Below are 49,459 nucleotides of genomic sequence, written 5' to 3'. Positions count from 1 at the left end.
ACGGTGACCGGTGCAGGTCGCTACCCTGCGGGTCAGTCGGTGGAGATTAGTGCCTCGCCTGCCGAAGGTTACCAGTTCAACCGATGGAGCGATGGCGACACCAATGCCTCACGCAGCATCACGCTCAGTTCAAACACCGCCCTCACTGCCTACTTCAAGTCGGATAGCGACACTGGTGAACAGGAACCCGGTGGTGGTGGACTGGAAGGTTGAACCACAGAGTCCTGCGGAACGTCCGCGGGACTCTTTAACCCTCACTTTTAGCGTATGAAACGAATACTCTCATTAGCCAGTTTCGTCTGTGCTATCCTCTTCGCTGCAGCTGGCATGATGATGCCTCCGCAAGGTGAGATTTCGGGATCCGTCCTCATCCTCGTTGCCCAGCTCTTGATACTGTGTGCCACCTTCCTCGGCATTAAAGACTATCACAACATCATCAACAGAAAACTATCATGACTCAAGATTCTAAAAACAAGTGGAGCGTCATCATCAACATTGCTTTGACCACCATCACCGCCGTTCTCTCGGCCCTTGGTTTCACCATTGGGTGACACTCCCTCTCGTAAACCCATGAACCGCCCCGTGTGGTTCGTGGGTGTTTTTTATCCACGGATCACACGGAGAACACGGAAATTTCGTTGAAGGCGATAGTACAAATAGAAAAGAGGCGGTATTCACATACGGCCTCTTTTATAAAAATAAACATAAATCACTGTACAATTGATTTTAACAATAATTACAATTATTTACGTTGCAAATATACGAATAATAACGATATGTTCCAAATTTTTTGAGCTTTATTTTTATAATGTCACATGACAGGTCAATGACACCATCCCCAAGCGTTACAGTTTGACAGTTGACAGTTTCCAAAAACGTTTTTGCGTTTCAAATAACAGATAACAGATAACAGTTTCCAAAAACGATTTTTTTTGTGTTACAAGCGTTACAGTTGACAGTTGACAGTTTTGGGAAATGGATTTTTTTTGGGGGGGGTTGCTTCGCAAGAAATCTTTGGGGGAAATCTTTTTTAAGATGTTGCTTCGCAAGAAATAATCTGTAATTCAGGGAGGCAGTAAACAAAATCTTTAACAAAAATCCCTAACCAAAATGCGCTCGAGTTCCTCGCTTTTGGGAAGAATTTTTATGGGGATCGCCTTACAGGCTCGAAATCTTAACGAAAATCTTTAGAATAATCTTTAACGAAAATCTTTCTCCGTGTTCTCCGTGTGGTCCGTGGATTTTTTTTGGGGTAGCCTGAAGGCTAGAAATCTTTGGAGGAAATCTTTAATAAAATATGGCCTATGGCCAGAAATAATAATCTTTAACTATAATCTCTAACCTATAACCTATAAACTTTAACCTTTAACCTTTAAACTATAAACTAAACACTCCGTGTGCGCATAAAAAATGGGTGTCCGACCAAGCGAACACCCATTTATCTCTAAAAACGATATAAAATCAACTGTTTATCGAACCACCTACAATGTCGAGCAACTCATTGGTAATGGCTTGCTGACGACTCTTGTTGTACTGCAGGTTCAGCTGACGCAATAGCTCATCGGCATTGTCGGTCGCTGTCTGCATGGCTACCATGCGCGCTGCATGCTCTGAGGCAATGCTGTCGAGCAGGGCTGTGTAGAGCATCAGATGTGCGAGCTTGGGGATGAGCAACGTGAGAACGCTCTTCATGTCGGGCTCGACGATGAAGTTGTCGTTCAGAGGTACTGCTTTCTCCTCGCGCTTCTGCTCGTTGCGGGCGTTGCGCTTGAGATAGTCCTGTGCCTCACGCGTGACAACAGTAGTGGTGAGGTCGCGCTCATGGTCACGCTGGAGCTCGCTCTCCAAATCGATGGGGAGGAAGGTCTTGGTGGTGAGCACCTGCGATCCTGCACTCTTGAAGTGGTGGTAGATCAAATCGACCTTGTCTATCTCACCGTGCATGAAACGGCCTCCGAGCTCGCGCGCCAATGCGATACACTGGGCAACATCGGGATGTTCCACCATGTCGGCATAGTCGGTATGGACCTTACACCCCATCTTGGCGGCTGCATCAGCCACTTTACGTCCGATGGGATAGATCTCAACCTGACCGGCGCCAAGTTGGGCAGAGAGGTCATCAACACGATGCTTGAGCAAACGGATGATATTGGCATTGAATCCGCCACAAAGCGATGAACTGCTGGAATAGACCACCAGTGCCACACGCTTCAAGGGACGCTCTTCGTTGAACACAGTCTGTGCCTCGGCCTCTGCCGCAAGAAACGACTTCAGGATATGCTCCAGCAAGGTCTCGTAGGGCAGCATGTTCTGGATGGCCACCTGGGCATGATGGAGCTTGGAAGAAGCTACCATCTTCATGGCACTCGTAATCTTACGGGTACTCTGGACACTTGCTATACGTCCCTTGATTTCTTTCAGACTCGGCATAGGCTATCAGGCTTTATAGGTTCCGGCGATGTCTGCCATGACTTGTTCGATACGCTGTGTGGTGGCGTCGTCGATCTTGCCACTGCCCAAGGTCTCGATGACTTCGGGAGCGGAGGTGCGCAGTTTGTCGAGGAAGGCATCCTGACACTCGCGTACTTTCTCGATGGGTACCTCGCGCATCAGTCCGTGTACGCCACAATAGAGGATTGCCACCTGCTCGCCTACGGGCATGGGGCTGTATTGTGGCTGGATGAGCAACTGGTTGTTTTTACGACCACGGTCGAGGGTCATGGCGGTCACGGCATCCATATCGCTGGAGAACTTAGAGAAGGACTCCAGTTCACGATACTGTGCCTGGTCGATCTTCAATGTTCCTGCCACCTTCTTCATCGACTTGATCTGTGCCGAACCACCCACACGGGATACGGAGATACCTACGTTGATGGCTGGACGGAATCCTTGGTTGAAGAGGTCGCTCTCCAGGAAGATCTGTCCGTCGGTGATGGAGATGACGTTGGTAGGAATATACGCTGACACGTCGCCTGCCTGGGTCTCGATGATAGGAAGTGCGGTGAGCGAACCACCACCGCGTACATGACCCTTCATGCATGCAGGCAGGTCGTTCATCTGTTCTGCCACCTCCTGCTGTTCGTTCATCTTTGCTGCGCGCTCCAACAAACGAGAGTGGAGGTAGAACACGTCACCAGGATAGGCTTCACGTCCTGACGGGCGGCGAAGGATGAGGGATACCTCACGATAGGCAACAGCCTGCTTGGAGAGGTCGTCGTAAACCACAAGGGCGGCATAACCGCGGTCGCGGAAGTACTCACCGATAGCAGCTCCTGCAAACGGAGCGTAATACTGCATGGCAGCAGGATCGGCTGCTGTGGCGGCTACTACGATGGTATAGGGCATGGCGCCGTGCTCTTTGAGCGACTGTACCAGTGTGGCTACGGTAGAGGCTTTCTGTCCGATTGCCACGTAAATACAATAGACGGGTTTGCCTGCTTCATAGAAACTCTTCTGGTTGATGATGGTATCTACGGCAATGGCGGTCTTTCCCGTCTGGCGGTCGCCGATGATGAGCTCACGCTGTCCGCGACCGATAGGAATCATGGAATCGACAGCCTTCAATCCGGTCTGGAGCGGTTCCTTTACCGGCTGACGGTAGATCACACCAGGAGCCTTACGGTCGAGCGGCATCTCAAATGCTCCTGTCAGGTCGATGTCTCCCTTTCCATCCACAGCCTGTCCGAGGGGGTTGATGACGCGTCCCAACATATTGTCGTTGACGCGGATAGAGGCGATGCGCTTGGTGCGCTTCACGACCTGTCCCTCTTTAATGCCTGCCGTTGGACCGAGAAGCACACAACCCACGTTGTCTTCCTCGAGGTTCATCACAATGGCCATAGTGCCATTCTCGAACTCGAGCAACTCGTTGGCTTCTGCATTGCGGAGTCCATAGATGCGTGCCACACCATCGCCGACGGTGAGGACGGTGCCCACTTCATCGAAACTGGCAGAGTCGTTGACGCCCTTGAGCTGTTCGAGCAGCACCTGCGAGACTTCGCTTGGTTTTATTTTGTCTGACATTTGTTTTTAATAATAATGCTTGATACAAGTGCCACGGGGGGACACTATTGCTTATTTACTTAACTGTGTGAGAATGGTGTTGAGCTTCGACTTCACGCTCGCATCCATGCGATAGGTGTCGTACTCAAGGATAAAGCCGCCGATGATATCGGGATTTACCTCTGTCTCAAACTCCACAGTGCCATTAGTCTTACTCTCTACCATCTGGCGCATCTTCTGCTCGGTCTGAGCGGACACACGCGCTGCGGTGGTGAGTTTTCCACGGATGATGTTCTTCTGCTTGCGGTAGAGCGTGATATATGAATTCGCAATGAACTGCATCACGTTCTCGCGGCCTTCTTTCAATACGAGATTGATGAAGTTTCGAGTGAGAACAGAAGGCTGCTCACCGGCGGCAACCGCCAGTATGCCCTCCTTCTTTTCTTTCGAAAGCATGGGATTTTCGACGGTCTGCCGCAGCTGATCTACCTCCAAGTAGCTCTTCGCCAAGGTCATCATGTCCTGATAGACCTTGTCTTCGAGACCTTCAGCGGTGGCTGCCTTCAACAGGGCCCGTGCATATCTGATCGATATTGCTCCAATATCCATACGCAATCATCAATTACTTATTGTCATTTAGCAGAAACTTCATCCAGCATACGGTCAATCAAATCCATCTGCGACTTGTCGTCTTTCAGATTCTCGCGAAGAACCTTTCCGGCAATATCGACACTCAAGGCTGCTACCTGACGACGAATGTCGGCGATTGCGGCATTCTTCTCCTGGGCAATGGCAGTCTTTGCCTCATCCAACAAGCGTGAACCTTCCTGACGGGCTTTTTCCTGGGCCTGCTCCACGATGGCGTCGCGGGTCTGGGCTGCCTCACGGAGTATCTGTGTCTGCTTCTCGCGAGCCTCCTGCAAGATGGATTCTCCTTCTTTCTCGATGTTGGCGAGTCGCTCCTGTGCCTCATGGGCCTTGCGGAGACTCTCGTCGATGAAGTTCTTACGCTCCTCTACCGATTTGGTGATGACGGGGAAACCGAACTTAGCGAGCAGAAGGAAGACCACCAAAAACGCGACGAGCATCCAGAAGAAGAGTCCGAAGTCGGGCGTCAGTATTGATGGTAAATTCATATCCATTTGCTTTGAAGTTTTTTATGGATTACATGAACACGCAAAGTGCGCAAACTACAACGGCAAACAGGGCAACACCCTCTACGAAGGCTGCTGTCAGAATCATGTTTGTACGGATAGTACCTGCTGCTTCGGGCTGACGGGCAATAGCATCCATAGCGCTTCCACCAATACGACCGATACCGAGACCGGCTCCAATAGCTGCAATACCTGCGCCGAGACCGGCACCAAACTTAGCGAGACCAGCACCTGCGGCTGCCTGTAAAATCAATGATAACATAATCTTAAATTTTTTAAATGGGTTATACTTATTTTTTTTTATTGTTTACTCTTTTTTCTTTAGAGAATGTGTTTATCCTTCATGGTGTTCGGGGTGAGCCAGTCCGATAAATACTGCACTCAACATGGTGAACACGTATGCCTGGATGAATGCCACAAGAAACTCAAGGCAGTTCATGAAGAGCATCATGACGAAGCTCAGCACGGTAAGTCCACTTCCCAAAACAGCATTGAGTGACCATCCGATGAAGATGATGGCTGTGAAGGAGAGGATAATGGCGTGGCCTGCCATCATGTTGGCAAACAAACGGATCATCAGCGCGAAGGGCTTGGTGAGAATGCCGAAGAGTTCGATGACTGGCATAATAGCCACGGGATAAGCCTTGAGGAATGCAGGCACGTCGGGCCAGAAGATTTCCTTCCAGTATTCCTTATTGCCAAACAGGTTGATTGCCAACATGGTGCACAGGGCAAGGAAGAAGGTGACGTTGATATTTCCCGTCACATTGGCGCCACCGGGGAATACCGGCAACAAGCCCAACAGGTTGGTGATCAGAATGAAGAAGAACGCTGTCAGCAGATATGGGGCATAGGGACGATAGTGCTTCTCGCCGATGGAGTCCTTGATGAGGTCGTCGTGGATGGTCATGACCAGCATTTCCATCATGCCGACAAAGCCTCTGGGGCTCTCACGCGTCACATCGTGCTTCTTGTACCAACGGGCGCAACTGAGGAAGATGGCGAGCATGACAAATACTACAATCCATATCTGAAGCACACTCTTGGTGATGCTCAAATCCCAAGGACGCACGCTACTACCGTCGGAAAGCCGCTCATAAATCTTACCGTTCTTCGCCTCGTTGAAATAGAAGCCTTGGTAATCGTGACCTTCTTCGGCAGCCTCTTCGATGCGAGAGGAACTGAAACAATGCCATGCTCCCGTTGCCTCACTTCTCACAATGACCGGCAGGGGAATGCTGACATGGGTCTTCCCGAATGTGGTAATGTGCCATTCGTAGGCGTCTGCCATGTGGCCCAACACGATTTCCTTCACGTCAACGCTATTAGACGCTGTCGCATTGACAGGGGACGAAAGCCCAAGTAACAGTAGAAGACTTACGAGTAAATATTTCATTTTCTTTATTTTATGCATTTCGATGAATCTTTTTCTCCACCCTCACAAAGTAAAGGGTATCGTAAATGAGCAGCACAAGGTAATAGACAAGGAAGAGGAAGACGAAGAAGCGAATCTGCATCTCGTCGTCGGCAAGAAACAGATAGATCAGCACGGTGGCAATGCCTGCTATCATACGCAAGCCAGATGCTGCAAGATAGAACGTCGGCAGACTGGCTGATGAACTGGATGCCACCGCACGCCAAGCCAAACCGTAGGTCAGGCTGGCGAACACTTGGAAACCTGCAGCAACGGCAAGGGGCACGCCTATCATCGAAAGGCTTCCCCATACACCGGCACTCAACAGGGCCAGAACAGTCATCACTGCGATGATTGTCAGGCTCTGAATGATATAGGTGACTGCAGCTTTACGCATCATGTGATTTTCTTGTACTTCCGTCATTGGTCTGTTTTCCTTATGCATTGAGTTCTACACAAAGTGCCACCTCATTCTTCTGCACTTCAACAAAACCGCCGGCAACAGCCAGTTGGCTTTTCACACCGTCTGACTTCGCATAGACTACGGTTCCTTCTGTCAGCGCAGAGATAATCGGGGCGTGGTTGGTCAGTATTTCAAACTGGCCCAAGACACCAGGAACGAGAACGCTCTGAACATCGCCCTCAAACTCGATTTTCTGGGGAGAAACTATTTTCAACTTCAACATACGAATTATCCTTTAGCAGCTTCCAACAGTTTTTTGGCCTTTGCCTTCGCATCTTCAATAGTTCCTACATTGAGGAAGGCCTGCTCTGGAAGATCGTCAACCTCACCGTCAAGAATGGCATTGAAACCCTTGATGGTCTCTTCGATGGGCACCATCACACCTGGCAGACCAGTGAACTGCTCGGCTACTGAGAATGGCTGAGAGAGGAAACGCTGCACGCGACGTGCGCGGTTTACGGTCTGCTTATCCTCGTCGGAGAGTTCGTCCATACCAAGGATGGCGATGATGTCTTGCAATTCTTTATAGCGCTGCAGGATCTCCTTCACGCGCTGGGCACACTCATAATGCTCTTTGCCCACAACGAGTGGGTCGAGGATTCGTGAGGTACTTCCCAGAGGATCTACGGCAGGATAGATACCAAGTTCGGCAATCTTACGGTCAAGCACGGTTGTGGCGTCAAGGTGGGTAAACGTAGTTGCTGGAGCAGGGTCGGTCAAGTCGTCGGCAGGCACGTAAACAGCCTGTACGGAAGTGATAGAACCTTTCTTGGTAGAGGTGATGCGCTCCTGCATGGATCCCATTTCAGAGGCAAGCGTAGGCTGATAACCTACGGCTGAAGGCATACGGCCCAACAGGGCAGACACCTCGGAACCAGCCTGAGTGAAACGGAAGATATTGTCGATAAAGAACAAAATATCGCTTGCACCGCCATCCTTACTGCCGCCATCGCGGAAGCCTTCTGCAACGGTCAGACCAGAAAGGGCTACGGATGCACGGGCACCCGGTGGTTCGTTCATCTGACCATACACAAGGGTGGCCTGACTCTTTTTCAGTTCTTCAGGGTCAACCAGCGAGAGATCCCATTTGCCTTCGTCCATGGCCTTGCGGAACTTGTCGCCGTAACGGATAACGCCAGACTCAATCATCTCGCGGATCAGGTCGTTACCCTCACGGGTACGCTCTCCTACTCCGGCGAATACAGAGAATCCGTTGTGCCCCTTGGCGATATTGTTGATGAGCTCCATGATCAGCACGGTCTTACCTACACCAGCACCACCGAAAAGTCCAATTTTACCACCTTTAAGGTAGGGTTCCAACAGGTCGATGACCTTGATACCCGTGGCAAGTATCTCCTTGGTGGTAGAAAGTTCTTCAAACTTAGGAGCCTCACGGTGAATGGGGTAAGCACCCTCCATCGCGAGCTGTTTCATACCATCAATCGGCTGGCCGATAACATTGAGCATTCGGCCTTTGATCTGTTCGCCCGAAGGCATCAAAATAGGAGAACCCATCGGTACGGCTTCCAGTCCACGCTGTAAACCGTCGGTATTGTCCATGGCAACACAGCGCACGGTATCCTCACCGATGTGCTGCTGTACCTCAACCACAAGTTGCGTACCATCCTGACGCTTAATGGTCAGCGCTTCATGAATACGGGGAAGCACTTTCTCTGCGTCTTGGCCTTCGGTATTGAAATAGACGTCAATTACCGGGCCGATGATCTGCGAAATGTGTCCATTAATCTGTGACATAAGCAGTATTTTTATATTTTAGTTAACTTTATTTGCTTAGATATTTTGAACGCAAAATTACTAAGTTTTTTAATAAAAAAGAAAAAATTCACAAACTTTAATGCAACTATTTGTTTATTGCAACACCTTTGCAACACCTTTGCAGCAACATTGAACAATCACCACCCGTCACAGACGACAAAAGTACACATAAAATAGCCCTTAAAATAGCCCTTGGAAAACTAAAGTACATCATCCAGTTTACTTTTTACCTTATATTTAATAAGGTATGGTATAAGGGAATGGACATATTACAAAATTATTGCACATATTTTTTGTGAATGTGCAAAAAAAGCATTACCTTTGCACAAAATTTCGTTATTTGTGCAATGGACAACATACCAAGCTTCAACTCTTACATCGAAAAAACCATCAAAGACAACTGGTTGCTCGATGCACTGACTGATTACAAAGGAGCCACACTACAATATCACGATGTGGCACGCAAAATAGAAAAGCTCCACATTCTCATGGAAGCAGCAGGAGTAGAGAAAGGTGACCGCATCGCTGTGTGCGGACGCAACTCAGCTCACTGGGCTGTGGCTTACCTTGCTACATTCGCCTACGGAGCTGTCATCGTTCCTATTCTCCATGAATTCAATGGCGAACAGATTCACAACATCGTTAACCACTCGGAATCAAAACTGCTTTTCGTAGGCGACTACATCGTCAAGACCATTGACGAAAAGGAAATGCCAAACCTGAGCGGTATCCTGAATCTGCCGGATTTCTCACTCCACACATGCAGAAATGAAAAACTGGCCTACGCCCGCGAACACCTTAATGAACTCTTTGGAAAGAAATATCCGATGGCATTTCGCAAGGAGGATATTCATTGGCACGTGGATTCACCAGAAGAACTCTGCATGCTCAACTACACCAGTGGTACTACCGGGTTCTCAAAGGGAGTAATGCTGCCCTACCGCGCAGTGTGGGGCAATGTGAGTTTCTGCATGAATGCATTGGCACCAAGACTGCCTAAGTTCAGCAAGATTCTCTCTATCCTCCCCATGGCACACATGTATGGACAAGCCATCGAGTTCTTGTTTTCATTCTGTTCAGGCTACCATCTCTTCTTCCTCACCCGACTGCCATCACCTGCCATTATTGCAGAGGCTTTTAAGGAAGTAAGACCACACCTGGTAGTGGCGGTGCCACTCATCATCGAGAAAATCATACGCAAGAGAGTATTCCCCAAGATACAGAACAACGCTATCAAACTGCTTTGGCAGATGCCCGTGGTTTCGAAGAAAGTCAAAGAGCATATCTGTAAAGAGGTATGTGAGGCTTTTGGAGGCAGAGCCTATGAAGTCATTGTAGGAGGTGCTCCACTTAACAAGGAAATAGAGAAATTCCTCGTTGACATCGACTTCCCTATCACCGTAGGCTATGGTGCTACTGAATGTGCGCCACTTATTACCTACAGTGATTTCCACGATTTTGAAAAAGGATCATGCGGTACGCCCGTTGACTACATGGAAGTGAAGATTGACTCACCTGATCCACGGAACACGGCAGGCGAAATTCTGGCACGAGGCACCAATGTCATGTTGGGCTACTACAAAAACCAAGAGGCAACAGATGCCGCACTCGACAAGGAGGGATGGTATCATACCGGAGACCTTGCAACCATGTCGGAAGACGGACATGTGTTTATCAAAGGACGCTCAAAGAACATCCTCATCGGAGCCAGCGGACAAAACGTATATCCAGAGGAAATAGAAGACAAACTCGCATCAATGGCAGTTGTCAGCGAATGTATTATCGTACAGCGCAACCAACACCTTGTGGCACTCGTACATCCTGACATGGACGAGGTCAAAGAGATGGGATTCACCGAGACGGATCTACAAAACATCATGGAGCAAAACCGTCAGCAACTCAACGATATGATGCCTGCATACAGCCGCATACAGAGTATCGAAATCCGATATGAGGAATTTGCCAAAACTCCAAAGAAAAGTATCAAGCGCTACTTGTATAAATAAGAATCATACTAAACTAAACAATCGTAGAAGATGGAAAACGTACCAAGTTTCATACAACTCATCGAGCAAAGCATCAAGACCAATTGGGATCTTGATGCCTTGACCGATTACAAGGGAGCCACGCTACAATATCACGATGTGGCACGTAAGATAGAGAAACTGCATATTCTCTTTGAAAACTGTGGTGTACAGAAAGGCGATAAAGTCGCACTCTGCGGAAGAAACTCAAACCAATGGGCAGTGGCTTTTCTTGCCACGCTGACCTACGGAGCTATTGCCGTGCCTATCCTGCACGAATTCATGCCGGAACAAATCCACAACATTGTCAACCACTCTGATGCAAAACTGCTTTTCGTGGGCGACCATGTGGCTACACAGATTGACCCTGTGCAAATGCCACATCTTGAGGGTATTGTCAACAACCCCGACTACTCTCTTATGCTTTCAAGAACAGACAAACTGACATACGCACGCGAACATCTTAACGAACTTTACGGTAAGAAATTTCCAAAATATTTCCGCAAAGAACACGTACACTACGAATATGAAGACAACGGAGAACAACTGGCGCTGATCAACTATACCAGTGGTACTACGGGATTCTCTAAAGGTGTGATGATTCCCTACCGCGCACTGTGGTCGAACTTCGACTTTGCCGTGAACGTACTGGGCAACACCATCAAAACGGGCGACCGCATCATCTCCATTCTCCCCATGGCACACATGTATGGAATGGCTTTCGAATTTCTATTTGAATTCCTCTACGGATGCCACGTCTATTATCTTAACCGCGTACCATCGCCTGCCATCATTGCACAAGCATTTGCCGACATCAAACCAAGAATCATCATCGCTGTTCCGCTGATCATCGAAAAGATTATCAGAAAGAAGGTATTCCCCAAAATACAAAACAACCGCATGCGTCTCCTCATGGCAATGCCTGTCATCTCCAAAAAGGTGAAACAGATGATCTGTCAGGAAGTGGTGAAGGCTTTTGGAGGTGAACTCTATGAAGTAATCATCGGAGGTGCTGCGTTTAACCGCGAAATCGAAACGTTCCTCCGCAAAATAGAATTCCCATACACCGTAGGATACGGAGCCACTGAATGTGCACCTATCATCTGCTACCGCGACTGGCAAACCTTCAGACTGGGTTCTTGCGGACAACCTGTAGTTCACATGGAGGTGAAAATTGACTCAGACAGTCCCAGTACAAAACCTGGTGAAATCTTGGCTCGCGGACTCAATGTCATGTTGGGCTACTACAAGAACGATGAAGCTACCAAAGAAACTATTGATAAAGACGGATGGTATCATACGGGAGACCTTGGTACCATGGACGACGACAAAAACGTGTTTATCAACGGAAGATCGAAAAACATGCTTCTGGGACCCAGCGGACAGAACATCTACCCCGAAGAGATAGAAGATAAGTTCAACTCTATGGCTATGGTGGTGGAAACTGTGGTTGTTCAGCGCAACAACAAGCTTGTCGGTCTGGTTTATCCTGATTACGATGAAGCGAAGAATATGAACTTCAACGAGGAGGACATCTACAATGTCATGGAGCAGAACCGTCAGCAACTCAACGAACTACTCCCCGCTTACGAGAAAATCACCGAAATAGAAATACAGAAGGAAGAATTTGAGAAAACTCCTAAAAAGAGCATCAAACGATACCTCTACAAATAAGACGATGAAAAAGTTTACGCACAAGTCTGCGTGTGTAAAGCGGATTTGAAAGCTAATCGGTAGATAAAAAAACTTTGCGCTCCCGTGTTTTGGAAACGCAAAGTTTTTTTACGCCAACAGGTCAGCATGTCCGTCTGCATTTTTATGTCACCACGCTCATTGTTTCACTTGACGCTCTAACAGCGAGAAAAACAACTGTTGCAATTGGTTTCCGATGATATGTGGAGAATAACTTTCGGAAATGGCAGAAGAAATGTGTTCGGATGAAAAATGTTCACTGATTAAGCGAACCATTGCATGGCTCAACGAAACCGCATCTTCGGTAGGCACGGTCACACAACCATCATGCTGACGGACGCTCTGCGGAACAACATCGGTGGTAATGACGGGAATACCCGTACTCATAGCCTCCAACAAAACCAAGCCCTGTGATTCGCTACGAGTGGGAAGCACTAAAGCATCAGCAGAGTAAAGGATGTCGCGAACACCAATCTTATCTGTGGTTCCCACGAAACGCACATCTGGAATATTCGCATAAAGGCGGCGGCAAGAGGCAGAATCGGTATCAGGACCAACCAACGTCAGACTGGCATTCACCCCTTGACTCTTCAATCTCCGAAATGCTCCTGCTAAAATATCGTAACCCTTACGCGGAATGAAATTGCCTATGGCACAAAAACGAAACGTATCAGAAGGTTGACGTTTGGCATAATGAAAGAAGCGAGTGTCTATCATATTAGAAACGACCTGATGGGAGTAACGCTTACCAAAATACGGTGCGAGTTCATCCACTAACTCCTCGGAAACGACCACTACCCTATCCGCCTTTTCCAACGCTTCACGCAACAGGGGGATTTCCCATTGTCCCAGAGACGCTCTACGGAACTCTTCTTCATAAATCATGGAAGGAAGATGTTCGGTAATCACATAAGGGATGCGGTGGTGCTGCGCTATCAACATGGCGGCCCGACCTGCCCATTTCACGCAATGGGCATGGATGACGTCGGGACAACCATATTGACGGAAATACTCTTCTGACAATTTCAACACTCCTTTCAGCCATCTATCAACATTGGGACGCACCACCTTGGGGATTCCACGTTGAAAATCACGCCACACCTCTACCCCATCCATGGTTTCTACACCCATAGTATATGGGAGAAAGAGATAGTCTTTCCAACCTTTAGTAATACCAAGTTGAACGCGACTCAATATCCGAACTTCATGGCCGAGCTGCTGTAAAGCCTTGGACTGCTCAAGACAGAACTCGCCACCATAAGGAGGGAAGAATGATGGAATTTCAAGAATGTGCATAAAAAAAGGAAGATCGTAAGTTTGTTGGTAGTAATATAATAAGGAGAAAACCGCGTTGGAAATATATAGAACAAAAAAGAGAACGGAATATTGCCATCCGTCCTCTCCTTTGTTTCGTTGTGTGAAGGGAAATTAAGCTTCAGCAGGAGCTTCTGTCTCTGCTTCAGCAGCAGCCTTTGCGGCCTCTTCCTCTGCCTTTGCAGCCTCAGCAGCAGCCTTCTTCTCTGCTACCTTCTTGGCCATTTCCTCATTCAGTTTCTTTTCCTGAGCGAGCTCCTGAGCAGCAGCCTCTTTCTTGGCTTTGACCTCGTCTTCACGAACCTTGTCGAGACCCTTCTGCTTGTCAGCCTTCCATGCGTCGAACTTCTTCTGAGCAGCAGCCTCGTCGAAAGCGCCCTTCTTAATACCACCACGGAGGTGCTTCATCAGGTAAACGCCCTCACCGCTAAGGATGTTGCGAACGGTATCGGTGGGCTGTGCGCCTGCCTCTACCCAGTAAAGTGCGCGTTCGAAATTCAAATCTACTGTGGCAGGATTGGTGTTAGGGTTGAAAGTTCCAATCTTCTCAGTAAATTTACCATCACGTGGTGCTCTTGCGTCTGCGATTACGATGCTATAGAAAGCATAGCTCTTACGACCGCGACGTTGCAATCTGATTTTTGTTGCCATTGTTTTAAATAACTTTTAATGTTTAATAATTGAATTTCGTACTACTATCTCGTAATAGCGGATGCAAAGGTACTGCTATTTTTCGGAATATCAGCGTTTTTTGAAAAGTTTTATCCTTTTGTTTTCGTTTTTTTAACCAATTACGGGTATTACGCCGCATTTTTACTTCTTTTTCATCGTCACACCGACTTCCATTCCATTCACATTTTTCATCAATTTGGAAACGGTCTGGAGGTTTGCGTTACCCGACTTGGAACCAAATGCCTTGAAGAGATTGAGCAACTTGGTTGAGTTTGCAACAAACATGAGTTTCTTGCCTTCCAACTGAGTGGTGATGCTGACTGACTTAACACCCAACGTGGTAAGCTGCAACTTGGAGTCCTTGACACTCCATTTTCCTTGGGTGGTCTTTCCCTTTAATGTTGAAGTGAAAGTACCATCTTGTTTGAAAGTCATCGTCATTGCACCTGGTTTGATGCCTACGGTTGTCAGTTTGGTCTGAAGAATACTTTCCATCTTGTTGGCCGCAATCTTGGCCGCAGCATTCGTCAACACATTGTCTGATTTAAGAACGATGGCTGGTTCTTCATAAACCCATGTTCCGACAATATTTGCTGCACTGGCCTGTTTCTTACCTGAGAAGATAGCAGTAAGATTAGAAATAAGATTCGAACCTCCGCTACTGGTGGTATTATTGCCAAGTACGCCATCAAGTACACCACTGATTGACTGTGCATTTGCGATTGCACACATCATGAGCATGAAGCCCATAATAACTGATTTCAAAGATAACTTTTTCATTGTTCTTATGCCTATATTATTAAAATGTCGCGCAAAAGTACTATAATTCAAGAAAAATGCAAAATAATATCGACAAAATTTCACCATACAAACATTTTTTACTACTTTTGCAATCATGTACAAGCAAGGATTATCCATACTTATACCTGTATTCAACAGAAACTGCTGTGCGTTGGTCCAAGAACTACACATTCAAGCTGTCAATTGTGGCATCGACTTCGAAATTATCGTTGTCGAAGATGGTTCTACCAATCCCAAATACGTTGATCAGAACAGACCAGTGGCAGCAATCGACCATGTGCGTTATATCATCCATGAAGAAAACATGGGGCGCGCAATCATCCGCAACTGGTTGGCAGACAAGGCAGAATATGACACATTACTATTTCTTGACTGCGATGTGGACATCCTTGACCCAGACTATCTGAAACGCTATCTTGACAACAAGGCTTCGGTGGTTTGTGGTGGCTTATGCATTGGTGGAGATGCAAATAAACTGCGTCACAGTTTGCGCTACCATTACGAGAAAACGCATGAGAAAGAATATACTGCAAAACAACGGAAACGCAACCCATACAAGAATTTCAGAACCACCAATTTTCTTATCGAACACAAAGTAATGGAAGGTTGCCGTTTTGATGAACGCTTTCGCCAATACGGCTACGAGGATGTGATTTTCGGAAAGACATTGAAACAAAACGGAATCATCATCTCACACATTGAGAATCCTGTATATCTCACCCGTTTTGAATCAAACACTTATTTCATGATCAAGACGGAAGAAGCTATGCATACTTTGTATAAATTCCGTAAAGACATTGTCCCCTACTCTCGGTTACTCCAGCATGTGGAAGTTCTTAAGAAGATTGGACTCTTGCCTGTTTTACGCTTAATATATAGAAGTTCCATCGGCTATTATCTCATGCGCAACCTAAATGGCGAGAGACCTGTCTCACAACTGTACAATCTATACAAACTCATGTTCTTCGCATCATTGAAACCATAATATCGAAGGGGAAATTTCATTCTTCGTTTGCTATTCTTTCTACTCATAAGGACGGAAGAATGGACGCAATGTAAATTGAACAACAATATTTTTGGGATTAGTTATGCCCTTTGTTGTTTTATTGCCTATTTAGAATTATGCCGAGCATACCTATAAAAATCCGCAACACCTAAATTAGGCATTGCGGATTAGTATTTATATCGTTGGGAACTTCGTTAATAATTTCAGGGGACCATTGATATTGGTGAGTTTTCACTCAGCTTTCTTGTCTGGAAGAATCAAATTCAACACTACACCAACAACTGCTGAGAGGCCAATGCCAGAAATGGTAAATGAACCTGACGAGAGCACTGCCCCACCCAATCCCATGGTCAACATGACAGACATGATGATGACATTGCGCGTTTTGTTTAAATCAACCTTATTATGCATCAGATTCTGAACACCAACACTTGCAATCGTTCCAAACAGAAGAAGCATGATGCCGCCCAAAACAGCCTGAGGAATACTCTGAAGCAATGCACTAAGTTTGCCTACAATAGAAAAGCAGATGGCTGTGGCTGCTGCAATCCGGATAACAACCGGACTGGTGACTTTTGTGATAGACATTGCACCAGTCACTTCAGAATAGGTTGTTTCGGGAGGACCACCAAGTACGGCAGATGCCAAACAGGCAACTCCGTCTCCCAGCATTGTCCGATGAAGGCCTGGCTCCTTGACAAAATCCTTGTCAGCAACCGCACTTACAACGTAAACATCTCCAATGTGCTCAAGAACCGGAGCTATTGCCACTGGCAACATATAGATGAAAGGTCCCCAAGAGAAATGACTCAACGTGTCAAACGACACAGGGCAGGATATCCAAGGCGCAGCGATTACTCCAGAGAAATCGACCTCACCCATTGCAATGGCCAACACATAACCAACTACCACACCTGTTATAATAGGAACAAGTTTCATAAGTCCACGGCAAAAGGTCAAAACGAGAATAGCTGTGATAAGCGCAGCAAAAGCCAAGATCCAATTGGTCTTTGCCATATTCACAGCACTTCCTGATAACGACAGACCTATCAGAATAATAGCAGGCCCAATGACAATAGGAGGAAAGATACGGTCAAGAAGACGTTTTCCTTGCCACTTGACAAGAGCACTCATCACAAAATAGACTAATGATACACTGGTTAGTCCCGCTATTGTCCCTGGAAGCCCCCACTGTTTGGAAGCAGCGATAATTGGGGCAATAAAAGCAAATGAACTTCCCAGAAAAATCGGGACTTTCCCTTTGGTAAGAAAATGAAAGAGAAATGTTCCCAGACCTGCGGTAAATAAAGCCGTTGCAGGATCAATGCCAATCAGTAGTGGCACAAGAACAGTTGCACCGAAAGCCACAAAGAGAAATTGTACGCCTACGATGGTTTTCTTAACTGTCGATAGTTGTTCTGTTTCCATAATAGTTATTATTAGTATTGAATGATTTAATCAAGATTGTAGTAATTGGTTTTAAGGTATGATACATTTCAAAAAAAATTGCTTGTCTCACGACAAGCAATTTTCAATTAACCTTAATAATCTAATACCATGAAAAACACGTTGCAAATATAGACGTTTTTTTTTATACCTGCAAGAGTTTTCGTATATTTCTTCGAGTTTTTAACTTTTATTAAATCTTTTACCATTCCACTTCAACATCACAGCTATTTCTTTTTCATTTTTTTGTCCTTCCATAGCAACAGGATTAAGAGCCTGAGAATATATTATCTGCAAATCGGAATTATCTGGAGAAACAAATGAGGCCACATACATCTGTTGAGGAAGAGTGATCAACTGGCTGGATGGAATCGGTTCCCAACTGGCCTTATAAAATGTTACATTACTTTCTGGAGCATCTTTTCCATAAGTAGCTACCAAACAGATGATACTGTCTCCATCTGCCAACAGCAAGCGGACATCATACCGCAAGGTTTCACTTATTTGCAAAGAGAACGCTTTATCGTTAAGCATCAGCAATTCGCTATGTCCATCCAACAGATTATCTACACGAGCTTTCATTTTCGATTCTATGAAATCCACCATGTCAAGTCTGTTGTTTTCTGTCAATTCAGGTGTTAACGATTTCGGCATGCTGAGAAATACATCTTTCATCGTATTTTGTGCCTCAGCTGCGAAAGTCGTCAATATCAAAATTCCAAGGATTATTATCTTTCTCATGTTCGGTTCATTTTTATCCCTGTCTTATCCACGTCCGGGACGAAGATCTTTTACACGCACCGCCTTACCTTCACTCTGCGGAAGAGACCCCTTCTTTACCAAACGTACACGAGGCGTAAGAAGTATTTCGTCTTTCAATGCACGCTGAATGTCTTTGGTCATTCTCTGAAGTTCGGGATAGACGTCTGTATTCAATCCATCGAGTTCCACATCAACAGTCATTACATCATTATCGCCTTCTGAATCAAGCGTAATAAGATAATTGCTTCCCAAACCGGGATATTTGACAAGTATCTTTTCCACTTGCATGGGGAACACATTAACTCCCTTAATGATGAACATGTCATCTGTACGACCTTTGATACGGTCAATGCGTCTATGAGTGCGTCCGCACGGGCAATCGCCAGGCAGAATACGAGTCAAATCATGAGTGCGATAACGCAAAATGGGCATCATAGTACGGTCGAGAGTGGTAAGAACCATTTCTCCGATTTCTCCATCAGGAACGGGTTCTAAAGTATCGGGATCTATGATTTCCAAGATGTAGTTATCTTCCCAGAGGTGCATACCGTTTTGTTCCTGACACTCAAAAGCTACACCAGGACCATTCATCTCGGTCATTCCAAAAGAATTATAGGCTTTCACCCCCAACAATCGCTCGATGCGACGTCGTTGCTCATCTGTATGTGGCTCTGCCCCTATAAACAGAGTATGCAACTTTGTGCTTCGTGGATCTATACCTTCTTCATGAAAAACTTCCGCAAGACGAATGGCATAAGACGGAATGGCATGAAGACAAGTAGTGCCAAAATCACGGATGAACATAATCTGACGCTTAGAGTTACCAGCAGCAGCAGGTACAGTAGTGGCTCCAAGTTTTTCTGCACCATACTGGAAACCTAATCCGCCAGTAAACATGCCGTAGCCACTGGAATTTTGGAAGACATCAGTATCTCTGCAACCAACCATATACATACTACGAGCAATCATATTTGCCCATGACTCTATATCATGGCGAGAATATGTCACAACTGTCGGATTTCCTGTTGTACCACTGGAAGAATGGATGCGGATTGCATCTTTCATATTGCCTCCAACAAGTCCGAAAGGATAGTTTTCGCGCAAGTCCTGTTTAGTGGTAAAAGGCAAGCGTCTTACATCATCAATGGTCTTGATAGTATCTGATGTAATACCTCGTTCGCCCAACACCCGTTTGTAAAAGGGGGATTGAAGGCATATATCAATAGTTCGACGGAGTTTTTCTACCTGAAGTTCCTCTAATTGCTGACGGGGCATGGTCTCAAGCTCCGGTTGCCAGTATTCTACGTTTTTCATTTTTGCTCTGTATTTATGTTTTATAGTTTTAATGTTTTATCATAATCAAATGGAAGATCGCGACCTATACTTGTTACTATAAGACCAGCTCCATTTTTATCTATTATCTCTCTGATGATATGAGCCATTTCATAGGAATTCGTGTCATCAAGGTGAGAAATGGGTTCGTCAGCTACGAGAAAATCAAAAGGCTGTACAAGAGAGCGCAGCAAGGCTACCCTTTGCTGTTGACCTTGTGAAAGTTGACCTGCCTTCACATCAAGTTTGTCAGAAAGTCCAAGCCGCGAAAACCAGTCTTTGACTTCAACCGCCGACGCTGAAGAAGTCAGGCGATTCTTTATCATTACGTTTTCATACGCAGTAAGTTCCGCGAAAAGGCGCATTTCCTGAAAGAGCATAGCGATATGACGTTGGCGAACTTCTACCCATTGCCTAATAGCATAAGATTTAATATCCGTCTTGTCGAAAAGAATCTGTCCTGTATAATCATTTCTATAACCCTGAAGATAACTACAGAACGTACTTTTACCACAGCCACTATCTGCTGCGACAAGGTATTTCTTGCCACGTTCAAAGGTTACCTGTGACTTCCACACTTCTGAATGCAAATCTGTAACCTCTGCAAACACCCGTGGAGTCACTTGATTAAAAGAAATGCTATGCATGACTAATCTGTTTTATAAGGTTTACTCAACTGAGCCATCATTACAGCAGACAATCCTGCTGTTTCCGTACGCAGACGACTCTTTCCCAAATGTACGGATTTGTATCCCAGACTGATAGCCTGTCGCACCTCTTCTATAGAGAAATCACCTTCAGGACCAACAAGTATGGTAACAGGTGTGTCTGCAGGCAGATGATTCAATTCGTCAAAAAGATAAGTACGTTCGACTTCTTCATAGCAATGGGCAATAAACTTGTCACCAGGTCGTTCTGCAGCGACAAACTGGCTGAAAGATTGCATTTCATCAAGATTCGTTTTCCATGCCTTTCGGCTCTGTTTCATGGCCGAAATCACGATTTTTTCCATTCGTGGAAGTTTGATTTGCCGACGTTCCGAAAAGCGACAATCCAAAAATGAAATATCATCGACTCCCACTTCCACAGCTTTTTCCAACAACCATTCCATACGGTCAAGCATCTTTGTCGGTGCAATAGCCAAATGAATACGTCCACTCCAAGGACGCTGTTGTGGTAATGTCTCAAGGATGCGGTATAAGCAATGATGATTGGACGCAACAGAGACCTCCGCCTTATAGAAAGTTCCCTCTCCATCCATTAACATCATCTCATCGCCTGGTTGCAAACGCAACACCCGAACAGCATGTTGTGCTTCTGCGGATGGTAAGGCGTCGCACTCACCAGCCTTTGGAACATAGAAATACCGAACTTCTTTCATTCTTTTACATTTCGAATTTACAGATTCTTAGGTTTGAACAGAATGGCGAAAAGGATTCCCACCACAAGTGCATAACCCGCAAATATCAACCAACAAGTGCGCCAATCACCCATCAGATAACCATCTGGAGTGAACGCACAATAATGATTGATGATCTTACCTGCCAATAACGTACCAATGGTGGCACCAAGGCCATTCGTCATCAGCATAAACAGTCCTTGTGCAGAGGCGCGCACCTTGATGTCGCATTTCTGATCGACAAAAAGTCCGCCAGACACATTGAAGAAATCGAAAGCCACACCATATACAATACACGACAACACAAACAGGATAACTCCAGGGAAAGCAGGATTTCCCAATCCAAAGAATCCAAAGCGTAAAACCCATGCAAACATGGCAATGAGCATGACAATCTTGATACCATAACGTTTAAGGACAAACGGTATCAACAGGATGCAAAGTGCTTCGGCCACCTGGGATATTGACACCAACAGCGTTGCGTTGTTGGCAGCAAACGTATTTATCAAGGCAGGATCACCTTTGAATGATGTGATAAATGGAGTTGCATAACCATTGGTAACCTGCAAAGACATGCCCAACATGGCGGAGAAAATAAAGAAAAGTGCCATCTGCTTGCTCTTGAATAACCGAAATGCGTCAAGTCCCCATGCTTCTGAAAGCGATTGTTTTTCCTTCTTCACTAATTTGCACTCTGGGAATGTGAAACAATACAAGAAAAGTACCAAACTCATCAGGCCAGAAACCAAGAACTGGAAATGAGTATATTGGAACTTATTGTTGTTGTCACCCAAGACAAAGAGCAAGGATCCATTATCCCATGCAGCACAGTTCACAAGCCACATCATGACAATGAAACCAACTGTTCCAAACACGCGAATGGGTGGGAAATCTTTTACCGTATCAAGGCCATTGTTCTTCAATATTGTAAATGCCACCGTATTGGACAATGCCAAGGTAGGCATATAGAAAGCAACACTAAAGGTATAAACAGCCATAAACAGGGATTCATCTGGCTGACCAGCGGTCTGTCCCATCCAGAACAAACCACACATCGAAACTCCTGCAAGAAGATGACACAAACCCAACAGACGTTGAGGCTGAATATATTTGTCAGCCACAATACCTATAAGTGTAGGCATAAAGATTGAGACAACACCTTGAATGGCATAGAACCATGAGATTTCTGCTCCCATACCCGCTTTACCAAGATAATTGCCCATAGATGTGAGATATGCTCCCCAAACGGCAAACTCGATAAAGTTCATCAGTGCCAAACGTACTTTGATGTTCATATTGTTCTGTTTTATTTTATGTTATTGGTTTGTTATCATCCCAAAGGGTTGGTCTGCCCTGTGCGTCATTTCTTACTTCCAGACGTTTGGGCACCCATTCCGTGTATGGGTATTCTTTGTTTAACGGGAATACTTCGCGTATGATTCCGTTTTGTATCATTACGACCTGCCGTGTCAGCAGACAATGGTCTGGCATCTTTAATTCTAAGCATGCTATCCTTCTTGGTTTCATCTTTAATAGGTTCTACAGATAATGGTTTGTCGTTTTGTTCTTCTTTTCTCTGATGGAATCGAATCAGTTGCAAGTCGTTAATAAACATCATACGACGTACATTGCGATCTTGATGGTCTGAAGCAAGATAAACAAAGCCTGTCATTTCCTTCAATCGATAGTCACGATTGACAGGAACACGAATTTGTGAAAGTCCAGACATCGTGATATGATAAACGGTCTGTACGATACTGTCGCCTTCATATGTAGATAAGAGGCACACTACTGCATCACGAGAGCCCGCCTCGTAGATGTAATCGGAGTTAAACTGGAACATGAAACTGTCACCTTTATGATAACTGGAATCTGCTTTCAGGGAGAAGTCAAAACGATTGGCTGTGGGCAATGGCATTAACATCACTTCCGAAGGACCGCGCCAAACATTGGCAGTATCACCTGTTGTACCATAAGTAGAAAGTCCGAAAGAGCCACTTGTCACACCAAGGGCAGAAGCTTCGTTATTGAGACGTTCACTAACATTCTGGTATATTTTCTTCAGTCTCTCAGCATGAGAGTAATAGTACACCAATGAAGAGTCAAATTCAGCTTCGGTAACCTGATATTTACGTAAAACAGCTTGAAAATAGCCATTCTCATCATACGGTAGGCTGTTCTTTTGTCCTTCACGCCCCATAGCTTGAGCAACATGGTAATCATAAAGGATGTCTTCCATGTCGCTGGGTTGAATATAGTCAGCCGGTACTGTGGGTTTGCAGGAGAACGTAACTGACAGAAGCAGAATTATGACTATTATATGTTTCATATTCACGTTTTTTAGAGCGCATACCTCGTTGCGCCAATTTTCATTTGCTTCTTCTAAATTCAATCTCACCAATTTCTTTCCTATAGAAAAGCAACAACAGAACAGCACCTACTGAAATAGCCGCATCCGCAAAGTTAAAGACAGGGCTGAAGAAAACAAATGGATTTCCACCTACTCTTGGTATCCACTCAGGCCAGGTAGTAACGATAAGTGGGAAATAGAACATGTCAACCACCTTACCCATCAGAAACGGAGCATAGCCTGTTCCAAAGGGCACGAAGTATGAGACATAATAATTGGACGATGCGTTGAATATCAGACCATAGAACATCGAATCAAAAATATTTCCTGCCGCACCTGCCATTACCATGGACAAACAGGCAATATATCCCCAACGTGCATTCTTCTTAACCTGTCGAACAATATACCAGCCGAGTATGGCAACGGCAATGATACGAAAGATTGAAAGTATCAGTTTACTGCCAATCTCCATTCCATAAGCCATACCATTGTTTTCAATGAACACGATTTTAAACCACGAGAAGATTTCTATCTGCTCGTGGAGTGCCATATTCGTTTTGACCAATATCTTGATAATTTGGTCAATCAAGAGGATGGCGGTCACTATAAGTGCTGCCATCCATCCGCGTTTCATCTTAAGATTCAGTGCCATTTACCTATTTTTTGCCAGCCATTTTCGACTCAACACTTAAGGTGGCATGAGGAACGGCACGCAGGCGTTCTTTTGGTATGAGTTTTCCGGTAATCCGGTCTATACCATAAGTTTTGTTCTCAATACGAACCAATGCTGCCTTCAGTCCTTGAATGAACTTCTGCTGACGAGCTGCAAGCGAGATAATTTCTTCTTTCGACTGGGCAGCACTTCCTTCTTCAAGAGCCTTATATGTTGGTGATGTATCATCAACATCATTAGAGTCTTGATTCATCAGAACTCGCATCATCTGATCGTAATCACGTTTGGCCAATGCCAACTTTTCGTTGATAATCTGACGGAACTCTTCCAGTTCTTCATCTGTGTATCTGGTCTTTTCTGTTGCCATAATACTTAAATTTAGGATTTGTTATAATCAGGATTTTGTTACTTGTATATTCAGTTTGAAATCATCAAATTCCACTTCTATGCCATCATTGGGGCTGATAGTAATATCATCGGCGAGAACCTGTGTCTTGATATAATCACCAAATCCCTTAACAGCCTGCTCAATTTCTGCATTTGGTGCAAGAACGATGTGAATACGGTCTGTGATTTCCAAACCGCTATCCTTACGGATATTCTGCACACGGTTGATAATTTCACGAGCCATACCCTCTTGCTTGAGCTCATCGGTGAGTTCGACCTCAAGGGCAACGGTCAATGAACCCTCGTTAGCAACAAGCCATCCGGGAATATCTTCACTAATGATTTCTACGTCTGCCAGTTCGACATCAAGATTCTGTCCGTCAACCTGTATGGCAATAGTACCTTTATTCTCCAAATCAGCAATCTGCTCCTGAGAGAGTCCACTCATCTGTGCTGCAACACCTTTCATGAGTTTACCATACTTCTTACCCATTGTACGGAAATTGCATTTCACTTTCTTGACAAGGATACCTGCACCTTCAACAAAGTTAAGCTCCTTGACATTAACTTCATTAAGTATAAGATCTTTGACAGCCTCTATGTGACGCTTTTGTTCTGCAGTGGCAGGAATCATGATGCTCTGTAGCGGTTGACGTACCTTGATATTGACCTTACGACGCAAGGCAAGAACCATAGACGTAATCTGTTGTGCCATTTCCATTCTTGCTTCAAGGTCAGCGTCTATCAATGCTTCATCTGCAGTAGGATAAGCATCAAGGTGTACGCTGTCTTTCTCTCCACCAAGGTCACGATACAACTGATCAGAATAGAACGGTGCAAATGGAGCCAACAAGCGGCTTACAGTCATCAGACAGGTATAAAGAGTCTCGTAGGCTGAACGTTTGTCGTCACTCATTTCCTTACCCCAGAAACGCTTACGATTAAGACGTACGTACCAGTTGGAAAGGTCGTTGTTTACAAATGCATCTATTAGACGACCTGCACGTGTTGGATCATAGTTTTCGAGTTCTGCAGTTACTTTCTTAATCAATGTATTCAAGCAAGACAGAATCCAACGGTCAATTTCTGGACGTTTTGCAAAGTCTATCTGCTGCTGGCCTGGTTCAAAACCATCTACGTTTGCATACAAAGCAAAGAAGCTGTATGTATTGTAAAGTGTTCCAAAGAACTTGCGACGCACTTCATCCACTCCCTCTGGGTCAAACTTCAAGTTGTCCCAAGGTTCTGAATTGGTCATCATGTAAAGACGTACGGCATCTGTACCATATTTCTCTATCATATCGAAAGGATTCACCACATTGCCGACGTGTTTCGACATTTTGTTTCCTTTTGCGTCCAACACAAGACCTGATGATATTACATTTTTGAAAGCTACCGAATCGAAAATCATCGTAGCGATTGCATGCAGTGTGAAGAACCAACCACGTGTCTGATCGACTCCCTCGTTGATAAAGTCAGCGGGGAAAGCTTTCTTCTTATCAATAGCATCTTGATTTTCAAATGGATAGTGAATCTGTGCATAAGGCATAGAACCAGAATCGAACCAAACATCGATCAAGTCTGCTTCACGCTTCATTGGCTTACCAGATTGGCTAACCAGAATAATATAATCAACGTAAGGACGGTGCAAGTCTATTTTGTCGTAGTTTTCCTGCGACATATTTCCTGGCACAAAGCCTTGGTCTTTCAATGGATTTGACTTCATGAAGCCTGCAGCCACTGATTTTTCTATTTCATTGTAGAGTTCTTCTACACTTCCGATACAGATTTCTTCTCCTTCTTCTGAACGCCAAATAGGCAAAGGAGTACCCCAGAAGCGTGAACGTGACAGGTTCCAGTCATTGAGGTTGTCAAGCCAGTTGCCAAAACGTCCACTTCCTGTTGATTCAGGTTGCCAGTTGATGGTTTTGTTAAGTTCGCTCATTCTCTCCTTGCAAGCCGAGCTACGGATAAACCAAGAATCGAGTGGATAATAAAGTACTGGTTTGTCGGTACGCCAACAATGTGGATAGCTATGGACATGTTTCTCAATTTTGAAAACCTTGCCAGCAGCTTTTAGGTCCATACAAATACTGATGTCGAGCGTTTCGTCTTTATCGGTAAGTGTGTCATCGTAGGCATTTTTGACATAACGACCACTATATTTACCCCACTCTTCCAGATTAACATACTTGCTAACAAAATCAGCATCGAGATCTTCAACCAAATAGTATTTACCTTCGAGATCGACTACAGGACGCTCTGCGCCTTTCTTATCGATCAAGACAATGGCAGGAACACCAGCTTTTTTGGCAACAAAAGCATCATCAGCACCAAAGTTTGGTGCAATATGTACGATACCTGTACCATCCTCAGTGGTCACATAATCACCAAGGATAACACGGAATGCGCCTTCACCGATTGGCGAAATCATGGGCAGCAACTGCTCATAATGAATATTCTCGAGATCGGTTCCTTTATAATGTTCTACAACACGCCAAGGAATAATTTTATCACCAGCCTTATACGCTTCAAAATCAGCATTTTTACCTTCTTGCTTAAAGTATGCGTTCAAGCGTGCTTCTGCCATTACGACAGTAACGGGAGCTGCTGTATAGGGATTAAAGGTTTCAACAGCCACATAATCTATTTTAGGACCTACGCAGAGTGCAGAGTTAGCCGCAAGAGTCCAAGGCGTAGTTGTCCAAGCAAGGAAATAAAGCTCGCCCCATCCTTTTTGTTTGAGTGCATCAACGACAGCATTTCCTTCTGCCTCTTTGATTTTGAACATTCCTGTACAAGTAGTATCCTTTACATCACGATAGCAACCAGGTTGGTTCAACTCATGTGACGAGAGTCCCGTTCCTGCTGCTGGCGAATAAGGCTGTATAGTGTATCCCTTATAGAGAAGGTTCTTCTGGTAGAATTGCTTAAGAAGCCACCACAGGGTTTCAATATACTTATTGTCGTAAGTGATATAGGGATGGTCAAGATCCACAAAGTAACCCATACGTTCAGTAAGATCACGCCATTCTGCGGTGTACATCATCACATTTTCACGGCATTTACGGTTGTAATCTTCTGTAGAAATATAGCGTTCGCTCTCTTTATTATCAATATCTGCCTTAGTAATTCCGAGTTCTTTCTCCACTCCAAGCTCCACAGGCAGTCCATGAGTATCCCACCCTGCTTTACGATGTACTTGATAGCCCTGCATGGTCTTGTATCTATTGAAAGTATCTTTTATAGAACGGGCAAGTACGTGATGGATTCCAGGATGTCCGTTTGCTGAGGGAGGTCCCTCAAAGAATACGAATTGTGGGCATCCCTCTCGTTCGTCAATAGAGCGTAAGAAAACGTTCTTATCTTTCCACATCTGCAGGATATCATTGTTAACCTGCGTCAAGTTCAAACCGCCGTGTTCGGCGAATCTCTTTGCCATAGTTTTATTTTGTTTTTTTTGTTTCCTTTATTAAATAATGTGCAAAGGTAACTTTTTTTTCTGAAATATCCAAAATTATACGCTGTATTACAACAATTTCGCCAATCTGTCACGTAATTGTTGCGCCTCACTTTTACGGATAGCCATACGGATGACACAGGTATTATCATATGTTTGTGAAATAATACGTGGATTCATATCTTTGACTATACGCATTACATCGTTCATTTGTGGATAGGTAAAGGTATAGCTGACTTCTTCTTCCACCTGTCGCAACTCCATCTTCGCATGCGCCAAAGCATCTGCTGCTGCTTCACGGTAAGCCACAATAAGTCCTGAAGTTCCGAGATTGACACCGCCATAATATCTAACGACAACAATAAGGATATCTGTCAGTTCGTTTGAATTGATTTGTCCCAAGATAGGTTTTCCTGCTGTACTACTTGGTTCGCCATCATCATTTGCACGAAAATCAGCACGTTCGGCACCAAGCATATACGCATAACAAACATGGCGAGCATCGTAGTACTTTTTTCGATACCCTGCCAAGATAAGTTTTATTTCATCATGATTTTCCACATGATGAGCGAAAGCGAGGAACTTGCTCCGTTTTTCGGTGTAGTATCCCTCGCTTGTCGCTGATATTGTTTTAAATTCGTCAGTCATCTAACGTTTTTCAAGGACGTCCCAAAAGACGCCATTATTAACCGTATGTTTATGACAGTTTATGGATTACAAGTCCTGAGCGCAATTTTGGTTCAAACCAAGTTGCCTTTGGCGGCATAATTTTTCCACTATCGGCAATATCCATGATTTGCTGCATTGTTACAGGATAAAGTGCTAAAGCTGCACGCATTTCTCCACTGTCAACACGGCGTTTGAGCTCACCAAGTCCACGAAGGCCCCCCACAAAGTCAATACGCTTAGAAGAACGGAGGTCACCAATGTTGAGAATCTCGTCGAGAATCAAACGACTGGAGATATCCACATCAAGCACCCCGATTGGGTCAGTATTGTCGTAAGTACCCTCTTTTGCTGTCAAAGCAAACCAGTGTCCGTCAAGATAGAGTGAGAATTCATGCAAACGTTGCGGTTTGTAGATTTCTTCTCCTTTGTCTTCAACGATGAAATTAACCTGTAAGGCAGCAAGAAACTCTTCCGAAGTCAATCCATTGAGATCTTTAACAACTCGGTTGTAATCAAGGATGGTGAGTTGGCTGGCTTGGAAACAAACAGCCATAAAATAATTATACTCTTCAGTTCCTTTGTGGTTAGGATTCTGCTTTTGCTTCTCAGCTCCCACAAGTGCAGCAGCCGCAGAGCGGTGGTGACCGTCAGCAATATAAAGGCTGGGCATCTTGGCAAATTCCTCGGTGATGGTCTGAATATCAGCCTCATCAGCAATTACCCAGAACTGATGTCGGAATCCGTCTATCGGAGCTATGAAATCATATTCAGGCTCTGTTGCTGCGTAGCGTGCAATAAGTTTATCGAGCACATCATTGTCTGGATATGCAAAGAACACCGGTTCAATATTAGCATCGTTGACACGTACATGCTTCATACGATCCTCTTCCTTATCTCGACGGGTCAGTTCATGTTTCTTGATATTGCCATTTATGTAGTCATCTACATAAGCACCAACGACAAGACCATATTGAGTTTTGCCGTTCATAGTCTGAGCATAGATATAATAGTGTTCATCGGCATCTTGCACAAGCCATCCCTTATCTTGGAACTTCTTGAAGTTTTCTGCAGCCTTTTCATAAACACGCGGATCATACTCTGAAGTACCTACAGGAAAATCAATTTCCGGTTTGATAATATGGTAAAGACTCTTCTCATTGTCTCCTGCTTCAGCACGTGCTTCTTCAGAATCGAGAACATCGTACGGACGACTCTCCACTTGTTCTACAAGTTCTTTGGGAGGGCGTACACCCTTGAACGGTTTGATTGTTGCCATAGTTGTTTTTGTTTTTGAGTAATACTTGATGCAAAAGTACACAAAAGATACGAGAATGCAAAATGTTTCGCATCATTTCTCTTGTTTATCCGAGCTTTATATCAGGAGTTTCTATTTTGTTGCTATTTTTTCGTATTGCATACTGTACACCAAACATTATTTACCAGTTTACAAAAAAAGAAAAAGAAATAACCTAAAACAAAAAAAAAGAGCCGCCAGAAGCCTCAAAAGCCTCACGCCAGATTGCCCTTATTCTTGAGTTAGCTTATGTCCGATAAAAGACAAAAAAGAACCATCGTGACATACGGCCGAAACCACATATCACGATGGTAATATCAGTTTAGAAAAATTATTTGTTTACCTGGAATTTTGTGCAACCATCCTTAAAGAATGCATTGATTTGCTTTGCAGCAGCAATACCAGCATTGATATTAGCCTCAGCAGTCTGTGCACCCATTTTTTTCGGAGTAGAGAAGTAACGACCTTCAAATTTACGGAATTCCGCATCAGCTTCAGGCATAATGTCTGTTACATATTTCAGGTCTTCTCTTTCTGCCATGAGTTTCAAGAGTTCGGGTTCGTTGATAACTTCCTTACGAGCTGTATTTACGAGCACGCCACCCTTCTTCAGTTTGTTTACCAATGCATAATTAATGCTCTGCTTGGTTTCCGGAGTAGCAGGAATGTGCAACGAAACAACATCGCAAGTTTCAAAGAGAGCATCCTGATTGGCTACTGCATGCACGCCAGCCTGTTCAATGACTTCTGCTGGACAGAAAGCATCATAGGCATAAACATCCATTCCAAATCCTTTGGCGATACGGGCTACGTTACGACCAACGTTACCAAAAGCCAGTATACCGAGTTTCTTACCAAACAGTTCCGAACCGCTCTTACCGTTGTAGAAACCACGAACAGCCATTACCAACATGCCAAATACAAGTTCAGCAACTGCATTTGAGTTTTGGCCTGGTGTATTCTCAGCCACTACCTGATGAGCTGTGGCAGCTGCAAGGTCAATATTATCATAACCAGCTCCTGCACGAACCACAATTTTCAATTGTTTTGCCGCATCAAGCACCTCTGCATCAACCTTATCAGAACGGATAATCATTGCATCGGCATCTTTCACTGCATCAAGCAATTGCGCTTTTTCTGTATATTTTTCCAGCAACACGAGTTCGTTGCCGGCAGCCTCTACTTCGGCCTTGATACCATTGACAGCAGCTGCTGCAAATGGTTTTTCTGTTGCTACTAATACTTTCATTGTTGTCAGAATTAATGTTTAGCTTCAAATTCTTTCATACAAGCCACAAGAGCCTCGCAACCTTCAATGGTCTGAGCATTGTAGCATGATGCACGGAAACCTCCTACAGAACGGTGTCCCTTCACACCTACCATACCCTTAGATACAGCGAAATCAAGGAATTCTTTCTCCAGTTCTTTGTACTCGTCGTTCATTACGAAACAGATATTCATCAGCGAGCGATCCTCTGTTGCTGCAGTTCCACGGAACAACTTGTTGCGGTCGATTTCTCCGTAAACGATTTCTGCGCGCTTCTGAGCCAGCTTATCCATTGTCTCTACGCCGCCGTTTTTCTTAATCCAACGGAGAGTTTCAAGAGCAGAATAGATGGGGACCACAGGAGGAGTGTTAAACATAGACCCCTTTTCTACGTGTGTACGATAGTCAAGCATGGTAGGAATCTCACGAGGAGCTTTACCCAATTTCTCGTCTTTCACGATTACAATTGTTACACCAGCCATAGCCAGATTTTTCTGTGCTCCAGCGTAGATTGCATCATACTTCTTAACGTCAATAGGACGGCTGAAAATATCAGAAGACATGTCTGCAATTAAAGGTACATTTACATCCAGATCCTTACGCATCTCAGTACCATAGATGGTATTGTTGGTTGTAATATGGAGATAATCAACATCAGCGGGCACAGTCCAATCCTTTGGAATGAAAGTATAGTTGGCATCTGCTGAAGAAGCCACCTCTACTACTTCGCCAAACAATTTTGCTTCCTTCATGGCTTTCTTTGCCCAAACACCTGTGTTCAAATAAGCAGCCTTCTTAATAAGGAAGTTGTATGGAATCATACAAAACTCCAGCGAAGCACCACCGCCGAGGAAAATCACAGAATAGCCCTCTGGAACTTGCAGCAGCTCCTTGACAAGAGCCACAGCTTCATCCACTACAGGCTGGAAATCTTTGGCACGATGGCTGATCTCCATCAGAGAGAGACCTGAACCATTGAAGTCTAAACACTGTTGAGCGGTCTTTTCAATCACCTCACGTGGGAGCATTGAGGGACCGGCGTTAAAGTTGTACTTCTTCATTTTGATTGTGAATTTGAGTTAGTATTTATTTTATTATTCTGTCACTGTTTTGTTAGACGGCGCGAAGTTACACTTTTAATTTGAATTGGACAAATTTTTGCACAAAAATCAAGCATTTTTAGTTATTTTCTTACATTTTGCCACTCAGAAGTAGCAAATTTCTATCTTACAGGCTCTATTACCGTCTTAATTCCTTTAATTTTTTCGCCTTGGGTCTGACGCAGAACCAGATTCATTTTTGCCCGACTAACCGCTACATATGTATAACGGTCATTCACATCGATCTTGCCGATTTCAGCAGCTTCAAGTCCTCCCTTCTTGCAGAGGAATCCGACAATATCCCCACGGCTCACCTTATCTTTTTTTCCTTTACCTATATATATAGTGGCCATCCGAGGCACAGGCACGTTTTTTTTCTCGTTGCTCGGGACATACGACTCTACGTTTCCTTTCACATAGTCTGGAATATGTTCTTCAGGTCCAGTAATAAAGAATGCTTTGCCTTTCGCATCCCAACGGGCAGTACGCCCCACCCGATGAACATAACCTTCTTCACTCTCTGGCATGTGATAATGAACGATATTGGCAATATCAGGAATATCAAGTCCACGCGAGGCAAGATCCGTACTTACCAACACATTAGCCGAACCGTTAGAGAATCGGTAGAGTGCAGCCTCACGCTCCTTTTGTTCCAACCCGCCATGGAAACAACTTGTAACAAATCCGTTGTTTTTCAAGAATCCATCCACACGTTCTACACTATCACGGTAATTAAGGAATACGATGGTACTACTATCTCCAAATCCCAGCAACAATTGCCGCAACGTTTCCAACTTATCTTTGACAGGACTCTTGACTTCGTAAAGTGTTACACGGTCCGAGGTTTGTTCCTGATTATCGAGGAAAGAGAGTGTATGGGCTTTCGCCAATGAAACAAAAGCAGGGATTTCTTCGGCATCTGTTGCAGACAATAAAATGCGGCGACGCAAACCTGGTAAAGATTGAATAAGCCGTTGCATTTCATCCTGAAATCCCATCTGCAAGCATTTGTCAAACTCATCTATAATGAGCCAACGCACACCATAGCGAGAGATGTTTTCCTTACCAAGATGATCGTTCAGGCGTCCAGGTGTTCCAAATACCACTTGTGGCTTAACATCCTTCAGCATCCGGTGTTCTTCCATGGCAGTACGTCCCCCATAACAACTGGCAGAACGGATTCCACATCTCATACTTCGAAGCACCTGGTCAGACTGCAGGGCCAATTCTCGGCCAGGCACCACGACCAAGGCCTGCACGTCTTCCGATGAGCTATCGATCATCTGAACCAAAGGCAGAAGATATGCTAATGTCTTACCCGAACCTGTGGGCGAGAGCACTACCACATCATTTTTCCCGTGAAGGATAACTTCCCCCACCTGCTTTTGCATTTCATTAGCCTCTTCGATATGCAATTCCCGGAATATCTTCTGAATGTCCATCTTGAGCATAAATCAAAACAGGCGTGCCACAACAAGACACGCCCATTTTAATAAGTTTATTATTTCTTATCTTCTTTCTTGTCAGCCTTTTTAAACGTTGACTTATAATGCTTATTCAAACCGTTTATCACGTCTTGCGTAATATCATAACGTTTTGCTGCGTACAGGATATTGTCACCCTGCTTGGTCAGAATAATATCGTATTTCTTATCCTTGTTGTAAGCGGCAAGGAAATGCTGCAAACTGTCACGAAGACCGTCATTATAGGTTTGGGTCTCGTTGGCCAGTTCGTTTTCCAGGCGAGCCTGCAACTGTTGCAAGTCATTCTGTTGACGCTGAATGGCCAACTGCTGGCTTTCTGCCTGTTCTCGGCTTGCAAATCCATTATTGTTAAGTTTCTGCTGGAAATTGTTCATTGCATTCTGCAACTGCTGTCCCTTTTGATTAAGGGTATTGCGTGCGTTATTGCTTTTTTTCTGAAGCACAAGAGTGAAATCCTTGCAGAAATCATACTGTGTCATCAGAGAATCAACCTCAACGTAGGCGATTTTAATTCCTGACTCACTACCATTAGCTTCATTTGCAGGCTGCTCATCCATCTTTGGTGCAGCGTTATTACAAGAAGCGAGTGCAACAATGGCAGCAAAGGCCATTGTGCTGAAAACGTACTTTTTCATTGTTTTTTTCTATTTTTATTTTATTATTTTTCTATTCGCTCAGAAACTGCAAACCGACTTTTCCGACGCATTTCGCGATCTTGATCCATGACACAATGGATTCCCCGATCTTTCATGGCCTTACTGTCGTGAATATGTTGCGACTCAAAGCGGCCATTTTTCCGAAATATCAACTTCACACATAAAAAAGTGACGCTGATAGCAATTATTAACGCTGTCGATAGCAATATTTCAATCATTTTTCTTACTTTTGTCGCTGCAAAGTTAAACAAATAATTCTGAAATCCACAATAATAAACATTAATAATGAATAAAAGTGAGTTAAAACCTGCTGTTGTCTTCGAACAATTCGCGAAGATCAACGAAATTCCACGTCCATCAAAACGTGAAGAGAAAATGATTGAGTACTTGACTAACTGGGGTAAAAGCCATAGTCTGGACACTCATGTCGATGAAGTCGGCAACGTCATTATCCGCAAGGGAGCCACTCCAGGCTATGAAAACCGCAAGACGGTCGTACTGCAAAGCCACATGGACATGGTTTGCGATAAACTTGTCGATGTAGAGTTTGATTTCGACAAAGACCCCATCAAGACCTATATTGATGGCGAATGGCTTACTGCTGAGGGCACCACTCTTGGTGCCGACGACGGTATTGGTTGCGCCATTGAACTCGCCATTTTGGAGAGCAATGATATTGAGCATGGTCCAGTGGAGTGTGTCTTTACCCGTGATGAAGAGACTGGTCTGAGCGGCGCTGTGGGTATGAAGTCCGGATTCATGACAGGCGATTATCTCATCAATCTTGACTCAGAAGATGAGGGCGAGATTTTTGTATCATGCGCAGGTGGTCGCAACACCACAGTAAAATTCACCTTCAAGCGTGAAGCAGCTCCTGAGGGCAGCTTTTTCCTCCGCGCCCAAGTCAAGGGTTTGGTAGGCGGTCACTCTGGCGACGACATCAACAAGAAGCGTGCAAACGCTATTAAACTGTTGGGACGTTTTCTCTTTGCCGAGATGATGAAATACGAAGGCATCCGTTTGGCCCAGTTCAACTCCGGCAAACTTCACAATGCCATTCCCCGCGACGGTTCTTTTGTCATTGCCGTCCCCAATGCTTTGAAGGAGAACATCCGCGCAGACTGGAATATTTTTGCCAGCGATGTAGAAGACGAATTCCACGTGACCGACCCATCTATGGAATGGTTCATGGAATCTGCCGATGCCGAGCCTGTTATTGAGGAGCAGGTTGCTCGCAATTTCATCTATGCCGTACAAGCCGTTGACAATGGTATTTTAGCCATCTGCCAAGACGAGGCTTTGGGAGGTATGGTTGAAACCTCCAGCAACTTTGCCAGCGTTGCAACATCTGAAAACGAAATCAACATCGTCACCTCTCAACGTTCAAATGTAATGTCCAATCTCGACAACATGTGCAACACCGTAAGTGCAGCCTTCATGCTGGCAGGAGCCGAAGTACATACCGGTGACGGTTATCCTGCTTGGAAGATGCGTTCAGACAGCGACCTTCAGAAAATCGTCGTTGCATCGTATGAGAAGCTCTTCGGCAAGACACCTGTTGTACGCGGCATTCATGCAGGTTTGGAGTGTGGTCTTTTCTCTGAGCGTTATCCCAACCTCGACATGGTGAGCTTCGGTCCCACCCTGCGTTTTGTCCACACCCCCGACGAGCGTCTCTACATTCCTACCGTACAGATGGTATGGGATCATCTGCTTGATATACTGAAAAACATTCCTGCCAAATGATCAAGTCATTATCCATTACAATAGTCTCACTCGTGCTGTTACTCACATCTTGTGGGCAACAGCACGAGGCTGAGGCCTTGGTGGAGGACTTCATGGATAAGAACATGAAAGATGAGGTCAGCATCAATGCCCGTCGCTTCACCGACATTGACTCTACATTTCTACTTACCAACGACGTCATCCAGAAGATGCGCAACAAGGCGGCAAATGGAGGTCAACGCTACAAGAAGAGCATAAAATATGCGGATGGCAATCCCACCCGCAAATTATTCATCACCCGTGTGAAATATTATGTTGACACATTGGAATGTTCCGACACTTATTATCTCAACGCCGACCTGACACACATTGTGGCATTCAAAGAAAACTGAACCTTGTTTTCCAGGATGCTGTTTCGGTCAAATGCGTTCCACTTGCTTCACACCTTTCACGGTGCGAAGCTTTTTTATTAGTGTTTCCAACCGTGTCGTGTCGTCCAGCATGACCACCAGACTTCCACTAAAGAGACCATCGTGTGAGTCGATATTGATACCTCTCAACACCAGTTTCTCTTCACGCGAGATGATGTTGGTGAGATTGTTCACAATACCAATATCATCGTTTCCTATCACCCGAAGTGTAATGGTGTACTGCGAGGCCCCCTTTCCGCTCCATTTAGCTTTCACGATACGATATCCGAAACGTTTGCGCATCTCTGGTGCATTGGGGCAATCCTCCCTGTGAATCTTGATACCTCCTGTGACGGTTACAAAACCAAACACCTTGTCTCCATAAATCGGTTGACAACAGCGTGCAAGCTGATAATCCACTCCTTTGAGATTTCGGTCGATAACAAGCACGTCACTTTGTATGGCATCTTGATGCAGATGAGTATTGTCCAACACGAAGTCGGCAGCAGTCTGTGCCACATTATTTCCTGTGACAGGCTGTTCTCCCTGCTGGATTTCCACATATTTATCTATGACGGAGTTGACATCAAGCAACCCATCAGCAATCTGCTTGTAAAAGTCGCTAACCTCTTTGAATCCCAGTTTTTTGATGAGGTGCTGCATGGTAGAGTCTTCCAACTCCAGTTTTCTGTTTTTAAACTTTCTTTCCAGCATCTCCTTGGCAAAGAGTCCCTCTTTCACCTGGGTTTCTTTCAGCGCCAGTCTGATTTTCGATTTGGCCCTTGATGTTTTTACAATATTGAGCCACTCCTGTCTTGGTTTCTGATTCGTCGATGTGATGATTTCCACCTGGTCTCCGCTTCTCAGCTGCTGACGTATGGTCACCACCCTATTATTGATGCGTGCTCCAGTACATGCGTTTCCTATCTTAGAGTGTATGTGATAGGCGAAATCAAGAACTGTTGCCCCTTTCGGGAATTTATAGAGATCACCTTTCGGTGTAAAGACAAAGACTTCATCTTCGTAGAGATCCATTTTAAACTGGTCCATGGCCTCTACTCCGTCACTTGTCTCAAGCATCTTTCTGACATTCGTCAGCCATTCGTCGAGTCCGCTTTCCCCTTTTATTCCTTTGTATCTCCAGTGTGCCGCCACACCACGTTCCGCCACTTCATCCATGCGTTCGGTTCGAATCTGCACCTCCACCCATTTCTTGTCCGGTCCGAGCACGGTGATATGCAGACTTTCGTATCCGTTTGACTTCGGCACGCTCAGCCAGTCACGCAGTCTTTTGGGGTTTGGCTGATACATATCCGTCACGATCGAATAGACCTGCCAACAAAGCATTTTTTCCTTTTCGAGTGGTGAGTCAAGGATGACGCGTATGGCAAAGAGGTCATAAACACCCTCGAAGTCACATTGCTGTTTCTTCATTTTTTGCCAAATAGAATGTATGGATTTTGTGCGTCCTTTAATATGGAAGCTCATCCCCGCCTCTTTCAGTTTATCGCTGATAGGTTTGATGAAGTCAGCAATATACGCATCTCGTTTTTCTTTCGTTTCGTTGAGTTTTTCTCGAATATAATAATACGCATCGTGCTCAAGATATTTGAGCGACAGGTCTTCGAGTTCACTTTTGAGTTTATAGAGACCGAGTTTATGTGCGAGTGGCGCATAGAGATATATGGCCTCTTCGCTGACTTCTCGTTGCAGTTCTTTATCCTGAGCGTCCCGTATTTGCCTCATGAGGTTCACTCTGTCGGCAATCATAATCAGTATGACGCGCATATCTTCCGCAAAGGACAGTAAGAGGTTTCTGAAGTTTTCTGTTTCTATCACAGGATTCTTCAGATAGAGTTCTTTGATACGTTTCAGTCCTCGTAGAATGCGGAACACGGCAGTCCCAAACTCTTTTTCTGTTTCTTCCGGTGTGATGAGTCCACACTCCACACACGGGTTGAGCAACACAGCGAGTACCGCATCGCGTTTCAGTCCTATTTCCTCTACTATCAGTTTAGCGGTCTGAAAGGCCAGCATTACGGGATTCAATCCAAACACGTCACGTTGCAGTTCCTTCGACTCTATCAGCCATGTGATTTTTTGCCGCATTTTCTCTTCATCACCCTCTTTGAGCGATGTAGCTATTTCTTTGCGCAACAAATTGTAGAGCGTCATTGACGTATCTTTCTCTTGTGTTGTGAAATCGATTTTGTCTCCCATAAGGCTAATCCTTTCTATTTGTTAACGTTATCCTTTTAGGCCTGACAACATTCTGTGCTCGTGTTGTGGCCTGTTTTTAATCGTCTCGCTGTTTCTTTTTCTTCAGTTTCAAAGCAGGAATCTTGATGGTCTGCCCCTCTTTGAGTTCAGCACTTGCATTCATTTTGTTGAACACCTCAATATAGCACACCATATCGTCGCTTCCGAGTTCACGCCGTGCTATGCGTTTTAAGTTATCTCCAGCGCGTACCTTGACTTCTCTGTCCAGTCCGGTTATTTTGTATGCTCCTGTACGCACACGGGCGTCCATCTCCGCATATTTGTCGTGCAGATTCTGACTTGTTTTCTCTTGAGGCTGTTCTTCTGATGCTGCCTTATCTTCGTGCTTTGCCTCGGTCTTAACGGCAACCGAGTCGGCTTTCAGACTATCGTTTACCAATGTGTCTGTCACAACAGGATTAACCTTGACCGCAGAAACTGTATCAGCCATTGCTGTCTGACTTGGAATTTGTCCGACACCATATAAGTAGCCGCCTACTGCCGATGCTGCCATCAGCACCAAGACCAAGAATGCCCAACCAATATTGCGATGCCAATGCGATTCTTCTTCATCTTCTTCGTAGCATGTCTGCACAGCTGATGTATTTTCTTCCGATTCCTCATCGGCAGAAGGTACTGTAGGTTCGGGAACCTCTCGGGTTGGCTCGGGAGCAACTACTGGAGCAGGTTCAGGAGTAGGTTCGGCAACTGGCTCGGGAGCAACTACTGGAGCTGGTTCAGGAGTAGGTTCGGCAACTGGCTCGGGAGCAACTTCCGGAGCAGGTTCGGGAGCAACTTCGACAACTGGCTCTGGAGCAGGTTCAGGAGCAGGTTCAGGCGTTCCCCCTTCACTTACAACATCAACCAAGGATTCCGATTGTTCAGAGTTATTTGTTTCGTCGGTAGTTTCTTCACTCTTCATGTCGGTAAACTCAACATCATCGTTAAGCACAACGGTTTCAAATTGCGAGAAAGGTTTGTTGACCAGTTCCTTCATCACCGCATCGGGTGTGAATGTAATTTTTGCATGACTGTCTATCAACACACGTTCACCGGTTCTGACATTGATACTCTCTCTTGCTTCTACCCGTATCATTTTGAATGTGCCGAGTCCCTTCACCTTGACAATTCCCTCTTCGTTGAGTCTGTCGTGAATCAGATCGAACATAGCCGTAGTAAACATCATGGCCTCTTTAGGTTCCAATCCGTTTTTTTCGACCAACACCTTGGCAATATTGTTGAGTGTGAGTTTGTTCATAGTCTGTCTCCTTTCAGTTTTTCTTTCCAGGTTTGTGTAGGCTTGAATGTCAGCACCAGTTTAGGTGGTACAAGCATACGTACTCCCGATGCAGGATTGACCATGATGCGCTCCATTTTCTTTTTCGTTTCAAAGAGTCCGAAATTGGGCACCACCACGCTGTTGTCATCCACGAAGGCGTCGCTCATGGCAGTAACGATATTACTCACGAGTTTCTGGGTGATTCTCTGGTCGTAACCAGTGCGCTGTGACAGCATGCTGATAAATTCCTTATTGTTCATAGTCGTGTTGTTGCATATAAGTCAAATTCCTCTGCGTCGGTAATCCGAACATCATAGAACTCCCCGATTGTCAATTCTGTTTCGCTAACTGGTATCAGGACCTCCGGGTCAACCTCTGGTGAGCAGAATTCGCTTCTTGCAATATACCATTCCCCTTCTGTTCTGTCGATGATGACGCGCATGATTTTACCCACCTTTTCCGCCTCCACCTCTGCGCTAATATTCTGTTGAATGCGCATCAGTCTATCGAGTCGGTTCTGCTTCACGTCGTCCGGCACATCGTCTTTATAGTGTTTAGCCGAGTATGTTCCGTCTTCTTCGGAGTATGCAAAAGCCCCCATTCTTTCGAATCGTGCCCATTTGGTAAACTCGATGAGTTCCTGGAAGTCCTCATCTGTTTCCCCAGGGAATCCCACCATGAGTGTTGTTCTGATGTGTATTCCCGGCACTTCCTCTCTCATTTTTCTGATGAGTTCATAGGTTTGCTCCTTGCTGACGTGTCTATGCATTCTGTCGAGCATATTGTCGCTGATGTGTTGCAAAGCAATATCGAGGTAGTTGCAGACATTCTTTTTCTCTCGCATCACTTTCAGCAGTTTCCACGGGAAGTGTGCTGGATAGGCATAATGCAGTCTGATCCACTCCACGCCTTCTATGTCTGCCATTTTCTCCACGAGTTCGGCGATATGCTGCTTTCCGTCAATATCCACCCCATAGTAGGTCAACTCCTGTGCAATAACCTGAAACTCCTTCACGCCTTGTTTTACGAGATATTTCACCTCGTCGAGTATTTCCTCAATAGGTCTGCTTTTGTGTCGTCCCGTGATAATGGGAATGGCGCAGTATGCACAGTTTCTATCACATCCCTCAGCTATTTTCAGATACGCATAGTGTTTGGGAGTAGTAAGATGTCTGTGTGCCCCATCCGGCATTGACTCTTCCAGGTCAGCCAACAGTTGTTTGTAGTTGAATTTTCCATACCATCCATCCACTTCCGGTATTTCCGCCTCAAGGTCAGCCAGATATCGTTCCGAAAGACATCCCATGACAAAGAGTTTTTCGAGTCGTCCTTCCGTTTTAGCCTGTGCCATTTCGAGTATTGCGTCAATGCTTTCCTGCTTAGCATCTTCAATGAATCCACAGGTATTGATGACCACAATATCTCCTTGAGGTTGCTCACTATCGTGAGTCACCTCGTAGCCTTTGGCTTCGAAGAGTCCTATGAGGTTCTCGCTGTCAACAAGATTTTTCGAGCACCCCATGGTGATGAAATCTATGGTTTTCTTCTTTTTATTCATGCTTAAAGAGTGAATCTACGAACTGGGTTTTATTAAACAGTTGGAGGTCGGTCATACCTTCTCCGAGTCCGATATATTTCACGGGCACTTTGAGTTGGTCGCTGATACCTATTACCACTCCTCCTTTTGCTGTTCCGTCGAGTTTGGTAATGGCGAGTGACGAGATTTGAGTGACTGCCGAGAACTGCTTAGCCTGTTCGAAGGCATTTTGTCCTGTAGAACCGTCGAGCACCAGCATCACCTCGTCAGGTGCTTCAGGCATCACTTTCTTCATCACGTCTTTGATTTTCTTGAGCTCATTCATGAGACCCACTTTATTGTGTAGTCTTCCTGCGGTGTCTATCAGTACCACGTCTGCGCCATTGGCTTTAGCCGAACTGATGGTGTCGAACGCCACACTGGCAGGATCACTTCCCATCTGTTGTTTGACAACGGGCACTCCCACCCTTTCTCCCCAGATGCAGAGTTGTTCTACGGCAGCAGCGCGGAAGGTATCCGCAGCTCCCAGATACACTTTCTTGCCCGCCTGTTTGAATTGCCATGCGAGTTTTCCGATGGTAGTGGTTTTTCCCACTCCATTGACTCCCACCACGAGGATGACATAGGGTTTGTGGTCTGTTGGCAGATCCCACGAGTCGTTGTCGTCTGTATTGTTTTCAGCGAGAAGTGCAGCAATTTCTTCACGGAGTATTCCATTGAGTTCACTTGTGCTGACATATTTATCCCGAGCGACTCTTTCTTCGATTCGCTCAATGATTTTGAGTGTAGTATCCACTCCCACGTCGCTTGTGATAAGCACCTCTTCAAGGTCGTCCAACACATCGTCATCGACTTTTGATTTTCCAGCTACTGCACGTGCCAGTTTGTCGAACACGCTTGTTTTCGTTTTCTGCAGACCTTTGTCCAGTGTTTCTTTTTTGTCTTTATTAAAGAATCCAAATATTCCCATGATTTTTAATTTTTCTTTTTGCAAAGGTAGTGCAAACCGAGCGAAATACAAAGAAAAAACACATTTTTTCTTTTATTTCCGAGGTGCAGCCTACCTAAGAGCGCAGCTCAAAGGTACGATTAAGCGAGCAGAATACAAAAAGAAAAAGCAATTTTCTTTTTTATTATTGAGCGAGAGTACCTAAGACCGCAGGTCAAAGGTAGTGCAAACCGAGCGAAATACAAGAAAAACATTCGATTATTGTGCGCATTTACATCAATAATCATTACCTTTGCACCCATGATATTCTATTTCTCCGGAACAGGCAACACCCGATGGGTTGCCCAACAATTGTCACAAGCCACGGGCGAGCGCTTGGTGGATATTGCCCAAGCATTAAGACAGAATGCTCTCCACTACACGTTGGAGCACGACGAGCGTTTAGGCTTTTGTTTTCCCACTCATGGATGGCAACCGCCCCACATCATGCGCAACTTTATCGAGAGAGTCGCGATCACCTGTTCTCCAAACACTTACACCTACGCCATCACCACCTGTGGCGATGACACGGGTGAGACCATGACCATCTTCAACAACGACTTACGGAAGAAGGGTTTCCATGCCTCCACCTTGTTTTCGGTCATCATGCCCGAAACCTATGTTTGCCTGCCTTTCATGTTGACCGACACACCAGCGCGCGAGCATCAGAAGATTGCCGAGGCACGCACTGTCGTGGAGCGTATTGCCGAGACCGTCAAGCGTTGCGAGACCGGTGTGGTTGAACTGGAGCGTGGTGCTACTCCCCGCCTCTATTCCTATGTGATTGGTGCGTTTTTCAACCGTTGGATGATAACCGACCGCAAGTTTACTGTCGATAGTCAGTCCTGCATCCAGTGTGGTCTTTGTGCCAAGGTTTGTCCTGTGGGAGATATAGAAGGTGCACCGCCCGTGTGGTTACACAACGGACAATGCACCTGTTGTTTGTCTTGTTACCACCATTGTCCCACGCATGCCATCAATTACGGCAGCATTACGCGGAAGCGTGGCCAGTATTATTTCAAGTCCGACCAATAACCGTGGGCTGTTCCCAGCTGGTCAATAGACCCTTGGACCGAAAATAGCAGTACCCACGCGCACCATCGTGCTTCCCTCTTCCACGGCAATAGGATAGTCGTGGCTCATGCCCCATGAGCGCTGTGTGAAGTATGGCGATTCAGCAAAATAGCGTTGCTTCACCTCATCGAAGAAGTTGTGTGCGGTACGAAATTCCTGACGTATCTGCGCTTCGTCCTCCACATAGGAAGCCATCATCATGAGACCACAGATGCGCACATGCGCCATATTGCGCCATTCGCCCTCTTCGAGCAGTTGGCGACAGGCATCGAGTGTCAGTCCGTATTTAGTTTCCTCTTCGGCAATATGGAGTTCGAGCAGCACGTCAATCACGCGGTTGTTTTTAGCACCCTGCTTCTCTATTTCCTTGAGCAGTTTGAGCGAATCCACCGCTTCTATCATCGACACATACGGAGCGATATATTTCACCTTGTTGGTCTGCAGATGTCCGATGAAATGCCATTGTATGTCGTTGGGCAGCACCTCCACCTTCTGTCGGAGCTCCTGCTCATGGCTTTCGCCAAACACGCGCTGTCCTTCTTCGTAGGCAGCCTGGAGATACTCCACGGGATGGTACTTGCTGATAGCCACCAGACACACTCCTTCGGGCAGTCGTGAGCGCACCTCGCGAAGATGACCTTTCACATCGTAATCCATCATTCTTATGCGTTTTGCTGTTCGTATTCGGGTTTGTCGTCCACCTTTGTCTTGTTGTATTCAAACACATCCATCAGGGTTGTTTCAGCCACCGATGCGATGACGTAGTCGATCATGGTTCCGCCCATCACGGTATCTATGTTGCCCACAGCGCCTTTCAGCGTTCCAGCCTGCACCAGGTAGTTGACAGCGGTACGCTTCTCCTTTTCCGTTTTTTCGTCGATGGTGATAAACTGCAGTTTAGCCTTATACCATCTGTCAGCCATTTCCTCGTCGCTGAAGAAAATTTCCTTATATGGAGCTATTTTGATGTCTTTGATAGTAAACTCGCCACTGATGTATGAGGACATTTCCTCCATGATGCGTTTCTCAGCTTCGGTGAAACTGAGTGCATCAACGGTGTATGACTCGGTCACCTTCTTCTGAAGTCCATCTTCCATGGTTTTTTCGTATTGAATCTTACATTCAAACCAAATTGCTGTTCTGCTTCTCATTTTTTCTGATTATTATTTATATGTGTAATTGTATGAAAAATTCTATTATTTCTGCACCCCGTTGGCATTAGACCCCATGCCAATGGCAGCTTTCTTCTGATTGGTCAGCCGTTCGATGATTTCCGTAGCGATGGCGTGACTTCTGGCGGGGTCGATGGCAGCATCGGCAGCCAGCTCCTCCTGTGCTTTGAGCAGTTCTTTCACGTTTGATTCGCTCATCGCTCTGAAGTTTTTCTCCGTATTGCCCATATTCTTGCTGTTGTAGATCTTGGACAGTATGCGGTCGGCTTCCTTTTCATAGCGCTTGCGGAATATCTCTTCCGCCTTGGCATTGTATTCACGCTGGGTAGCCACAGCCTCTTCCGACATCGAGTCGGCAGGCACCACTCCGAGGTCTTCCGGTCTGAATCCATCGTCTATCAAGTCGTCGACGGCGGTATGTGGGGCTGGTTTGACAAACTCGATATTCTCCTGTTCGGGCATGAGGTCGAAATAGAGCCCTACCACGAGCAACGCCACCACGGCAGCCACAGCCAGCGTCACCAGCGACCGATAGGTTCCCCGTCTGCGGTCTATGCTGCGTAGCATGTCTTCTGGCGAGGCATAGCGGTCCTCCGGCATCTGTGCGGTGGCTTTTTTGAAAGCCTTCCGGTAAGCCAACGGCAGTTGTGCATCGGCAAAGACCGTCTCCAACAGTTTTCCTATCGAATAGATGTCGCAACGCTCGTCCACGGTTCCACCTTCGAGCACCTCCGGTGCCACATAGTCAGCTTTTCCGTCGGCATAGAAAGCCTTCTGGTCGCTCAGCGCCTGATAGTAGGAACCACACGAGAGGAGCATGACGGCCTGATCGCCCTTTCGGAGGAATACGGTCTGTGGCGAGAAGCACACATAGTGCAGTCCCTGACTGTGCAGGAAGGCGGCAGCCTCCAGCAGTCCGCGCGTAAACTGCTCCATGAAATGGGGTTCAGCCACAATGGCAGGATGCTCGTTGAGCACATGACACAAAGGCACATACTGACCAGGTTCCAAGTCGAGTCGTGTAATCTCCCCCTGTTCCACCACAGGACGGAAGTGTATGATGTGACTGTCAGCAAGTGACAGGTTGCGGTCACACTCGGCTTTCAGAGCTTCACCAAACTTGATGTTGTCGAGCATTTCTTTTCGCACATGGACCACACTGCGATATTTACCGTCGATCTGCATGCGGCAGAATTCGCCAATCGGCAGTTCTGTCTGATAGAGTCGTCCTTGTCGGCGTGTGGCCAGAAGTTCTTCGTAGTTCATCGTTGATACTTTTAGAATTATGTGGCGCAAAAGTAATCATAATTTCTGAACCGAACAACAATAGTGCTGTTTTTTTTTCATCCCTTTTCTCAAAAATCAATGACAGCATCAGAAGATTGGCACGCAATTTGCAAAGTGTATGTCATAGCAAACAAAACATAAGATATACTATCATGCAAAAAGGTAATATTGGGGTTACTACAGAGAACATCTTCCCCGTCATCAAAAAGTTTCTCTATAGCGATCATGAGATTTTCCTTCGTGAAATGGTGTCCAACGCTGTCGATGCCACTCAGAAGCTCAAGACACTCGCTCAGCAGGGTGAGTTCAAGGGAGAACTGGGCGACCTTGCCGTGCGTGTCAGCCTCGATACCGAGAAAGGCACTATCACCATCAGCGACCGCGGTATCGGTATGACCGAAGAGGAAATCGACAAATACATCAATCAGATTGCATTCTCTGGCGTGAACGACTTCTTGGAGAAGTACAAGGACAATGCCAACAATATCATCGGACACTTCGGACTCGGTTTCTACTCTTCGTTCATGGTGGCGAAGCGGGTGGATATCATCACCAAGAGCTACAAAGATGGCGCAAAGGCTGTCAAATGGTCATGCGACGGCAGTCCTGCCTACGAGATCGACGAGGCAGACAAGGCTGACCGCGGTTCCGACATCGTGCTCCATGTAGATGACGACTGCAAGGAATTCCTGGAGAAGAACAAGATTGAAGAATTGCTCAATAAATACTGCAAGTTCATGGCCGTGCCCGTGGTATTCGGCAAGAAACAGGAGTGGAAAGACGGTAAGATGCAGGATACCGATGAAGACCATGTCATCAACAGCGTAGAACCCCTCTGGACCAAGGCTCCCTCAACCCTCAAGGATGAGGACTACAAGTCGTTCTACCGCACCCTCTACCCCATGCACGACGAACCCCTTTTCTGGATTCACCTCAATGTGGATTACCCCTTCAACCTCACGGGTATTCTCTATTTCCCACGCATCAAGTCCAACATCGAACTGCAGCGCAACAAGATTCAGCTCTACTGCAACCAGGTGTTTGTCACCGACCAGGTGGAAGGCATCGTGCCAGAGTTTCTCACCCTGCTCCATGGCGTCATCGACTCACCCGACATTCCTCTGAACGTCAGCCGCAGCTACCTCCAGAGCGACCGCGAGGTGAAGAAGATTTCCACCTATATCACCAAGAAGGTTTCCGACCGCTTGCAAGCCATCTTCAAAGAAGACCGCAAGGGCTATGAGGAGAAATGGGACGACCTGAAACTCTTCATTAACTACGGTATGTTGAGCGACGAAAACTTCTACGACCGCGCCAAAGACTTTGCCCTGCTCAAAGATACCGAAGGCAAATACTTCACTTTCGAGGAATACAAACAACTCATCGAGAGCACTCAGAAAGACAAGGATGACACCCTCGTCTATCTCTATGCCACCGACCGCGAAGAGCAGTACAGCTACATTCAGGCAGCCAAAGACAAGGGTTACAGCGTGCTCCTGCTCGACGGACAGCTTGACGTGCCTGCCATCCAGATGCTCGAACAGAAGTTTGAGAAGAGTCGCTTCACCCGTGTCGATGCTGACATCATCGACCGCCTCATCGTGAAAGACGATGCGCCAAAAAGTACCTTGAGCGACGACGAGTCTGCCAATTTGTCATCTGTATTCCGTTCTCAGCTTCCCCATCTCGACAAGACCGAGTTTATGGTCGAAGTGCAGGCGCTCGGTGCCAATGCCCGCCCTGTCATGATCACCCAGAACGAATACATGCGTCGTATGAAGGAGATGAGCCGCTTCCAGGCTGGCATGAATTTCTATGCCCAGATGCCCGACTCGTTCAACCTCGTGCTCAACAGCGACCATCCCCTTGTGAAACGCGTACTCGACGAGTGTGGTTCATCTACTGCCGATGCCCTCAAACCCATCGAGAGCGAATTGCGCGGACAAGAGGCTCGTTTGGCTGCCCTGCGCCAGTCGCAAGAAGGCAAGAAGCCCGAAGAACTCTCACAGGAGGAGAAAGACGACAAAGCCAACACCGAGAAGGCCATCGCCGAGCAGAAAAACAAGAAGCAGCAGTTGTTTGCCGACTTTGGCAAGCAGAACGCTGTCGTACATCAGCTCATCGACCTTGCACTCCTGCAGAACGGCATGCTCAAGGGCGAAGCGCTCGACAAGTTCTTGCAGCGTAGCGTTGAGCTCATCAAATAAAGCGTTTTCATACGCTCCATGATCACAATCCCGACCCGCTCTCAACCGGTGTGGTCGGGATTTTTTTTGTTTCTTCCCGTCGGTTTTTATCTTTTTATCGACCTCGCCCCCCTACCATTGCCACCCGTTTTTGCTTTTCAAAAACTGTTATACTGTTATATTGTCACGCTTATATTGTCACACTGCGTTAACATGTCCTTGATGCGTCCCATTGGAAAATGGCAAGTCGTTTTCCCGTTTTTTCGATTAGTTTGTTGTAGCAATAAATTAGCAATATCGCACCCATTCCCACATCGTCGGTTTCTCCTTTTCAGTTCCCATGTTCCTCCCATTTTGTCCCATCGTTGTCCGCCTAATTTTGGGATTTAGTGCGGATTCACTGGTGACTTACTTAGAAGTTGCCCACGTCTGTGTGCGGACGGAATGTTCTGTGCGATGAGTGATTCTCTCTTGAACCACGGTGCAAAGATAGTGCAAACCGAGTGGAATGTAAAAGAGAAACTCGTTTTTCTTTTCATTTCCGAGGTGCCGCCTATCTTGGACGCCAGTGCAAAGGTATGAAGAAAAACAATAGGTTCACCCATTTGTCCGTCAACTCGTGACCACTTTTCCCACGGCTTGTTACATTTCCCTGTGTATCAGTTGGTTACAAAGCCGAAATTTGGAGTATAAATCTTGGCGGTTATTGTATATTGCTGAATATAAGGAAGATAGGTGGAGCACTATACTTTTATTGGGCTTGAACCTGTGGTAAGATCATGGGTGAGAATTAGACGCTGTAAAGAAAAGAGCCGAAAACGGTATTTTTCAGTGAAACGCAAAAATGGCGTTACAGCGTTACAATATAACAATATAACAGTTTTGAAAAACCAAAATCAAAATTTCGAGCCAAAATTTTATATATAATATATATATATATATATT

Annotated in this window: 45 protein-coding genes and 1 pseudogene; 10 read left to right on the top strand and 36 right to left on the bottom strand. The window is 45.6% G+C overall.

All coding sequences use genetic code 11. The features are described from left to right. The 3 genes and pseudogenes from CIK89_RS13430 to CIK89_RS13425 all read left to right on the top strand — a co-directional run. Positions 1-213 (top strand): annotated as a pseudogene (locus CIK89_RS13430) (hypothetical protein); the annotation flags it as partial. A gap of 54 nt (positions 214-267) precedes the next feature. Then, positions 268-456: a hypothetical protein gene (locus tag CIK89_RS02850; protein ID WP_094389928.1), complete on the top strand. Its 189-nt coding sequence runs from the start codon at positions 268-270 to the stop codon at positions 454-456. Further along, entirely contained in the window at positions 453-551 is a 99-nt protein-coding gene (locus tag CIK89_RS13425) for a smalltalk protein (protein ID WP_158214619.1), read from the top strand. Before CIK89_RS02850 ends, CIK89_RS13425 begins: the two co-directional genes overlap by 4 nt. A 910-nt stretch (positions 552-1,461) precedes the next feature. Here the strand turns inward: CIK89_RS13425 and CIK89_RS02845 are convergent. The 9 genes from CIK89_RS02845 to atpD all read right to left on the bottom strand — a co-directional run bounded on the left by CIK89_RS02845 (position 1,462) and on the right by atpD (position 8,788). Then, the gene (locus CIK89_RS02845; protein WP_094389927.1) at positions 1,462-2,430 is read right to left on the bottom strand and encodes a F0F1 ATP synthase subunit gamma; all 969 of its coding nucleotides are present in this window, start codon (positions 2,428-2,430) and stop codon (positions 1,462-1,464) included. A 6-nt stretch (positions 2,431-2,436) separates the two neighbouring features. Continuing rightward, the gene (atpA, locus tag CIK89_RS02840) at positions 2,437-4,023 is read right to left on the bottom strand and encodes a F0F1 ATP synthase subunit alpha (RefSeq protein ID WP_094389926.1); all 1,587 of its coding nucleotides are present in this window, start codon (positions 4,021-4,023) and stop codon (positions 2,437-2,439) included. A 51-nt stretch (positions 4,024-4,074) separates the two neighbouring features. After that, positions 4,075-4,611, bottom strand: coding sequence for a F0F1 ATP synthase subunit delta (locus tag CIK89_RS02835; RefSeq protein WP_094389925.1), 537 nt, complete (start codon positions 4,609-4,611; stop codon positions 4,075-4,077). A gap of 23 nt (positions 4,612-4,634) precedes the next feature. Further along, positions 4,635-5,144: a F0F1 ATP synthase subunit B gene (gene atpF, locus CIK89_RS02830; RefSeq protein WP_094389924.1), complete on the bottom strand. Its 510-nt coding sequence runs from the start codon at positions 5,142-5,144 to the stop codon at positions 4,635-4,637. A 22-nt stretch (positions 5,145-5,166) separates the two neighbouring features. Further along, positions 5,167-5,421 carry an ATP synthase F0 subunit C gene (gene atpE / locus CIK89_RS02825; protein ID WP_094389923.1) on the bottom strand — a complete coding sequence of 85 codons (255 nt, stop codon included), beginning with the start codon at positions 5,419-5,421 and terminating at the stop codon, positions 5,167-5,169. Positions 5,422-5,490: 69 nt separating this feature from the next. Then, complete coding sequence (gene atpB / locus CIK89_RS02820; protein WP_094389933.1) at positions 5,491-6,552, bottom strand: F0F1 ATP synthase subunit A; 1,062 nt, start codon at positions 6,550-6,552, stop codon at positions 5,491-5,493. Between the two features lie 10 nt (positions 6,553-6,562). After that, positions 6,563-6,994 carry a hypothetical protein gene (locus CIK89_RS02815; RefSeq protein WP_144007235.1) on the bottom strand — a complete coding sequence of 144 codons (432 nt, stop codon included), beginning with the start codon at positions 6,992-6,994 and terminating at the stop codon, positions 6,563-6,565. A 13-nt stretch (positions 6,995-7,007) separates the two neighbouring features. Continuing rightward, the gene (gene atpC, locus CIK89_RS02810) at positions 7,008-7,256 is read right to left on the bottom strand and encodes an ATP synthase F1 subunit epsilon (RefSeq protein ID WP_094389921.1); all 249 of its coding nucleotides are present in this window, start codon (positions 7,254-7,256) and stop codon (positions 7,008-7,010) included. Between the two features lie 5 nt (positions 7,257-7,261). Beyond that, positions 7,262-8,788: a F0F1 ATP synthase subunit beta gene (gene atpD / locus CIK89_RS02805; RefSeq protein ID WP_094389920.1), complete on the bottom strand. Its 1,527-nt coding sequence runs from the start codon at positions 8,786-8,788 to the stop codon at positions 7,262-7,264. A 368-nt stretch (positions 8,789-9,156) separates the two neighbouring features. Here atpD and CIK89_RS02800 point away from each other — a divergent pair, with 368 nt between their 5' ends. Both CIK89_RS02800 and CIK89_RS02795 read left to right on the top strand, forming a co-directional pair. Beyond that, positions 9,157-10,815 (top strand): AMP-binding protein, encoded by a 1,659-nt coding sequence (locus CIK89_RS02800; protein ID WP_094389919.1) that lies wholly within the window; start codon positions 9,157-9,159, stop codon positions 10,813-10,815. Positions 10,816-10,845: 30 nt separating this feature from the next. Beyond that, positions 10,846-12,507: an AMP-binding protein gene (locus tag CIK89_RS02795; protein ID WP_094389918.1), complete on the top strand. Its 1,662-nt coding sequence runs from the start codon at positions 10,846-10,848 to the stop codon at positions 12,505-12,507. Between the two features lie 156 nt (positions 12,508-12,663). Here CIK89_RS02795 and CIK89_RS02790 read toward each other — a convergent pair whose 3' ends face one another. The 3 genes from CIK89_RS02790 to CIK89_RS02780 all read right to left on the bottom strand — a co-directional run bounded on the left by CIK89_RS02790 (position 12,664) and on the right by CIK89_RS02780 (position 15,291). After that, positions 12,664-13,821 (bottom strand): glycosyltransferase family 4 protein, encoded by a 1,158-nt coding sequence (locus CIK89_RS02790; protein ID WP_094389917.1) that lies wholly within the window; start codon positions 13,819-13,821, stop codon positions 12,664-12,666. A 132-nt stretch (positions 13,822-13,953) separates the two neighbouring features. Next, the gene (locus CIK89_RS02785; RefSeq protein ID WP_094389916.1) at positions 13,954-14,490 is read right to left on the bottom strand and encodes a 30S ribosomal protein S16; all 537 of its coding nucleotides are present in this window, start codon (positions 14,488-14,490) and stop codon (positions 13,954-13,956) included. Between the two features lie 162 nt (positions 14,491-14,652). Continuing rightward, complete coding sequence (locus tag CIK89_RS02780) at positions 14,653-15,291, bottom strand: lipocalin-like domain-containing protein (protein ID WP_158214960.1); 639 nt, start codon at positions 15,289-15,291, stop codon at positions 14,653-14,655. Between the two features lie 115 nt (positions 15,292-15,406). On the opposite strand from CIK89_RS02780, the gene CIK89_RS02775 reads away from it, so the two are divergent. Then, a complete protein-coding gene (locus CIK89_RS02775; protein WP_094389915.1) occupies positions 15,407-16,297 on the top strand; it encodes a glycosyltransferase family 2 protein in 891 nt (296 codons plus the stop codon). A gap of 252 nt (positions 16,298-16,549) precedes the next feature. Here CIK89_RS02775 and CIK89_RS02770 read toward each other — a convergent pair whose 3' ends face one another. The 16 genes from CIK89_RS02770 to CIK89_RS02695 form a co-directional block, all read right to left on the bottom strand. Continuing rightward, positions 16,550-17,746 (bottom strand): uracil-xanthine permease family protein, encoded by a 1,197-nt coding sequence (locus tag CIK89_RS02770; RefSeq protein ID WP_094389914.1) that lies wholly within the window; start codon positions 17,744-17,746, stop codon positions 16,550-16,552. Between the two features lie 201 nt (positions 17,747-17,947). After that, positions 17,948-18,505: a DUF3256 family protein gene (locus tag CIK89_RS02765; RefSeq protein WP_094389913.1), complete on the bottom strand. Its 558-nt coding sequence runs from the start codon at positions 18,503-18,505 to the stop codon at positions 17,948-17,950. Positions 18,506-18,529: 24 nt separating this feature from the next. Beyond that, positions 18,530-19,840: a phenylacetate--CoA ligase family protein gene (locus CIK89_RS02760; RefSeq protein WP_094389912.1), complete on the bottom strand. Its 1,311-nt coding sequence runs from the start codon at positions 19,838-19,840 to the stop codon at positions 18,530-18,532. A gap of 20 nt (positions 19,841-19,860) precedes the next feature. Continuing rightward, entirely contained in the window at positions 19,861-20,505 is a 645-nt protein-coding gene (locus CIK89_RS02755) for an ATP-binding cassette domain-containing protein (RefSeq protein ID WP_094389911.1), read from the bottom strand. A gap of 2 nt (positions 20,506-20,507) precedes the next feature. Continuing rightward, entirely contained in the window at positions 20,508-21,239 is a 732-nt protein-coding gene (locus tag CIK89_RS02750) for a 16S rRNA (uracil(1498)-N(3))-methyltransferase (RefSeq protein ID WP_094389910.1), read from the bottom strand. 17 nt (positions 21,240-21,256) lie between these two features. Continuing rightward, a complete protein-coding gene (locus CIK89_RS02745) occupies positions 21,257-22,552 on the bottom strand; it encodes an MFS transporter (RefSeq protein WP_094389909.1) in 1,296 nt (431 codons plus the stop codon). 65 nt (positions 22,553-22,617) lie between these two features. Continuing rightward, on the bottom strand, positions 22,618-23,586 hold the full coding sequence (locus CIK89_RS02740) for a DUF4296 domain-containing protein (protein WP_094389908.1): 969 nt from the start codon (positions 23,584-23,586) through the stop codon (positions 22,618-22,620). Between the two features lie 40 nt (positions 23,587-23,626). After that, positions 23,627-24,259: a lipoprotein signal peptidase gene (locus tag CIK89_RS02735; RefSeq protein ID WP_254046301.1), complete on the bottom strand. Its 633-nt coding sequence runs from the start codon at positions 24,257-24,259 to the stop codon at positions 23,627-23,629. 4 nt (positions 24,260-24,263) lie between these two features. Further along, positions 24,264-24,647 (bottom strand): molecular chaperone DnaK, encoded by a 384-nt coding sequence (locus CIK89_RS02730; protein ID WP_094389907.1) that lies wholly within the window; start codon positions 24,645-24,647, stop codon positions 24,264-24,266. Positions 24,648-24,674: 27 nt separating this feature from the next. After that, positions 24,675-28,109 carry an isoleucine--tRNA ligase gene (ileS, locus tag CIK89_RS02725; RefSeq protein ID WP_094389906.1) on the bottom strand — a complete coding sequence of 1,145 codons (3,435 nt, stop codon included), beginning with the start codon at positions 28,107-28,109 and terminating at the stop codon, positions 24,675-24,677. A gap of 87 nt (positions 28,110-28,196) precedes the next feature. Further along, entirely contained in the window at positions 28,197-28,775 is a 579-nt protein-coding gene (locus CIK89_RS02720) for a YigZ family protein (protein ID WP_094389905.1), read from the bottom strand. A 49-nt stretch (positions 28,776-28,824) separates the two neighbouring features. Then, entirely contained in the window at positions 28,825-30,072 is a 1,248-nt protein-coding gene (locus CIK89_RS02715; RefSeq protein WP_094389904.1) for a DUF1015 domain-containing protein, read from the bottom strand. A gap of 349 nt (positions 30,073-30,421) precedes the next feature. After that, positions 30,422-31,339, bottom strand: coding sequence for an NAD(P)-dependent oxidoreductase (locus CIK89_RS02710; RefSeq protein ID WP_094389903.1), 918 nt, complete (start codon positions 31,337-31,339; stop codon positions 30,422-30,424). Between the two features lie 11 nt (positions 31,340-31,350). Continuing rightward, positions 31,351-32,418 (bottom strand): 3-phosphoserine/phosphohydroxythreonine transaminase, encoded by a 1,068-nt coding sequence (serC, locus tag CIK89_RS02705; RefSeq protein ID WP_094389902.1) that lies wholly within the window; start codon positions 32,416-32,418, stop codon positions 31,351-31,353. 161 nt (positions 32,419-32,579) lie between these two features. Next, complete coding sequence (locus CIK89_RS02700; RefSeq protein ID WP_094389930.1) at positions 32,580-33,899, bottom strand: DEAD/DEAH box helicase; 1,320 nt, start codon at positions 33,897-33,899, stop codon at positions 32,580-32,582. A gap of 59 nt (positions 33,900-33,958) precedes the next feature. Continuing rightward, positions 33,959-34,576 carry an OmpH family outer membrane protein gene (locus CIK89_RS02695; protein WP_094389901.1) on the bottom strand — a complete coding sequence of 206 codons (618 nt, stop codon included), beginning with the start codon at positions 34,574-34,576 and terminating at the stop codon, positions 33,959-33,961. Between the two features lie 306 nt (positions 34,577-34,882). On the opposite strand from CIK89_RS02695, the gene CIK89_RS02685 reads away from it, so the two are divergent. Beyond that, a complete protein-coding gene (locus tag CIK89_RS02685) occupies positions 34,883-36,343 on the top strand; it encodes an aminoacyl-histidine dipeptidase (protein WP_094389899.1) in 1,461 nt (486 codons plus the stop codon). Next, positions 36,340-36,714 carry a hypothetical protein gene (locus CIK89_RS02680; RefSeq protein ID WP_094389898.1) on the top strand — a complete coding sequence of 125 codons (375 nt, stop codon included), beginning with the start codon at positions 36,340-36,342 and terminating at the stop codon, positions 36,712-36,714. The genes CIK89_RS02685 and CIK89_RS02680 overlap by 4 nt, the downstream gene beginning before the upstream one ends. 27 nt (positions 36,715-36,741) lie before the next feature. Here the strand turns inward: CIK89_RS02680 and CIK89_RS02675 are convergent, their stop codons facing one another. From CIK89_RS02675 to ftsY, 5 genes are all read right to left on the bottom strand, one after another. Further along, positions 36,742-38,952 (bottom strand): bifunctional (p)ppGpp synthetase/guanosine-3',5'-bis(diphosphate) 3'-pyrophosphohydrolase, encoded by a 2,211-nt coding sequence (locus CIK89_RS02675; protein WP_094389897.1) that lies wholly within the window; start codon positions 38,950-38,952, stop codon positions 36,742-36,744. A 76-nt stretch (positions 38,953-39,028) separates the two neighbouring features. Next, positions 39,029-40,249, bottom strand: a complete 1,221-nt coding sequence (locus tag CIK89_RS02670) for an HU family DNA-binding protein (RefSeq protein WP_094389896.1) — start codon at positions 40,247-40,249, stop codon at positions 39,029-39,031. After that, entirely contained in the window at positions 40,246-40,530 is a 285-nt protein-coding gene (locus CIK89_RS02665) for an HU family DNA-binding protein (RefSeq protein ID WP_094389895.1), read from the bottom strand. Before CIK89_RS02665 ends, CIK89_RS02670 begins: the two co-directional genes overlap by 4 nt. Then, complete coding sequence (gene rimO / locus CIK89_RS02660; protein WP_094389894.1) at positions 40,527-41,828, bottom strand: 30S ribosomal protein S12 methylthiotransferase RimO; 1,302 nt, start codon at positions 41,826-41,828, stop codon at positions 40,527-40,529. Before rimO ends, CIK89_RS02665 begins: the two co-directional genes overlap by 4 nt. Continuing rightward, complete coding sequence (gene ftsY / locus CIK89_RS02655; RefSeq protein ID WP_094389893.1) at positions 41,821-42,777, bottom strand: signal recognition particle-docking protein FtsY; 957 nt, start codon at positions 42,775-42,777, stop codon at positions 41,821-41,823. Before ftsY ends, rimO begins: the two co-directional genes overlap by 8 nt. A gap of 279 nt (positions 42,778-43,056) precedes the next feature. Between ftsY and CIK89_RS02645 the strand changes: the two genes are divergently transcribed. Beyond that, positions 43,057-43,830 carry an EFR1 family ferrodoxin gene (locus tag CIK89_RS02645; RefSeq protein ID WP_094389891.1) on the top strand — a complete coding sequence of 258 codons (774 nt, stop codon included), beginning with the start codon at positions 43,057-43,059 and terminating at the stop codon, positions 43,828-43,830. A gap of 21 nt (positions 43,831-43,851) precedes the next feature. Here CIK89_RS02645 and CIK89_RS02640 read toward each other — a convergent pair whose 3' ends face one another. From CIK89_RS02640 to CIK89_RS02630, 3 genes are read right to left on the bottom strand one after another with little or no spacing between them, the layout of a single operon-like run. Continuing rightward, positions 43,852-44,526: a YggS family pyridoxal phosphate-dependent enzyme gene (locus CIK89_RS02640; protein ID WP_094389929.1), complete on the bottom strand. Its 675-nt coding sequence runs from the start codon at positions 44,524-44,526 to the stop codon at positions 43,852-43,854. Positions 44,527-44,531: 5 nt separating this feature from the next. Beyond that, positions 44,532-45,020: a DUF4494 domain-containing protein gene (locus CIK89_RS02635; protein ID WP_094389890.1), complete on the bottom strand. Its 489-nt coding sequence runs from the start codon at positions 45,018-45,020 to the stop codon at positions 44,532-44,534. Positions 45,021-45,065: 45 nt separating this feature from the next. Continuing rightward, a complete protein-coding gene (locus tag CIK89_RS02630; RefSeq protein WP_094389889.1) occupies positions 45,066-46,307 on the bottom strand; it encodes a hypothetical protein in 1,242 nt (413 codons plus the stop codon). 173 nt (positions 46,308-46,480) lie between these two features. On the opposite strand from CIK89_RS02630, the gene htpG reads away from it, so the two are divergent. Beyond that, positions 46,481-48,535, top strand: a complete 2,055-nt coding sequence (gene htpG / locus CIK89_RS02625) for a molecular chaperone HtpG (RefSeq protein ID WP_094389888.1) — start codon at positions 46,481-46,483, stop codon at positions 48,533-48,535. The last annotated feature ends 924 nt before the right edge of the window (positions 48,536-49,459 follow it).

The organism is Prevotella sp. P4-119, assembly GCF_002251345.1.
Classification (GTDB): domain Bacteria; phylum Bacteroidota; class Bacteroidia; order Bacteroidales; family Bacteroidaceae; genus Prevotella.
The sequence above is the reverse complement of the archived record's forward strand: the minus strand, read 5'-3'. Positions and strand labels throughout refer to the sequence as shown.

Coding starts and splice junctions, on each gene's coding strand:
- CIK89_RS02755 (WP_094389911.1), bottom strand. CDS start 20,505: ATGCATAGCATTTCTTTTAATCAAGTGACTCCACGGGTGTTTGCAGAG.
- CIK89_RS02845 (WP_094389927.1), bottom strand. CDS start 2,430: ATGCCGAGTCTGAAAGAAATCAAGGGACGTATAGCAAGTGTCCAGAGT.
- CIK89_RS02630 (WP_094389889.1), bottom strand. CDS start 46,307: ATGAACTACGAAGAACTTCTGGCCACACGCCGACAAGGACGACTCTAT.
- CIK89_RS02730 (WP_094389907.1), bottom strand. CDS start 24,647: ATGGCAACAGAAAAGACCAGATACACAGATGAAGAACTGGAAGAGTTC.
- CIK89_RS02760 (WP_094389912.1), bottom strand. CDS start 19,840: ATGAAAAACGTAGAATACTGGCAACCGGAGCTTGAGACCATGCCCCGT.
- atpC (WP_094389921.1), bottom strand. CDS start 7,256: ATGTTGAAGTTGAAAATAGTTTCTCCCCAGAAAATCGAGTTTGAGGGC.
- CIK89_RS02640 (WP_094389929.1), bottom strand. CDS start 44,526: ATGGATTACGATGTGAAAGGTCATCTTCGCGAGGTGCGCTCACGACTG.
- CIK89_RS02710 (WP_094389903.1), bottom strand. CDS start 31,339: ATGAAAGTATTAGTAGCAACAGAAAAACCATTTGCAGCAGCTGCTGTC.
- CIK89_RS02700 (WP_094389930.1), bottom strand. CDS start 33,899: ATGGACATTCAGAAGATATTCCGGGAATTGCATATCGAAGAGGCTAAT.
- CIK89_RS02800 (WP_094389919.1), top strand. CDS start 9,157: ATGGACAACATACCAAGCTTCAACTCTTACATCGAAAAAACCATCAAA.
- CIK89_RS02770 (WP_094389914.1), bottom strand. CDS start 17,746: ATGGAAACAGAACAACTATCGACAGTTAAGAAAACCATCGTAGGCGTA.
- CIK89_RS02695 (WP_094389901.1), bottom strand. CDS start 34,576: ATGAAAAAGTACGTTTTCAGCACAATGGCCTTTGCTGCCATTGTTGCA.
- CIK89_RS02765 (WP_094389913.1), bottom strand. CDS start 18,505: ATGAGAAAGATAATAATCCTTGGAATTTTGATATTGACGACTTTCGCA.
- CIK89_RS02795 (WP_094389918.1), top strand. CDS start 10,846: ATGGAAAACGTACCAAGTTTCATACAACTCATCGAGCAAAGCATCAAG.
- CIK89_RS02785 (WP_094389916.1), bottom strand. CDS start 14,490: ATGGCAACAAAAATCAGATTGCAACGTCGCGGTCGTAAGAGCTATGCT.
- CIK89_RS02715 (WP_094389904.1), bottom strand. CDS start 30,072: ATGGCAACAATCAAACCGTTCAAGGGTGTACGCCCTCCCAAAGAACTT.
- CIK89_RS02735 (WP_254046301.1), bottom strand. CDS start 24,259: ATGGCACTGAATCTTAAGATGAAACGCGGATGGATGGCAGCACTTATA.
- CIK89_RS02680 (WP_094389898.1), top strand. CDS start 36,340: ATGATCAAGTCATTATCCATTACAATAGTCTCACTCGTGCTGTTACTC.
- CIK89_RS02645 (WP_094389891.1), top strand. CDS start 43,057: ATGATATTCTATTTCTCCGGAACAGGCAACACCCGATGGGTTGCCCAA.
- CIK89_RS02745 (WP_094389909.1), bottom strand. CDS start 22,552: ATGAACATCAAAGTACGTTTGGCACTGATGAACTTTATCGAGTTTGCC.
- CIK89_RS13425 (WP_158214619.1), top strand. CDS start 453: ATGACTCAAGATTCTAAAAACAAGTGGAGCGTCATCATCAACATTGCT.
- CIK89_RS02720 (WP_094389905.1), bottom strand. CDS start 28,775: ATGACTGACGAATTTAAAACAATATCAGCGACAAGCGAGGGATACTAC.
- CIK89_RS02665 (WP_094389895.1), bottom strand. CDS start 40,530: ATGAACAATAAGGAATTTATCAGCATGCTGTCACAGCGCACTGGTTAC.
- rimO (WP_094389894.1), bottom strand. CDS start 41,828: ATGAATAAAAAGAAGAAAACCATAGATTTCATCACCATGGGGTGCTCG.
- CIK89_RS02635 (WP_094389890.1), bottom strand. CDS start 45,020: ATGAGAAGCAGAACAGCAATTTGGTTTGAATGTAAGATTCAATACGAA.
- CIK89_RS02780 (WP_158214960.1), bottom strand. CDS start 15,291: ATGAAAAAGTTATCTTTGAAATCAGTTATTATGGGCTTCATGCTCATG.
- atpB (WP_094389933.1), bottom strand. CDS start 6,552: ATGAAATATTTACTCGTAAGTCTTCTACTGTTACTTGGGCTTTCGTCC.
- CIK89_RS02750 (WP_094389910.1), bottom strand. CDS start 21,239: ATGAAAGAAGTTCGGTATTTCTATGTTCCAAAGGCTGGTGAGTGCGAC.
- ftsY (WP_094389893.1), bottom strand. CDS start 42,777: ATGGGAATATTTGGATTCTTTAATAAAGACAAAAAAGAAACACTGGAC.
- atpF (WP_094389924.1), bottom strand. CDS start 5,144: ATGGATATGAATTTACCATCAATACTGACGCCCGACTTCGGACTCTTC.
- ileS (WP_094389906.1), bottom strand. CDS start 28,109: ATGGCAAAGAGATTCGCCGAACACGGCGGTTTGAACTTGACGCAGGTT.
- atpA (WP_094389926.1), bottom strand. CDS start 4,023: ATGTCAGACAAAATAAAACCAAGCGAAGTCTCGCAGGTGCTGCTCGAA.
- CIK89_RS02790 (WP_094389917.1), bottom strand. CDS start 13,821: ATGCACATTCTTGAAATTCCATCATTCTTCCCTCCTTATGGTGGCGAG.
- CIK89_RS02675 (WP_094389897.1), bottom strand. CDS start 38,952: ATGGGAGACAAAATCGATTTCACAACACAAGAGAAAGATACGTCAATG.
- CIK89_RS02850 (WP_094389928.1), top strand. CDS start 268: ATGAAACGAATACTCTCATTAGCCAGTTTCGTCTGTGCTATCCTCTTC.
- CIK89_RS02670 (WP_094389896.1), bottom strand. CDS start 40,249: ATGAACAAACTCACACTCAACAATATTGCCAAGGTGTTGGTCGAAAAA.
- serC (WP_094389902.1), bottom strand. CDS start 32,418: ATGAAGAAGTACAACTTTAACGCCGGTCCCTCAATGCTCCCACGTGAG.
- CIK89_RS02740 (WP_094389908.1), bottom strand. CDS start 23,586: ATGAAACATATAATAGTCATAATTCTGCTTCTGTCAGTTACGTTCTCC.
- CIK89_RS02835 (WP_094389925.1), bottom strand. CDS start 4,611: ATGGATATTGGAGCAATATCGATCAGATATGCACGGGCCCTGTTGAAG.
- CIK89_RS02685 (WP_094389899.1), top strand. CDS start 34,883: ATGAATAAAAGTGAGTTAAAACCTGCTGTTGTCTTCGAACAATTCGCG.
- CIK89_RS02815 (WP_144007235.1), bottom strand. CDS start 6,994: ATGACGGAAGTACAAGAAAATCACATGATGCGTAAAGCTGCAGTCACC.
- htpG (WP_094389888.1), top strand. CDS start 46,481: ATGCAAAAAGGTAATATTGGGGTTACTACAGAGAACATCTTCCCCGTC.
- atpD (WP_094389920.1), bottom strand. CDS start 8,788: ATGTCACAGATTAATGGACACATTTCGCAGATCATCGGCCCGGTAATT.
- CIK89_RS02775 (WP_094389915.1), top strand. CDS start 15,407: ATGTACAAGCAAGGATTATCCATACTTATACCTGTATTCAACAGAAAC.